51 protein-coding genes, 2 tRNA genes and 1 other RNA gene (2 of these 54 cut by a window edge) are annotated in these 56070 nt (G+C 60.7%); 27 read left to right on the top strand and 27 right to left on the bottom strand.

The features are described 5' to 3' along the window. The 3 genes from GEOBRER4_RS01225 to GEOBRER4_RS01215 form a co-directional block, all read right to left on the bottom strand. Window positions 1-1288, bottom strand: partial view of a DegQ family serine endoprotease gene (locus GEOBRER4_RS01225; RefSeq protein ID WP_185243890.1) — the 5' portion only. Its footprint begins 89 nt before the window's first position; 1288 of the gene's 1377 nt are visible here — the first part of the coding sequence; its start codon is at window positions 1286-1288; its stop codon lies off the left edge, out of view. A gap of 183 nt (window positions 1289-1471) precedes the next feature. Then, a complete protein-coding gene (locus GEOBRER4_RS01220) occupies window positions 1472-2146 on the bottom strand; it encodes a response regulator transcription factor (protein ID WP_012773939.1) in 675 nt (224 codons plus the stop codon). Window positions 2147-2179: 33 nt separating this feature from the next. Next, the gene (locus tag GEOBRER4_RS01215) at window positions 2180-2992 is read right to left on the bottom strand and encodes a pyruvate, water dikinase regulatory protein (RefSeq protein WP_185245259.1); all 813 of its coding nucleotides are present in this window, start codon (window positions 2990-2992) and stop codon (window positions 2180-2182) included. Between the two features lie 268 nt (window positions 2993-3260). Here GEOBRER4_RS01215 and prmA point away from each other — a divergent pair, with 268 nt between their 5' ends. Beyond that, a complete protein-coding gene (prmA, locus tag GEOBRER4_RS01210; RefSeq protein ID WP_185243889.1) occupies window positions 3261-4181 on the top strand; it encodes a 50S ribosomal protein L11 methyltransferase in 921 nt (306 codons plus the stop codon). Between the two features lie 3 nt (window positions 4182-4184). Then, entirely contained in the window at window positions 4185-4925 is a 741-nt protein-coding gene (locus GEOBRER4_RS01205) for a 16S rRNA (uracil(1498)-N(3))-methyltransferase (protein ID WP_185243888.1), read from the top strand. A 7-nt stretch (window positions 4926-4932) separates the two neighbouring features. Here the strand turns inward: GEOBRER4_RS01205 and GEOBRER4_RS01200 are convergent, their stop codons facing one another. The 9 genes from GEOBRER4_RS01200 to GEOBRER4_RS01160 form a co-directional block, all read right to left on the bottom strand. Further along, window positions 4933-5265 carry a hypothetical protein gene (locus tag GEOBRER4_RS01200; protein ID WP_185243887.1) on the bottom strand — a complete coding sequence of 111 codons (333 nt, stop codon included), beginning with the start codon at window positions 5263-5265 and terminating at the stop codon, window positions 4933-4935. A gap of 43 nt (window positions 5266-5308) precedes the next feature. After that, complete coding sequence (locus GEOBRER4_RS01195; protein WP_185243886.1) at window positions 5309-6046, bottom strand: DUF72 domain-containing protein; 738 nt, start codon at window positions 6044-6046, stop codon at window positions 5309-5311. 153 nt (window positions 6047-6199) lie between these two features. Then, window positions 6200-7333, bottom strand: a complete 1134-nt coding sequence (locus tag GEOBRER4_RS01190; RefSeq protein ID WP_185243885.1) for a ribonuclease D — start codon at window positions 7331-7333, stop codon at window positions 6200-6202. A 179-nt stretch (window positions 7334-7512) separates the two neighbouring features. Continuing rightward, window positions 7513-8565: a histidinol-phosphate transaminase gene (gene hisC, locus GEOBRER4_RS01185; RefSeq protein WP_185243884.1), complete on the bottom strand. Its 1053-nt coding sequence runs from the start codon at window positions 8563-8565 to the stop codon at window positions 7513-7515. 163 nt (window positions 8566-8728) lie between these two features. Next, window positions 8729-9793, bottom strand: coding sequence for a cyclic dehypoxanthinyl futalosine synthase (gene mqnC / locus GEOBRER4_RS01180; RefSeq protein WP_185243883.1), 1065 nt, complete (start codon window positions 9791-9793; stop codon window positions 8729-8731). 57 nt (window positions 9794-9850) lie between these two features. Beyond that, window positions 9851-10927, bottom strand: a complete 1077-nt coding sequence (mqnE, locus tag GEOBRER4_RS01175) for an aminofutalosine synthase MqnE (protein WP_185243882.1) — start codon at window positions 10925-10927, stop codon at window positions 9851-9853. A 20-nt stretch (window positions 10928-10947) separates the two neighbouring features. Then, on the bottom strand, window positions 10948-11559 hold the full coding sequence (locus GEOBRER4_RS01170; RefSeq protein WP_185243881.1) for a UbiX family flavin prenyltransferase: 612 nt from the start codon (window positions 11557-11559) through the stop codon (window positions 10948-10950). After that, entirely contained in the window at window positions 11556-12425 is an 870-nt protein-coding gene (locus GEOBRER4_RS01165) for a 4-hydroxybenzoate octaprenyltransferase (protein ID WP_185243880.1), read from the bottom strand. Before GEOBRER4_RS01165 ends, GEOBRER4_RS01170 begins: the two co-directional genes overlap by 4 nt. Before the next feature lie 45 nt (window positions 12426-12470). After that, the gene (locus GEOBRER4_RS01160) at window positions 12471-13817 is read right to left on the bottom strand and encodes a UbiD family decarboxylase (protein WP_185243879.1); all 1347 of its coding nucleotides are present in this window, start codon (window positions 13815-13817) and stop codon (window positions 12471-12473) included. 409 nt (window positions 13818-14226) lie between these two features. On the opposite strand from GEOBRER4_RS01160, the gene GEOBRER4_RS01155 reads away from it, so the two are divergent. Together GEOBRER4_RS01155 and GEOBRER4_RS01150 are read left to right on the top strand one after the other, a co-directional pair. Further along, window positions 14227-14303, top strand: a tRNA-Pro gene (locus GEOBRER4_RS01155). Window positions 14304-14801: 498 nt separating this feature from the next. Next, a complete protein-coding gene (locus tag GEOBRER4_RS01150; protein WP_185243878.1) occupies window positions 14802-15401 on the top strand; it encodes a PEP-CTERM sorting domain-containing protein in 600 nt (199 codons plus the stop codon). A 381-nt stretch (window positions 15402-15782) separates the two neighbouring features. Here GEOBRER4_RS01150 and GEOBRER4_RS01145 read toward each other — a convergent pair whose 3' ends face one another. Further along, window positions 15783-16697 (bottom strand): LysR family transcriptional regulator, encoded by a 915-nt coding sequence (locus GEOBRER4_RS01145; RefSeq protein ID WP_185243877.1) that lies wholly within the window; start codon window positions 16695-16697, stop codon window positions 15783-15785. 104 nt (window positions 16698-16801) lie between these two features. On the opposite strand from GEOBRER4_RS01145, the gene GEOBRER4_RS01140 reads away from it, so the two are divergent. The 3 genes from GEOBRER4_RS01140 to GEOBRER4_RS01130 are packed head-to-tail and all read left to right on the top strand — an operon-like array spanning window position 16802 to window position 18503. Continuing rightward, a complete protein-coding gene (locus GEOBRER4_RS01140) occupies window positions 16802-17941 on the top strand; it encodes a cysteine desulfurase family protein (protein WP_185243876.1) in 1140 nt (379 codons plus the stop codon). Continuing rightward, window positions 17938-18189 (top strand): GSU3529 family protein, encoded by a 252-nt coding sequence (locus tag GEOBRER4_RS01135; RefSeq protein WP_185243875.1) that lies wholly within the window; start codon window positions 17938-17940, stop codon window positions 18187-18189. Before GEOBRER4_RS01140 ends, GEOBRER4_RS01135 begins: the two co-directional genes overlap by 4 nt. Further along, window positions 18186-18503: a GSU3529 family protein gene (locus tag GEOBRER4_RS01130; protein WP_185243874.1), complete on the top strand. Its 318-nt coding sequence runs from the start codon at window positions 18186-18188 to the stop codon at window positions 18501-18503. Before GEOBRER4_RS01135 ends, GEOBRER4_RS01130 begins: the two co-directional genes overlap by 4 nt. A 60-nt stretch (window positions 18504-18563) precedes the next feature. On the opposite strand, the gene GEOBRER4_RS01125 is transcribed toward GEOBRER4_RS01130, so the two are convergent. Next, on the bottom strand, window positions 18564-19127 hold the full coding sequence (locus tag GEOBRER4_RS01125) for a hypothetical protein (RefSeq protein ID WP_185243873.1): 564 nt from the start codon (window positions 19125-19127) through the stop codon (window positions 18564-18566). A gap of 707 nt (window positions 19128-19834) precedes the next feature. On the opposite strand from GEOBRER4_RS01125, the gene GEOBRER4_RS01120 reads away from it, so the two are divergent. Beyond that, window positions 19835-20422: a hypothetical protein gene (locus GEOBRER4_RS01120; RefSeq protein WP_226377855.1), complete on the top strand. Its 588-nt coding sequence runs from the start codon at window positions 19835-19837 to the stop codon at window positions 20420-20422. A 138-nt stretch (window positions 20423-20560) separates the two neighbouring features. Here GEOBRER4_RS01120 and GEOBRER4_RS01115 read toward each other — a convergent pair whose 3' ends face one another. Next, entirely contained in the window at window positions 20561-20980 is a 420-nt protein-coding gene (locus GEOBRER4_RS01115; protein ID WP_185243872.1) for a hypothetical protein, read from the bottom strand. Window positions 20981-21293: 313 nt separating this feature from the next. Between GEOBRER4_RS01115 and GEOBRER4_RS01110 the strand changes: the two genes are divergently transcribed. Both GEOBRER4_RS01110 and GEOBRER4_RS01105 read left to right on the top strand, forming a co-directional pair. Further along, window positions 21294-23717: a methyl-accepting chemotaxis protein gene (locus GEOBRER4_RS01110; protein ID WP_185243871.1), complete on the top strand. Its 2424-nt coding sequence runs from the start codon at window positions 21294-21296 to the stop codon at window positions 23715-23717. Between the two features lie 290 nt (window positions 23718-24007). After that, complete coding sequence (locus tag GEOBRER4_RS01105; protein WP_185243870.1) at window positions 24008-24637, top strand: acetate uptake transporter; 630 nt, start codon at window positions 24008-24010, stop codon at window positions 24635-24637. Between the two features lie 295 nt (window positions 24638-24932). On the opposite strand, the gene GEOBRER4_RS01100 is transcribed toward GEOBRER4_RS01105, so the two are convergent. Beyond that, on the bottom strand, window positions 24933-25394 hold the full coding sequence (locus GEOBRER4_RS01100) for a hypothetical protein (RefSeq protein WP_185243869.1): 462 nt from the start codon (window positions 25392-25394) through the stop codon (window positions 24933-24935). Window positions 25395-25845: 451 nt separating this feature from the next. Here GEOBRER4_RS01100 and GEOBRER4_RS01095 point away from each other — a divergent pair, with 451 nt between their 5' ends. Together GEOBRER4_RS01095 and GEOBRER4_RS01090 are read left to right on the top strand one after the other, a co-directional pair. Beyond that, window positions 25846-26004, top strand: coding sequence for a hypothetical protein (locus GEOBRER4_RS01095; protein ID WP_185243868.1), 159 nt, complete (start codon window positions 25846-25848; stop codon window positions 26002-26004). A 239-nt stretch (window positions 26005-26243) separates the two neighbouring features. After that, window positions 26244-27239: a lysophospholipid acyltransferase family protein gene (locus tag GEOBRER4_RS01090; protein WP_185243867.1), complete on the top strand. Its 996-nt coding sequence runs from the start codon at window positions 26244-26246 to the stop codon at window positions 27237-27239. 157 nt (window positions 27240-27396) lie between these two features. Here the strand turns inward: GEOBRER4_RS01090 and GEOBRER4_RS01085 are convergent, their stop codons facing one another. Next, on the bottom strand, window positions 27397-27768 hold the full coding sequence (locus GEOBRER4_RS01085; protein WP_185243866.1) for a pyridoxamine 5'-phosphate oxidase family protein: 372 nt from the start codon (window positions 27766-27768) through the stop codon (window positions 27397-27399). Between the two features lie 208 nt (window positions 27769-27976). Here GEOBRER4_RS01085 and pdxR point away from each other — a divergent pair, with 208 nt between their 5' ends. After that, window positions 27977-29368, top strand: coding sequence for a MocR-like pyridoxine biosynthesis transcription factor PdxR (gene pdxR, locus GEOBRER4_RS01080; RefSeq protein WP_185243865.1), 1392 nt, complete (start codon window positions 27977-27979; stop codon window positions 29366-29368). Window positions 29369-29532: 164 nt separating this feature from the next. Here the strand turns inward: pdxR and GEOBRER4_RS01075 are convergent, their stop codons facing one another. Next, the gene (locus GEOBRER4_RS01075) at window positions 29533-31083 is read right to left on the bottom strand and encodes a HAMP domain-containing methyl-accepting chemotaxis protein (RefSeq protein WP_185243864.1); all 1551 of its coding nucleotides are present in this window, start codon (window positions 31081-31083) and stop codon (window positions 29533-29535) included. A gap of 148 nt (window positions 31084-31231) precedes the next feature. Further along, the gene (locus GEOBRER4_RS01070; RefSeq protein WP_085814274.1) at window positions 31232-31708 is read right to left on the bottom strand and encodes a peroxiredoxin; all 477 of its coding nucleotides are present in this window, start codon (window positions 31706-31708) and stop codon (window positions 31232-31234) included. 186 nt (window positions 31709-31894) lie between these two features. Between GEOBRER4_RS01070 and GEOBRER4_RS01065 the strand changes: the two genes are divergently transcribed. Further along, window positions 31895-32398: a hypothetical protein gene (locus tag GEOBRER4_RS01065; protein ID WP_185243863.1), complete on the top strand. Its 504-nt coding sequence runs from the start codon at window positions 31895-31897 to the stop codon at window positions 32396-32398. 7 nt (window positions 32399-32405) lie between these two features. Here the strand turns inward: GEOBRER4_RS01065 and GEOBRER4_RS01060 are convergent, their stop codons facing one another. Beyond that, window positions 32406-33146 carry a four helix bundle suffix domain-containing protein gene (locus tag GEOBRER4_RS01060; RefSeq protein ID WP_185243862.1) on the bottom strand — a complete coding sequence of 247 codons (741 nt, stop codon included), beginning with the start codon at window positions 33144-33146 and terminating at the stop codon, window positions 32406-32408. Between the two features lie 160 nt (window positions 33147-33306). Beyond that, the gene (locus GEOBRER4_RS01055; RefSeq protein ID WP_185243861.1) at window positions 33307-34506 is read right to left on the bottom strand and encodes a protoporphyrinogen/coproporphyrinogen oxidase; all 1200 of its coding nucleotides are present in this window, start codon (window positions 34504-34506) and stop codon (window positions 33307-33309) included. 153 nt (window positions 34507-34659) lie between these two features. Between GEOBRER4_RS01055 and GEOBRER4_RS01050 the strand changes: the two genes are divergently transcribed. Then, window positions 34660-35553: a DnaJ C-terminal domain-containing protein gene (locus GEOBRER4_RS01050; protein WP_085814277.1), complete on the top strand. Its 894-nt coding sequence runs from the start codon at window positions 34660-34662 to the stop codon at window positions 35551-35553. Window positions 35554-35629: 76 nt separating this feature from the next. Here GEOBRER4_RS01050 and GEOBRER4_RS01045 read toward each other — a convergent pair whose 3' ends face one another. The 3 genes from GEOBRER4_RS01045 to mfd are packed head-to-tail and all read right to left on the bottom strand — an operon-like array spanning window position 35630 to window position 41172. Next, window positions 35630-36634, bottom strand: coding sequence for a peptidylprolyl isomerase (locus tag GEOBRER4_RS01045; protein ID WP_226377854.1), 1005 nt, complete (start codon window positions 36632-36634; stop codon window positions 35630-35632). Window positions 36635-36671: 37 nt separating this feature from the next. After that, entirely contained in the window at window positions 36672-37640 is a 969-nt protein-coding gene (locus tag GEOBRER4_RS01040; protein WP_185243859.1) for a peptidylprolyl isomerase, read from the bottom strand. A gap of 58 nt (window positions 37641-37698) precedes the next feature. Beyond that, window positions 37699-41172: a transcription-repair coupling factor gene (mfd, locus tag GEOBRER4_RS01035; protein WP_185243858.1), complete on the bottom strand. Its 3474-nt coding sequence runs from the start codon at window positions 41170-41172 to the stop codon at window positions 37699-37701. Between the two features lie 224 nt (window positions 41173-41396). On the opposite strand from mfd, the gene GEOBRER4_RS01030 reads away from it, so the two are divergent. From GEOBRER4_RS01030 to GEOBRER4_RS00995, 8 genes are all read left to right on the top strand, one after another. Then, on the top strand, window positions 41397-41741 hold the full coding sequence (locus GEOBRER4_RS01030) for a hypothetical protein (protein ID WP_185243857.1): 345 nt from the start codon (window positions 41397-41399) through the stop codon (window positions 41739-41741). Between the two features lie 120 nt (window positions 41742-41861). Continuing rightward, window positions 41862-41952, top strand: a tRNA-Ser gene (locus GEOBRER4_RS01025). 31 nt (window positions 41953-41983) lie between these two features. Then, an RNA gene (ffs, locus tag GEOBRER4_RS01020) (signal recognition particle sRNA small type) lies at window positions 41984-42082 on the top strand. Between the two features lie 89 nt (window positions 42083-42171). Next, complete coding sequence (dnaX, locus tag GEOBRER4_RS01015; RefSeq protein WP_185243856.1) at window positions 42172-43899, top strand: DNA polymerase III subunit gamma/tau; 1728 nt, start codon at window positions 42172-42174, stop codon at window positions 43897-43899. 49 nt (window positions 43900-43948) lie between these two features. Beyond that, entirely contained in the window at window positions 43949-44263 is a 315-nt protein-coding gene (locus GEOBRER4_RS01010; protein WP_085814283.1) for a YbaB/EbfC family nucleoid-associated protein, read from the top strand. A 142-nt stretch (window positions 44264-44405) separates the two neighbouring features. Continuing rightward, window positions 44406-44999 carry a recombination mediator RecR gene (gene recR / locus GEOBRER4_RS01005; RefSeq protein WP_085814284.1) on the top strand — a complete coding sequence of 198 codons (594 nt, stop codon included), beginning with the start codon at window positions 44406-44408 and terminating at the stop codon, window positions 44997-44999. Window positions 45000-45133: 134 nt separating this feature from the next. Next, window positions 45134-48685 carry a pyruvate:ferredoxin (flavodoxin) oxidoreductase gene (gene nifJ, locus GEOBRER4_RS01000; protein WP_185243855.1) on the top strand — a complete coding sequence of 1184 codons (3552 nt, stop codon included), beginning with the start codon at window positions 45134-45136 and terminating at the stop codon, window positions 48683-48685. Between the two features lie 108 nt (window positions 48686-48793). Further along, a complete protein-coding gene (locus GEOBRER4_RS00995) occupies window positions 48794-48994 on the top strand; it encodes a cold-shock protein (RefSeq protein ID WP_185243854.1) in 201 nt (66 codons plus the stop codon). Window positions 48995-49075: 81 nt separating this feature from the next. Here the strand turns inward: GEOBRER4_RS00995 and GEOBRER4_RS00990 are convergent, their stop codons facing one another. Then, a complete protein-coding gene (locus tag GEOBRER4_RS00990) occupies window positions 49076-49807 on the bottom strand; it encodes a pentapeptide repeat-containing protein (protein ID WP_185243853.1) in 732 nt (243 codons plus the stop codon). Window positions 49808-50031: 224 nt separating this feature from the next. Between GEOBRER4_RS00990 and uvrA the strand changes: the two genes are divergently transcribed. From uvrA to GEOBRER4_RS00970, 4 genes are all read left to right on the top strand, one after another. Beyond that, a complete protein-coding gene (gene uvrA / locus GEOBRER4_RS00985) occupies window positions 50032-52875 on the top strand; it encodes an excinuclease ABC subunit UvrA (RefSeq protein ID WP_185243852.1) in 2844 nt (947 codons plus the stop codon). A gap of 28 nt (window positions 52876-52903) precedes the next feature. Next, window positions 52904-53101 carry a hypothetical protein gene (locus tag GEOBRER4_RS00980; protein ID WP_226377853.1) on the top strand — a complete coding sequence of 66 codons (198 nt, stop codon included), beginning with the start codon at window positions 52904-52906 and terminating at the stop codon, window positions 53099-53101. A gap of 97 nt (window positions 53102-53198) precedes the next feature. After that, window positions 53199-53765 (top strand): hypothetical protein, encoded by a 567-nt coding sequence (locus GEOBRER4_RS00975; protein WP_185243851.1) that lies wholly within the window; start codon window positions 53199-53201, stop codon window positions 53763-53765. Window positions 53766-53922: 157 nt separating this feature from the next. Next, window positions 53923-54909 carry a serine/threonine protein kinase gene (locus GEOBRER4_RS00970; protein ID WP_185243850.1) on the top strand — a complete coding sequence of 329 codons (987 nt, stop codon included), beginning with the start codon at window positions 53923-53925 and terminating at the stop codon, window positions 54907-54909. A 94-nt stretch (window positions 54910-55003) separates the two neighbouring features. Here the strand turns inward: GEOBRER4_RS00970 and GEOBRER4_RS00965 are convergent, their stop codons facing one another. Together GEOBRER4_RS00965 and GEOBRER4_RS00960 are read right to left on the bottom strand one after the other, a co-directional pair. Continuing rightward, window positions 55004-55507 (bottom strand): DUF3450 domain-containing protein, encoded by a 504-nt coding sequence (locus GEOBRER4_RS00965; protein WP_226377852.1) that lies wholly within the window; start codon window positions 55505-55507, stop codon window positions 55004-55006. Beyond that, window positions 55504-56070, bottom strand: partial view of a sensor domain-containing diguanylate cyclase gene (locus GEOBRER4_RS00960; RefSeq protein ID WP_226377851.1) — the final stretch only. The gene runs 762 nt beyond the window's last position; 567 of the gene's 1329 nt are visible here — the last part of the coding sequence; its start codon lies beyond the right edge, outside the window — the gene reads right to left on this strand; its stop codon occupies window positions 55504-55506. The genes GEOBRER4_RS00965 and GEOBRER4_RS00960 overlap by 4 nt, the downstream gene beginning before the upstream one ends.

Raw genomic sequence — 56070 nt, 5'->3', positions numbered from 1 at the left:
ACTTGCTGTAGTCGCTCACTCCGGAAACTCGCACCCCGTTGATCTCCCTGATCAGGTCTCCCTCCTGGATGCCGGCGCGGTCGGCAAGGCTGTCCGGCTCCACATCGGTCACCACGACCCCCTTGTCGTCGCGCACCCCCAACTGCTGTGCGCGCTCCCGGGTAAGCTCCGTCACCTTCACCCCGAGCCGGTCGCTGGTGACAGCGCTATCCTCGTCGTTGCCTTCCTTCAGCTGCTCGATGGTCACCGGCAGCGTCTCCTGGCGCCCCTCGCGCTGCACCAACACTTTCACCTTCTTCCCGACCGGGGTGGCGGCTACGCGGCGGGGAAGCTCCCCCATCTCCTTGACCGGATGCCCGTCGTACTCGAGGATGATGTCACCCCCCTTGAGCCCCGCCTTCTCCGCCGGGCTGTCTTTCATCACGTCGGCTACCAGCGCCCCCTTCTCCGTGTCGAGCCCGAAAGACTTGGCAAGATCCGGGGTCACCAGCTGCACCGAGACTCCCAGCCAGCCGCGGGTCACCTTCCCGGTCGACTTCAGCTGCGGGAGGATCTCCTTCGCCATGTTGACCGGTATGGCGAACCCTATCCCCTGGCCACCGGCGACGATTGCAGTGTTGATGCCGATCACTTCACCTTCGGTGTTGAAGAGCGGGCCACCGGAGTTGCCGGGGTTGATGGAAGCGTCGGTCTGGATGAAGTCGTCATACGGCCCGGAGCCGATCACACGCCCCTGGGCGCTGATGATGCCGGCGGTGACGGTCTGCGAGAGCCCGAAGGGGTTTCCGATCGCCATGACCCAGTCACCCACTTCCATCTTGTCGCTGTCCCCCAAGGGTGCCACGGGGAGATGCCCCTTGGCGTCGATCTTCACCAGGGCAAGATCGAGCTTGTCGTCGCGCCCCTTCACGTCGCCCGCGAACTCCCTGCCGTCGGAAAGCTTCACCTTGATCTCGTCGGCATCCTTCACCACGTGGTTGTTGGTGATGATGTAGCCGTCATCGCTGATGATGAAGCCGGTCCCCAGGTTCCTCTGCTTTTGGGGACGCTGGTGCGGCCCTTCGAAAAACTTGTCGAAGTATTCCTGGAAGGGGTCGTGTCCCGGCGCCATCTGCCGCTTCTTCACCGCCAGGGTCTTCGAGGTGCTGATGTTGACCACCGCGGGCTTCAGCTTCTTCGCGAGCTTCGCGAAATCAGGAGTGAGCACCGACGCGCCCGCGACGGTCGAGAAAATGGAGGAGAGAAATACGCTAAGTACCAGAAATCTTACTACGATTGCTGCCTGCATGGCGACCTCCTGGGAAATTTGAGTAGAGTTAAGCTAATACTGGCCCCAAGGTTTGTCAAGACTCCACCCGCGCGGCTTTTGCCCCGCGCCTGGCACCCTGGCCCCACCCGCAAAAAAAAACGGACCGCCAGGCGTGAGCCGGGAGCGGTCCGTTGTTCATGAAAGGAGCGTGACGCGCCTTATTTACTCTTCTTCCTTCAGGATGTAGCCTACGCCCCTGACGGTGTGGATCAGCTTCTTGTCAGCTTCGCGGTCGATTTTCTTCCGCAGGTAGTTGACGTAGACGTCGATGATGTTGGTGAAGCTGTCGAAGGTGTAATCCCAGACATGCTCCGCGATCATGGTCCTGGTCAGCACCTGGTGCGGGTTGCGCATGAAGTACTCGAGCAGGCCGTACTCCTTGGCGGTGAGATCGATCTCCTTGTCCTTGCGCCATACCTTGTGGGTTACCGGGTCCAGGCGCAGGTCGGCGAAGCGGATCTCGGCGCCGCGGTCGAGCTCGCTTCTCCTCATCAGCGCACGGACGCGGGCCAGAAGCTCGGCGAAGGCGAACGGCTTGGTCAGGTAGTCGTCGGATCCGGAGTCGAGGCCTGCCACGATATCTTCCACGGAATCTTTGGCGGTCAGCATCAGGATCGGAGTCAGATTCTTCCGCTCCCTCAGCTCCTTAAGGACGGAAAGGCCGTCCTTTTTGGGGAGCATCCAGTCAAGCACGATCAGGTCGAACGGCTTCTCGAGCGCAAGCTTGAGCCCTTCCTCTCCGTCCGCGGCCGTATGGACTTCGTACTGCTCCTCCTCCAGACCGCGCTTGATGAAGCTGGCGACCTTCTTCTCATCTTCAACTACCAAAATTCTCATGTTGATTTCCTCTCTTTGTTAATATGTCGACCTCTAATCGTGCCTAATATCACCATGAAGTCTGCTTAATATTTCCGCCGCAGACTCCTCCACGGATTTGTTGGTCACGTCTATCACCAGCCATGCGGGGTGTGCGCGGTAGAACCTGCGACAGTAAGCAAGCTCCTCTTCCACCTGCCGGTAGTCCGCGTAGCTTCCGCGCGGGCTCTGGCGCAGGTTGCGCAAACGGGCGCTGCGGATATCCACCAGCCGCTGCGTGTCGATGATCAGGCCGACCACCCTCTCAGGCTCTACGTCCTCCAGCTCGGTCGGGGGGTCGATCCCCTGAATGATCGGCACGTTGGCTACCTTGTACCCCTTGTGAGCCAGGTACATGGAGAGCGGCGTTTTTGAGGAGCGGGAAACGCCGATCAGGACTATGTCCGCCTTGTGCAGGTTGCGTGGTTCCTGTCCGTCGTCCTGCTTCACGGTGAAATCCACCGCCTCCATGCGCCGGTAGTACTCAGAGTTCATCTCGTACTGCAGGCCCGGCAGCTTCTGCGGCCGCATCTCCAGGAATTCCGCCAGCTTGTAGAGAAGAGGGGTAATGAGGTCCACCGCCTCCAACTGCCTCGCCTCGACTTCGTTCCTGACGAACTGCGCCAGCTCCGTGTTGACCAGGGTATAGAAGATGATCCCCGGCGCCCGGTCCACCTCGTCCAGCGCCCGAAGAACGTCCTCCCGGTTCCTGATCTGCCCCACTCGGCGCAGGCGTATGTCGACATCCCTGAACTGGGTCAGTGCGGCCCGAGCCACACGCTCAACCGTCTCGCCGGTAGCATCCGATAAAAGGTACACGTGGTACATCTTAATCACCCCAAACTCCTGCTCTTACTGGGGCTTATCGGCATCCCCACCAAATTCATTAGATATATACCATGTTTTTTTATTTTAGGCAAAACTAAAATTTAATGGGAAAAGTTTCTGGAAGTCCTTATCGGCAGCCCCCAGAAAAATTTTAATTATAATTACTGCCGCACTTTTGTTCGATGTCAAGGTTTTCATTGCCATTTCCCTTATTTTTCTGCTACTTTATGCCGACATTTTGTCTAAGAAAAGGAGCTGCAAACTCATTATGACTACTGACTGGGCTGAAATCGCCTGTGAAGTACCCTCCGAAATGGTCGACACCCTCGCCGACTTCCTGGTGGAGCTGACCGGCAACGGCGTCGGGATCGACAACCTGCACCTGGACACTTTCTCCCTCGACACCCTCGAGGACACCCCCTTGAAAAGCGTGAAGGGTTACCTCCCGCTCGACGACTCGCTGGAGGAGATGCGCATCCGTGTCGAGCAGTTCCTGGCCCAGACCGGCCCCTCCTTCCCCAGCTACGTCTATGCCCCTCCCGTGGTGACGGTGATCAGGAACGAGGACTGGGCCAACAACTGGAAGGTCCACTTCAAACCTGTGCGCATCGGGCAAAGGCTCGTGATCAAGCCGACCTGGGAGGAGTATCGGAAGCAGGAGGGGGACCTGGTGATCCAGATAGACCCCGGCATGGCTTTCGGGACCGGCGCCCACCCCACCACGAAGATGTGCCTGGAAGCGCTGGAGCGGATCTCTTTCGGCGCCATCGGCGGCAAGCTCCCCGGCCCCGTCCTCGACGTCGGCACCGGCTCCGGCGTCCTCAGCATCGCAGCCGCCCTTTTGGGCGCGGAGGAGATCGTCGCGGTAGACATCGATCCCGAAGCGGTCCGGGTCACCATCGAGAACCTGGAATTGAACGGAGTGGCCGACCGGGTCGCCGCCTCCACCACGAGCCTGGAACAGCTCCCGGGGGGTTTCCAGGTGGTGGTCGCCAACATCCTAGCCGAGGAGCTGGTACGTCTTGCCGCCGAGCTCACCGCACGCGTGGCGCCTGGCGGATGGCTTATCCTCTCCGGCATCCTGACCGAGAAGGAGGAGTTCGTCTGCGCCGCGTTCACTTCCCTTGAACTGGTGGAAAACCCGAAGGAGCTGGAGTGGTCCTGCCTCAGCTTCAGGAAGCCGCTGTAGCCCATGCGGAGCTTCTTTCTGGGCGACAACGCCGTCTGCGGCGACTGCGTGACCATCACCGGTGAGCTTTACCGCCACATGGCGCGCGTGCTGCGCCTCAAGGAAGGGAGCGAGGTGGAGCTGATCGAAGACGGGGGCGCCCGTCACCAAGGGACGGTCGAGGAGGTGGGGGCTAAAAGCCTCACCGTGCGCATCAGCGCCAGCGCCGCCGCTCCCAAAGAGGAGCCGGGGCTGCGGGTGACGCTGCTGCAGGGTATGCCCAAGGGGGAGAAGCTAGACCTGATCCTGCAGAAATGCACCGAGCTGGGGGTGGCCGAGGTAGTCGCCTTCGACGCGGCGCGCTCGGTGGTGAAGCTGCGCGGGGATAAAAGTGCTGCCCGCCTGGCACGCTACGAGAAGATCATGCAGGAAGCCGCCCGGCAGTCCGGGCGGGTTTCCTTCCCCAAGGTGGCCTTGGGGGGGACCCTCACCGAGGTGCTGGCGGCATCAAGCCACGAGGTGAAGCTGCTTCTTTACGAGGGGGAAGAAAAGACGACCCTGCATGACTGTTTCGGCGCCTTCGCCGCGCCGCAAACCGTGGCGGTGGTGGTGGGACCGGAGGGGGGATTGGCCCCGGAGGAGGTGCGTCAGGCGCTGGCGGCGGGGTTCACCCCGGTGACGCTGGGAAAGAGGATCCTGCGCACCGAGACCGCGGGTCTCGCTATGCTGGCCATACTGCAGTTCCACTGGGGGGACATGGGGTAGCCGCTCTCTAGCCCAGCGCCGCCACCAGTGCCGCGATCGCGGTCAGAAGCGACACCGCCGTAGCGCTCATCAGCATCTTCTGCCGGGCCACCACGACCTTCATGGTCCTGATGGTCTGCTGCAGGTGCCCCGAGGTCTCCAACAGCGCCTGCTCCAGCCTGCGGTTTTCCTCCTGCAGGTGCCTGAGCCTTGCCTCGATGTCCCCCCCGCCTTGCCCTCGGAAACGCCCCTTGGCGCGCTCGGCCAGATCAACCACCGCCGGTATGTTCTCCATCACCCGACCCCACGGGATCCTCGTTGCCGCTACCTTGGCGATGCCCCAAATGGTTGCAATGTTCATATCCCCTCCCGCCTGATCTTAGCTCACCGCTGAAAACGCACTGTTACCGGGACCGCTCAGCCGTCCCCAGTTCTTCTTGGCCCGCCCCCACCAGTTCCAGGAACTTCTTAGCCAGGAGCGGCCCCTGCGCCGAATCCTCGTGCTTGAAGAAGACGAAGGCGTCCCGCCAATCCTGCCTTGCTACCAGCTCTGCCCATCGCCGCAACTCCTTCTCTGCATACTCGGCGCGCCTGAGCCTCAGGTACCCCCAGGTCGCCGTCGACACCGCAGGCGTCTCTACCTCGTCTTCCAGATCGGCTATGCAAAGTGCCGCGTCGTTGCGCCGCAAAAGCTGGAACACCTCGTCGTCCATCCAGGAGCGGTGCCGGAACTGGAACGAGGCACGCGCCCCCGGCGGCAAGAGCGCCAGGAAGTCCCGCAGCAGGGGGAGGTCCTTCTTCAGGCTCGGCGGGAGCTGGAAGAGCACCGGCCCCAGCCGCTCCCCGAGGCTACCGGCCACGTCGAAGAGGTACGACACCGAGTCGTCCACCCCCTTCAGGCGTTGGAAGTGGGTGATGCGCTGGGGCGCCTTGAGCGCGAACTTGAAACCCACAGGCACCTCCTGCGACCACGATTGCAAAAGGGCCTGGGTCGGCATGCGGTGGAAGGTGTTGTTGATCTCGACGCTTCGAAACACCCCGCCGTAGTAGTGCAACATCTGCCGCTCCGGGAGCTCCGCGGGATAGAAGATCCCCTTCCATTCCTTATACGAGTAACCGCTGGTTCCGACGTAAAGGGACATCCCGCGCCTCCTCCGGCCCAGTCTCCTGACCGGCGCCACAGCACCATATATATACAACAGTAAGGGGCGAGGACAAGGCGCTCTAATCTAAATACGAAAAAAGGCGGGCCCCCTCGAAGGGAGCCCGCCCGATATGCTGCGCCAGCGCCGGCGTCAGGAGATGAGCGAGGCCAGCTCGTCCCCGAACGCCTCGCGCTGCCAGCGCTTCAAAAGGGATATGTTCTGGGAGCCCGGCTCCGCCAGCGCCTCCAGGAGGGTGTTGTTGGCGACCAGGCCGATGCCGAGGCCCAGCTGCGCCGACTTCGCCTCGCGCCAGACTTTCAGCCGCTTCACCCTTTCGTCCTGCAGCCGGTCCAGGACCGGACGGCGGCCGGACTGCACCTGCGGCAGCTTGTCCTGGGGGACCGCCAGACCGTTCGCTATCGCCTGCAGCAGCCCGCGTCCCAGCCTCTCGATCAGCTTCGAGGACATGGTGTGGATGCCGACCAACTCGAAGTTGTTCCTCGGCTGCTTTTCGGCCAGCTCCCGCAAGAGGTCGTTGCTGAGGATCCGGAACGGGGGGACGTCTGCCAGGCGCGCCTTCTCGTCGCGGAAGCGCAAAAGCTCCTCCAGGACGGCGAGTTCGCGCGGCTTCATCTTGCTGGCCCCCTTGAAGCGCAGGCACATCAGTTCCCCCTCGCGGGAAGGGGAACGGACCCCTGCCACGAGCTCCGACTCCTCCTCGACCCAGGCGAGCCTCCCCTTCTGCTTCAGCTCCGCCTCCAACTGGCGGTAAAGCTCGATCAGGAGGGAGGTGTCCTTCATGGCGTAGTCGAGCATCTCCTGGGAGAAGGGACGCTTGCTCCAGTCGGCCTTCTGGTAGCGCTTGTCCAGCTCGACCCCGAACCTCTTCTTCAGAAGCGCCGCGAGGCCGAACTCGCTCTCGCCCAGGAACTGGCTGGCGATCATGGTGTCGAACAGGTTCACCACCTCGATGCCGAAATCCCGGTAAAGCGAGCGCATGTCGTAATCCGCGCCGTGGAAGATCTTCTTGATGGCGGGGTTGGCGAAGATGGGCGCCAGCACCTTGACGTCTATGGGGGCGAGCGGGTCGATCAGGCGGTCTTCCGATGCGGAGGAGACCTGGATCAGGCATACCTTCTCTGTATAGTGATGGAGGGAGTCCGCCTCAAGGTCAAAGGCAAGGACCGACTCCTTGGAGAGCCGCTCGACGAGTTCGTCTAAAGTCTTTTGATCGGTGACCAGATGCGCCGCTGCGGGGTTTGTCACATTATTTTTCTTCTGCAAAAGTTCCCATCCGTTTCTGCATCTATTTAATGCTTTCATGGTTATCGATGAGGCCGGGGTCTGACTGTCACCATGACAGCGCCCAGCCGCAAAGATTACAACCTTTTCACTTTCAGTACAAGTGGAAGGTGCCAGTTAGTGTAAAAATTATTCTTCCGGCACAGGGAGAAAGTCCCTCGCTAGCGCCCGGGTCCCAGTTCGCGCAGCGCCATGACAGTCCGCTCCATCTCTTCTCTTGAGCCGATGCTGATCCTGAGACCATGGGCCAGCTTCGGGTCGGTGAAGTGCCGCACCAGGATCTTCCTGTCGTAAAGCCCCTGGTAGATGCGGGTTCCGTCCCGGTCGGGGGGGCTTGCAAAGACGAAATTGCCGCTGGACGGTATCACCTGGTAACCCAGCTGCTCCAGTTCCCTGGTGAACCAGGCGCGGGTTTCCTTGATCTTTCTCACGCACTCCAGGAAATACGGCTGGTCCGCGAGCGCCGCGGCGGCCGCGGCCTGCGCCAGCCGGTCCAGGTTGTAATGGTCCCGGATCTTGTTCAGCGCCGCGATCACCTCCGGGCGGGCGATGGCGAGGCCGAGCCGCATCCCTGCCAGCGAGTAGCTCTTGGAGAAGGTGCGGGTGACCACGACGTTATCGAAGCTGCGCACGAGCTCCAGCGAGCTCTCTTCGGCGAAGTCAACGTAGGCCTCGTCCACCACCAGGACCCCGGAGAGGCGCCCTGCCAGGTCGGCTATGTAGCGCTGGCTGTAGGTGAAACCGAGCGGCGCGTTGGGGTTGGTCAGGAAGAAGAGCTTGCCATCGTAATGCTCCGGGATCCCTTCCGGCTCGAAGTTTTCGGTGAGCCCGAAGGTCCTGACGCGCGCCCCCTGGACCTCGGCAAGGGTGCCGTAATACGAGTAAGAGGGGTTTATGAAGGCGATTTCCTCGCCTTCGCCGGCACAGGCTCGAATAAGGTTGTTGAGGACCTCGTCGGAGCCGTTGGCCATGATGATCCAGGAAGGATCGAAGCCGTATACCTTCGCCGCCTCTTCACGTGCCAGCCGGCTCGCGGCGTCGGGGTAGCGGCGCAGCCCTTCTCCGACTTCCCGCGCGATCGCTTCCAACACCTTCGGCGAGGGGGGGTACGGGTTCTCGTTGGTGTTCAACTTGATGTACGAATCCACATCCAGTGGCTGGAAACCGGGGACGTAGCCCGCCATTTCTGCGATGTTTTCCCGCAGGGCGATCATGGCGACTCCTTTCAGGGCAAAAGATAGGTGAATATAACAAGAGGCAGAGGCAATTGACAATGGACAATTGACAATTGACAACGAACAGCTGATATCCCTGCGGGGCAGCAATCACAGTTAACCGCGAAGAGGTTACCTCACACGTTACCCGGAGGCGGTGCTGTCAGTATCGCTCCAGTTCCTGGTACAGGGTGGTACGCCGCACCGGGGTGAAACCTGCGCCGCGGATCAGCGTGATCATCTCTTCGCGCGACATACGGAAGCGGCAGCCGGCGGCCGCCACCACGTTCTCCTCCAGCATGGTGCCGCCCAGGTCGTTGGCGCCGAAGAAAAGCGCGACCTGCGCCATCTTGGCTCCCTGGGTCACCCAGCTTGCCTGCACGTTGGGGACGTTCCTGAGCACGATGCGCGACAGGGCCAGCACCTTCAGGTACTCGACGCCGCTGGCCCCCTCCCCCCCAAGCTCCGTATTTCCCGGCTGATAGGTCCAGGGGATGAAGGCTGTGAAGCTCCCCCCCTCCTCCTGCAGGGCGCGCACCCTAAACAGGTGCTCGACTATGTCCTCGGCGCGCTCGCGGCTGCCGAACATCATGGTCGCCGTAGTCGGCATTCCCAATCGGGCCGCCTCGCGCATGACCTGCGCCCACCCCTGCCAGCCGATCTTCTTCGGGGAGATCTCGGCACGGACGCTGTCGACCAGTATCTCTGCCCCCCCTCCGGGGATGGAGTCGAGCCCTGCCTGCTTCAGCCGCGTAAGGGTCTCGGCGATGCCGAGCCCGGAGAGCTTCGCCACCTGTGTCACCTCGGCCGGGGAGAGCGAGTGGTTCTGCACCCCGGGGAAGCGGCGCTTGATCTCCCGGAAGAGCTCCTCGAACCAGGCGATGTCGAGCGAGGGGTGAAGCCCCCCTTGCATCAGGAGCTGGGTTCCCCCCTGGTCCACCAGCTCCTGGATCTTCATCATGATCGTTTCAGTGTCCAGCAGATAGGCGTCCGCCGCATCGGCATCGCGGTAGAACGCGCAGAACATGCACCTCGACTCGCAGACGTTGGTGTAGTTGACGTTGCGGTCGACGACGAAGCTGACGCAGCCGTCCGGGTGCATGGCGCGCCGGATCGAGTCGGCCAGGCGTCCCACGGCGAGGAGCTCCGCTTCGGTGAGGCACCACAGGGCTTCTTCCCGGGTTATGGCCGCGCCTGCGGCGACTTTTTCAGTGATGGTTTTGAGCATTTTTAAACCTGGCCTACTTTCTGTGGGTTCGTACCTGCACGCCTTGCGGGGGGCGCCTCAGTAGACGCGGAGCTCGCGGTAGAGGGTGTCCCGCTCCACCGGGATGCGCCCGGCCTTCCTGATCATGGTGATGATGCTGTCGCGGCTCATGGTCTGCGGGGTGTCGGCCCCCGCCTCGTGCCCGATCCGCTCCTCGACCACGGTACCGTCCAGATCGTTGACGCCGAAGCAAAGGGAGACCTGGGCGATCTTCTCCCCCAGCATCACCCAGTAAGCCTTCACGTTGGCGAAATTGTCCAGGTAGATGCGGGCGACGGCCAGGGTGCGCAGGTCGTCGACGCCGCTCGTGCCGGAGCCTGCGATCTTCAGCTGCGAATGCTCCGGCTGGAAGGCGAGCGGGATGAAAACCTGGAAGCCGCCGGTCCGGTCCTGCAGCTCGCGCAGCTGCCGCATGTGGTCGACCCGGTCGGCCACACTCTCCAAGTGCCCGTAGAGCATGGTCGCATTCGACTTGAGCCCCGCCTGGTGCACCTTTTCCATGATCGAAAGCCATGCGGCGCCGCTGATCTTCTCCGGGCAGAGCTGGTTGCGGATCTCCGGCGCGAAGATTTCAGCGCCGCCGCCGGGAAGGGAGCCGAGCCCCGCCTCCTTGAGCTTCTCCAGGGTCGCCGGGATGCCGAGACCGGAAAGATTGGCCAGGTACTCGATCTCGACGGCGGTGAAGGCTTTCACGTGCAGCGCAGGGGAGACCGCCTTGATGGTGGAGAGAAGCTCCAGGTAAAACTCGAAGGGGAGCTCGGGGTGTAGTCCCCCGACCACGTGGATCTCGGTGGCCCCTTCCTTGACCGCCTCCTCGGCGCGGGCACGGACCTCGTCCAGCGTCATCAGGTAGGCGCCGGGCTCGCCGGCCTTGCGGAAGAAGGCACAGAAGCGGCAGCGGTTCACGCAGATGTTGGTGTGGTTGATGTGGCGGTTGACGTTGAAGAAAACCCTCTTCCCGTTGCGCCGCTCGTTGACGAACTGGGCCAGCTCTCCCAGCGCCAGGAGGTCCGGGTGCTCGAAAAGCGCGAGCGCTTCCGGCTCGGTGATGCGTACGCCCACCCGCACCTTCTCCGCTATGGTGGCAAAAGTCATGAATTCTTTCCTTTTATCGGTTACTGCCGGCTGCCCCAGCGCGTAAAGAGCGTGTGCTCCACCTGGACTGCGTCCAGCACCTTACCGGCCACGAAGTCTACCAGGTCCTGGATGGTCTCGGGGTTGTGGTAGAAGCCGGGCATGGCCGGCACTATGCGCACCCCGAGCCGGGCCAGCTTCAGCATGTGCTCGAGGTGAATAGCGTTGAAGGGGGTCTCGCGCGGCACCAGGACCAGGGGACGCCCCTCTTTCAACATGACGTCCGCGGCCCGCTCCAGGAGGTTCCCCGAATTGCCGCAGCTGATCCGCGACAGGGTCCCCATGGAGCAGGGGACCACCAGCATGGCGTCCGGTGCCGACGAGCCGCTGGCGATCGGGGCGAAAAGATCGCCCAATTCGTAGTAGCTAAGGAGCTCGCCCGGAAGCCCCATGTACGAGCGCACGCGGTCCAGGATCTCCGCCGGGGACCCCCCGAGGTCGAGGCCGCATTCCTGCCGCAGGACCGCGAATCCCGCCTCCGAGATGAGCAGACTCACCCTGGCCCCGCCGCGCAGCAGTTCCTCGACCACCCTAAGGCCGTAGGCTACGCCCGAGGCGCCGGTGATGGCGACGGTGAAATGCCTCGGTTTCACATCCCCCCCGCCGAAACCCTGTCCAGGAGCGTCGCCGCGAAAAGCGTCACGCTGATATAGCCGTTCATGTTGAAGAAAGCGGCATCCAGGCGGCTCAGGCCCCCCCCCCGGAGCAGGTAGTGCTCGTACAGGAGCATGCCGCAGGTGGCGGCGAGACCGGCGAGGAAGAAGGGGCCGAGGTTCAGGGAAAAATAGAGAGCCGCGAGGAAGAGGCAGGCGACGAGGTGGAAGATGCGCGAAGTCCAAAGGGAGCCGTTCACCCCCAGCTTCGCCGGGATCGAGTGCAGCCCTGCGGCCTGGTCGAACTCCATGTCCTGCAATGCGTAAAGGATGTCGAAGCCGGCGACCCAGAAGAGGACCGCGAAGGCGAGGAGGTAGGCCGGGAGGTCGGCGCTGCCGCGGATGGCGATCCAGGCGCCGAGCGGAGCACCGGCCAGGCAAATACCGAGGACCACGTGGGCGAGAGCGGTGAAGCGCTTGCAGTAGGAGTAGAGCAGGATGAAGCCGAGCGCTACCGGCGAAAGATAAAGGCAGAGCGGGTTCAGCATGCGGGCGGCGAAAAGCATGAGCAGCACGGAGAGAACGATGAAGCAGATCACCGCTCCCCTGCCAAGGAGCCCCGCGGGGATGGCGCGGCCGGCGGTGCGCGGGTTCCTGGCGTCGATCTCCGCGTCGATGACGCGATTGAGCCCCATGGCCGCGGTGCGTGCCCCCACCATGGCGCAGACGATCCAACCCGCCTGGGAAACGGTGGGAAGCCCCCCTGCCGCAAGGAGCGCTCCGGTGAAAGCGAAGGGTAGCGCGAAAATCGTGTGGCTGAACTTTATCATCTCCAGGAAGACTCTGGTCCTGGCGTACAATGTCATCTCTACTCCTGCTTGGCTGCTCATACCTGCCTTTCCGCCCGCGCCTCAGAGAAAGCCGTACTCCCGCCATCTCCTGGCAACCTGGGCACTAACTGATGCATCCTGTCTCAACTCCTGATACTGCCCGCCCCCTTCTTCCGGGAGCTTGCGGGTCGCATCGACCCCGAGGCACCCGTCGGGGGTGAGGGCAAGGTCGCCCGGGAATCTGACCCCGTTCAGCGCCCGCCAAAACCCCTCCGACATGGTGAGGGGCGTGTCTCCGGCGTCTACCACCACCAACAGCTTTCCCCGCTGCAACCACCCCTCCGAGCGCAGCTTATCCAAAACCCGACGCCCCTGCCCCGGAAGGCTCTTCTCTATCGCGATCAAGGCGCAGCCGTGGAAGATCCCCTCCAGCGGCAGTGAGAGGTCGACGATCTCAGGGCACTGCCTGCGCGCCAGGGGCAGCAGCAGGCGCTCGGCCCCCTTTGCCATCCAGCAGTCCTCCATGGGAGGCGGCCCCACCACCGTCGCCTGGCAGATCGGGTCGCGCCTGCGCGTGATGCAGGTGACCGTCAGCAGCGGCACCTCTTCGCCTTGATCGTAACTCCCGGTGTGGTTGCCGAAGGCCCCTTCGTTGCGGGTGGCCCCGGGCTCAACGAACCCCTCGATCACCAGTTCCGCGTCTGCAGGGACCAGGAGGTCGGAATCGAGGCAGCGCAGCATCGGCACCGGCTCGCCGCGCAGGTATCCCGCGAAGGGGACCTCGTTAAGGCCAGCTGGAAGCGGAAGCGACGCGGCGAGCGTCAGCGCCGGATCGGCGCCTATGGCGATGGCGACCGGCATCCTCTCTCCGGACGAAAGGTACTTCCGGTAGTGCGCCCAGCCGCCACTGCCGTATTTCCAGCGCACCCCGGCCAAGCCGTCGTCGAAGATCCGGACCCGGTACATGCCGCAGTTGTCAGCGCCGGTCTCCGGATCTCTGGTGAACACCAGTGGGAGCGTGATAAAGCGCCCGCCGTCGCCGGGCCAGCTCTTCAGGAAGGGGTAGCGCAACAGATCGGGGGCCCGTTCCACGATCTCGCGGCAGGGGCCGCGGTCGACCAGCAGCGGCAGGGGGGGCAGCCCGGGGGAGGTAAGGAGTTTTTCCATCGCCTCCGAGAGCCGGCCAAGTTCCGCTACGCCCAGGGCGAGCGCCATCCGGGCAGGCGAACCGAAGAGGTTGGTGGCAACTTGAAAGGGGCTACCTTTAACCTTCTCGAAGAGGAGCGCCTTGCCGCCGCCCGGGAGCTTGCTCTGCCGGTCCGTTATGCAGGCGATCTCCAGGTCGGGATCCACCTCCACAGCCACCCTCTGGAGTTCCCCGGCAGCTTCAAGCCCGGCGATCAAGCTCCGCAAGTCCTTAAAAGCCATGGCAACTCCAGTAAAATGCGCTGAATCTAAAGTTTTTATCACTTCCACAGGGGTATGACAATGTTTTTCTTCCCCCTTTCTCCCGGCAGCAGAGCCAGGAGTTAACAGGGTTCGGTTCACTGCTGTTGTTGGTATTACTTCCCTGACATTCCGATGCAAGTTAGTCGAAGCAAGGTCAACGGCATCGCACGCGGATTTGACGGATGACGCGGATAACGGCGGGACCATCACTGATCGCGAGCATGCCGGAGCCGGAGATTGTTGCGATGCGTCATGTAAAATACTGAAATCATGAAATATCAACGGGCACCGCGGGAAAAAATAAATAGCTTACGTCATAAAGCTTGACATTGTGGCGATAATGCTGGTATATCTCTCTATCTGATTGGCCCGTCAGAGTTTCACTCCTCGGAATGTAGCGCAGCCTGGTAGCGCACCTGCTTCGGGAGCAGGGGGTCGGAGGTTCGAATCCTCTCATTCCGACCATTACAAATCAAGGCCTTTGGAGAAATCCAAGGGCCTTTTTGTTTATACATTCCGGTCCATCCTGTCCTCTTCCGGTACCGGGCCTACAAGCCGATCATCTACCGCATCCCCCATAGCATTCTCTGTACCCCCAAAGTGTTTTCACTCTTGGTTACTGAAGACTGGATTTCTCCGGTTCCCCCGGTACGTCTCCGATACACTCACCCCCCAGTGCCTTCTGAATACACTCGAAAAATATAAAGGTTGATTCCTCCCTCGCCGTTAGTGCGGGAAATAACAACAGCAACCTGCTAGCGCTCAGAAAGTCAGCACAAAACTGCACAGAAGCTAAGAGTGTCGGAATATTTCACTGAAAGTCCTAAATCCTGTTGGATTCCTTTACATAATTGAGGCTATCTAATAACACTACAAATATACATTTAGCAGTAAATCAGACAGTTGTAGGCTTGGGCGTTAAATTGCTTGTATGAGCCAAATTTACTTTTGGGCGGAGGAGAAATGAAAAAAGGCTTTTTGACTGTATTGATTGCTGGGGCGTTGATGATTACGACAACCGGTACCGTTGGAGCTACGTCAATTGTCCAGACCTTTAATAACTCGTGGAACGTAAGTGTTTGGGACTATTATGGATATGTAGCAGCAATACAGTGGCAGTATCAACCCTATACAGCTTCGACCCAAACCTTGACAAGTATTGAACTCACGATGAATATCATAGCTTCAGACTTAACTATTGGAGATGATTTCAGATATCGTACAGCTTTCTTTACGGGTTGGAATCCAGATACATTCCAATTTTACAAAGATGAGTGGTTTTATAATTTGACAGACACCTATTTGAATATAAATAATGATTATATTTTTACTTCTCCTACTGATTTAGCTCTATGGACTAACCCTCTCTACGGTCCGAACGGAAATTATTACTTCGAATCTACCACGTTAAGCAACCCGAATACAATAAACGTACAGACTCAGCTAACATATAACTATGCAGACAATCCTGCCCCGGTCCCTGAACCTTCAACTATGCTCCTTCTCGGTGGTGGTTTAGCTGGCCTAGCCTTCTGGAGAAAAAAGCGCAACGGCAAGGCATAGTAGGAAAAGGGGTGCTGCAGGGCACCCCTATTCTTGGTCAGACTCTGGGGCAGGCGGTGTGAATGCCCCCCCCTCGCGATGTCCCTATAATCAGTTTGGGTCTATTTCTAAGAGCGCCCCAGTTGAACAAGAGGCGTTTTGCCTAATATCATCTTCCCCCCGATGCTATCAATTCTTCTAGTACCTTCCTCATGTCATCGGATACAAAAGGTTTGTCTTCCACAAAAAGGCAGCCGCTCAGGCGAAGCCGGCACCATTTGCTGTTTAAACCAAAAGCCCTCAGCATCCGCCGGGGGCTTTTGATGTTTGCCCACCAGTAAAGAGAACGGAACAAGCTTGTCGAAAGGTTTGCAATGTATTCCCGCTCCCTAAATGTGCCCCTTACGGCAGCGGGAACGTCGCTGCCGCCTGCGCCAGCGCGTAATAGTCATCCACCTCCTGGATCAGGAAATCTACGAAGGCCCTGTTTGCCGGCGACAGGGGAGCGTCTTTTTTCCAGGCTATGGCAAAGTCCAGAAAGAGCGGGGGATCGCACGAAATGGTGGCTACGTCCGGATCTTTCGCAACGGCCATCCGCAGCAGGAAGGCGAGCCCCAGTTCCTCTTTCACCAGGCTCCTCACCAGGGAGAAGAGGTTCGACTCCGCCATCACTAGCGGGGCGATACCTTCTCTCACCGCCATCTGGTCCACCACCTCCCGCAGGTAATACCCTTTCTTGAACTGCACCAGCGGTGCGGACAGCAAGTCGCGGACCGGGCACGTCTTCTTCGCCGCCAAGGGGTGAAAACGAGCGACACAGGCCACCACCTCTTCGCGCAGCATGTGATGCGAATCGAGTGTCTCCGGCACCTTTCCGTTGATGATCCCCATGTCGATTTCGCCCGATTCCACCTTGCGCTGGATGTTCCCTGCGCTGTCCCCGTAGATGGAGATCTCCAGCGCCGGATAACGACGCTTGAACTCGGAGATGATCTTCGGGAAGAAGAAACTGCTCAGCATAGGCGTCAGCCCGACTCGCACCTCCCCCCTTAGAAGTCCCCGCAGATCCGCGATGTCCTGCCGGGCCTTGGCGACCCTGCCGAAAATATCCCTGGCGTTAAGCACCAGGGATTCTCCTTCGGCCGTAAGGGAAACCTTTCTGTCGCGCCGGACGAAGAGTTTTACCTCCAGTTCATCCTCCAGCTTTTTTATCGCGATGCTTAGGGCGGACTGGGCGATGTTCAGCTTTTCTGCCGCCTTGGTAAAGCCTCCGCAATCCGCCACCTCCAGGAAGACCTTCAGTTGTCTCAGATCCACTGTCGCCTCCTTCGATCTGTTTTGTAGATAATTACAAGCTAAATAATATATTTTCAATATAATTTGTCCTCTGTTACATTCGCGGAAAATAAAGGGAGGCAGGGATGGCCGTCTATCTCGATTGCAACTCAACGACACCTGTAGAGCCAAGCGTCGCTTCTTTGGTGCTGAGGTTTCTTGAAAAGGATTTCGGGAATGCCGCGAGCCCCATACACGATTACGGGCTGTTCGCCCGTTCTGCCGTGGAGCACGCACGGATGCTGGTGGGAAAGGTCGTCGGTGCACGGCCGGATGAAGTGCTCTTTACCAGCGGGGCCACCGAGAGCAACAACATGGCGATCCTCGGGCTGGCAGATGCCGGAATCAAGAGCCGCCGCCGGCACGTGATTACCACGGCAATCGAGCACAAGGCGGTCCTAGAGCCTTTCGAGGAGCTAGCGCGCAGGGGCTTCGACGTCGACATCCTCACTGTCGGCCCCGACGGGCGCTTCAAGGTCGAAGACCTTGCCGAAGCTCTCCGACCGGACACCCTCCTTGTCTCCACCATGCAGGCCAACAACGAAACCGGCGTGGTGCACCCGTTGGCTGAGACTGCGAAACTTCTCACGGGACATGACGCCTGGTGGCATGTGGACGCGGCACAGGGGTATGGCAAGGATCTCGAGCAGTTGCGCGATCCGCGTATCGACATGATCGCCGTCAGCGGACACAAGATCTACGGCCCCAAGGGAGTTGGTGCTCTCATCCTCCGGAAGCGCGACGGGCTACGTCCCCCCTTGCAACCGCTTGCCTTCGGCGGCGGACAGGAGCAGGGGCTAAGGCCTGGGACCCTTCCCGTCCCCTTGATAGCTGGTTTCGGCGAGGCGGCCAAACTCGCTTTGAGGGATAACGAAACACGTCGCACGACATGCCTGGCCTTCAGGCGACTGGTGCATGAAGCCCTCGATAGGCTTGGAGCCGGTCACAATGGCGACGAAACCTGGACCATGCCCCATTGCGTCAACGTAAGTCTTGATGGCATCCCCTCGGATCTGGCAATCAACGCCCTCAAAGGCGTCATAGCGTTATCAAGCACGTCCGCCTGCACATCGCACACACGTACTCCGAGCCACGTTCTGACAGCGATGGGACGAACGCCCACGCAGGTCGAGACGTCGCTTAGGCTGTCTTGGTGCCATATGACCCCAGAGGTCGATTGGGACGAGGTGGTCGGGATACTGCGAAAAATAAGGAGCCGACGATGAGTGTCTTTGATGAACTGGAAGAGGTGACGAATCAGCAGTACCTTCACGGCGATCTGCCGAAGTGGCTCGCAGACCCGCTCCTGGCCGTAGCACGGTCGCCAGAGCTGTGCCAGGAAAAGGAGTACCTGGTAGAGATCCTGCTGGCGCAGGTAAGGGAGTATGACGTGTACGCTGAGGCGGGATGCTGCAAGTGGGCCTACGACCACGAGGACATCGCCAGGACGCTGCGGTGGCTGGAGGAACAATGACGGTTTTCGACCGACTGAGAACGGCAGTGGAGACCGCTCAAGCCGAGCAGGATTTGCCCGACTTCCTCGCGCTGGATATTGCCGCCATCCTTCAGCGCCGTGAGGATTTTACCCACCTGGAAGAAGAACTGAACGAACTCGTGGAGAAGGTTGAGATGTATGACACCTACGGCCAAACGGGGTATCTGGGAATGGGCGTCAACAACGCCATCTTACAGAAAACATTGGACAAGATACTAAAGCGTGACCAGGTAACCTGCAGCAAGAGCCGAGTACCCGGCGAGCCGACCCTGCAAAGTTGCAAGAAAAGTTAGAGAATAAGGCTGCCAAAGGCAGTTAAGACGTTGCAGATGACGCCGCTTGCTCCTCAAGATTCATCCAGACGCATGTGAGGGCGAACCGTCGAACCGCTGCCCCTGACTTCCCGTCCGATCAACCCACCGGTTATAACAGCCTTCCCTTTCCGAAAGGCATGTTCTCCCGGCAAAAAAACATGTTTGTTTTTTTGCCGGTGCACTCGATTTTTCACCGCCGTAACCCTCAGATCTTGTTGTCATTTTGGCGAGCCCGAAAAAAACATGTCCAACAAAAGAAAAAACATGTCCAACAAAAGAAAAAACAGGTTTTGCAAGAGGAAAAACATGTTCAACAAGAAGGGGGAAAAACCTGCTGACGCTCCGCTTTGTTGGCGGGAAAGCGAATGCATTTGAAATTTGCAGCGTCGGGTTATCCAGCGGCATATTCTCCCTGGCAGGAGCGGCGAAGATGTCGCCCGGCATCTTGAATAGCCAGCCATCGCGAAGGTACTGCTGGTTCTTTCCTCGGGGGGAAGCCACCGCGGCAACTAGAGGTGAATCTGCCGCCGGTACGGTTTGCCCTTCCCTTGTCTTCTTGGATATGGCCGTTGCCAAAGAAAGACGACCACCGTTGTCTTTCATCTACTGACCCGCTACAGCTCCATTTCCTTTTCTGCTCAAACGTGCTACTAATGAAGCCGCAAAGGCATCAACAGACTTTATGAGAACTTTTCCCCTCAATCATCGCCGCCCGCTGGTCCTCGTGACCTTGCTGCTCGCACTCGGCCTCCTGCTTGCCGGCACCCGCGTCCCGGACCTCTCGCGCCCCCACCGCCCGAGGCCGATCCATCGCATCTTATTCGAAAAGCACCACAAGACATCCACCGCTCAACTCCAGCAGCAAAGCGACGTCGTCGCTGTCTTACCGAGTCCGCTTCTTCCAGGCAGGTGTACTACCTACGCCCCCGCCTCCCCCGCAGTCCCACCACTGTTGGCCTCCGCTCCCTCTCCTTCAGGCTCCGGCCGTAGCCCTCCCGCCCTGTAACGCTAGTCACCTCAGAAACGTTGCCATACTACCTCGACGCTGCAGCACCAATGCTGCACGACGTGAGGCAATTGCATCGCCGCGCCCGCTGGTCTCCTGACTGCGGGTTCGTTGACGAGCGCATTAGTGGCCATCGTCACCGCAGGTTCCCTATTTGTTTCCCGCCACCTGACGCCGACGGTCCGCCTCGTAAGCGTACCGGCTACTTCTGCGGCTAATTAACAGTCCACTTCAGCTTTTAACGGTCTGGCCCCCTTTCCGCATTGCCCGGCGTAGAGCACCAGTTCCATTGGAGATCAACCGCATGAAATGTGTTGTAACAGTTGTTGTACTGGCCCTGCTTATTGCAGGAAATTCAACGCGCTGCTATGCCGAGCGTTGTAACTGTGATGTTTGGGTGGGAAGAGGCGGGTACTGCGTCGACTATATTAAAGATCGAATCCCCTCCTTCCAGATCCCTACTAAAGATGAAATGGTCGCGCTTAAGAACACCGATGTTGCGGAAGTCGCCGAGGGAGATGTCGTCATTTTCACAATCAAGAATTACTGGCATGTCGCTTATGTGGAGGCGGTGCGCCGTAACCGGCGTGGCGAGGCGACGGCAATAGATGTCAGCGAAAAGAACTTCGGCGATGGGCTCTCTTTTGCCGAATTCAAAGCAAGATGGAAGTCAAAAAGCCGCCATGAATGGAATCGGGCTGTCTGTTGCGGAATAACCGAGAACTACGACCTGGTAACGTGGCGCAAAAATGTCTCACTCGATACAGTGAAACAGGTATGGTCACCCGATGATGCGGCATCAGAAGGCGGCCGGCTCCGTGTCAACGTCCTGGTTGACAAAGTGAAAGAGGTGCTCAACAAATTTTTCGATTACACCGAAACGGAGCTCTAGGCACGCGCGGACTGCTGTAAGATTAATAGATAAACCGGAGTAAGCAGGCCGTGAGCGAAGACAAACTCACGCCGCGCGAAAAAAGGCCCTTGGTTAAACCCAAGGGCCTTTTGTTTTTCCCGGCGAAGTTGCCGCAGGCTACGGAACGCTGTCGAAGTCGTTGCGGTGGAAATCCTCCGTCGTCCCATAGGAGTAGGAGAAGTTCACCTTCTTCACGCTTTCCTTCTGTGGGACTGGAATTTCCATACTGAACGGTTCGCTCCCGGTAAAGCGCCCCTGGAAGTCCTTGGTTCCCTTGCCCAGCGTGTTGCCGCTTTCGTCCAGGAGTTTTGCTGTCAACTGGAGTGAACTGTACGGCAGATCTGGCCGCACGTTCTTGACTGTGCCGTCGATGCGCACCCCTTTGTCGGTGGGTTCTGTTTTCCAGGATATCGCCAGTTCGTGATTGGCGAACTCGTGCGAAGTAAAGGCGGGATTGGTGTCAAGGTTGGCGCGGGGTACTGCGCATGCGGTGACAAGTGAGAGGATCCCGATTGCCAGAGCGAACTTGCTTAACATGTGTCACCTCCATTTTACTTGATAGGATGCACCATGCCTGAGTGTAGCTTCATTACCAGTCGAGGCAATGCCAGTATTTTTGGCATCTAAGGGACGATTTCTCCCACACATCATGCGACAAAGGCATAAGGATCTGGAGTAAGCGGGTAAAACCTGGCAATCGCCTGGCAGAGATTCCTTGACGCAGCCACTTTAATAATATTGGTTACTATTTTTTCTTAAGAAATAAGCCATTACGCCCGATAACCGTACTGGTTGCGGGTAAATTTTCTTATTCTCACACCAAAAATCCCTATGTCCAAGGAGCTTTTAGGTGACCATCAAAGCGAAACTCATATTGAACGCATGCATCGTGCTTATCGCTGTCGGAGCCGTTTCAGTCAGCAGTTTCATCAGCATGACGTCGATCAAGGGGAAACTTTCCTACCTCACGGAGAAGAGCACCCCCTACCAGGTCAGAACCGTGGAGTTCCAGCGCGCGCTCCAGGGTGCCACCGCCGACCTGATCAAGGTGGGCGCGGCCCATACCGATGCCGACTATGCCGCCGCCAAGAAAGAGGCGGAGAAATCCCTTGATGAAGTCCAGAATACCTTGGAAAGGCTGGAGAAGATCTCCGGGGAGAAATTCGAGGCGTCCACGGAGCTAAACGGCATCGCGCAGGAGCTTTTCGCCACCATGGCCGCGAAACTTAGGTCTGAAAAGGAATCGAGCGAGGCCCGAGCGGTCATCGTTCAGAAGGCCCAGGACGCCAACGCCAAAATCCGGGATCTTGAGAACAAGGTCCGGTCACTGCAGCAGTCGAGCTCCACCGCCTACTCAAAAGCCAACGAGGACGCGGACAAGCTGTCGAAAAAGCTCGCCAGCATCGAGACACTGAAGGTGTCCCTGAAGGACCTGCAGTTCATCTTCTACGACATACTCCGCACGCCGGAAAAAAAGGCGCTGCACGACCGGTTCGCGGGGACCGCGGTCAGGGTCCAGCAAAACGGCAACATCAAGAATAACAAGGCCATTGGATCGGGGTTCGCCGCGTTCTACTCCAAGGCCAACGCGGCGATCAAGGCACGCACAGAGGGGGCCGATTCCAACCACGTCGACGCCCTGCTGAAGGATGCCAATGCTGCACTCTCCGAGGTCTGGGACTCAATTGAGGATGAAGTAGACAAGTCCCAGCTCCAGGTCAGCAACGTCTCAGCCCGGCTGCCGGGCTACGTCACCAAGGCAAACGCCGCGGTCAACGTTCTTTCCACCAACAGCGAGATGGTCTCCTACGGCAAATCCCTCGAATCCCTTTCCAGCCGCCTCTTCCTCGCCACTACAGAGAAGGAGCTCGATGCGATCGCCGCGGATTTCAACCAGCAATACCAGAAGCTTTCCGCAGCGGAAAAGTCGGTGGAGTCTCTTCTGAAGACGGCAGGAACGGCTCGGGAAATCAAGATCCTGAGGGACGCCTCCCTCTCGCTGTCGGGAATCAGGGACACAGTCTTCATGCGCAACGGCATCCTTGAAAAACTGCACCAGAAGATGCAGCTAGAGGCCAAAGCTGAGAGCGCAGCGGCGAAGCTGCGCGACATCGTCACGAAGCAGGCGGAAAAAGGACAGCAAACCGTCTCGGTAGCCCAGGAAGGGCAGGAAGTCGCCATAGGCACGGTCAACCGCACCATCCGCTACAGCATGGGGCTGATAATCATAATCGCGCTGGCCTCGGCCGTGATCGGCACCCTGGTGGGGATGTGGATTTACCGCAGCATCACGACCCCGATACAGCAGCTCATCACCGCCGCCGAAGAAGTCGCCGGCGGCAACCTTGCCGTCAACCTCACCGCCTCCCGAAACGACGAGGTGGGGCAGGTGCAAGGCGCCATGTCGAGGATGCTGGTAAGCATCAGGGACGTGGTTGGAAGGATCGGAGAGGCCACGGACACGCTGGCAGGTAGCTCGGTAAAGATGGCAGAGACCGCGGGCGCGCTGGAAACCGGCGCAGAGCGGCAGGCGAGCAGGGTGGACGACTCGGCCGCCACCATGGCCCAGATGAGCCAAACCACCATCGACGTTGCAAGAAACACCGCCGACACGGCCAACGCCGCAGACACGATGAAGGAGATCGCTGGGGAAGGCAAAAATGAGATGCAGCTGACAGCCAAGGAGCTGCAGGCTTTCGCCGACAGCTTCACCGAGACCTCTCATATGGTGGAGGAGCTAGGCGGACAGTCGGCGCAGATCAGCGAGATAGGCACCCTCATCAGGGACATCGCGGATCAGACCAACCTCCTCGCGCTCAATGCAGCCATTGAGGCGGCCCGCGCCGGCGAGCAGGGGCGCGGCTTCGCAGTGGTGGCCGACAGCGTGAGGCAGCTGGCGGAAAGGACCGCGACAGCCACCGCCGAGATCACCGAGACCGTGAGAAACATGCAGGGGAGCGTAGGGCGCTCCGTGGCCAAGATGGGCGAGGAACGGGAGGCGGTGGGGACCATACTGGCCCGCGTCCACACGACTGTGGGGTCCATCGAACGGATCGCACAGTACGTGGAGCAGGTGAACGACATGGTGCGGCGAATCGCCACAGCGACCGAGGAGCAGTCCGCCGCAAGCAGGGAGGTTTCCGGGAACGTCGACGAGATCGCCATGCTGACGCGCGAGGTCCGCGCCTCGTGTAGCGGCATCCGTGAATCCTCCGACGGACTCTCACGGCTAGCCGGCGAACTCAACGTCATGGTCTCCTGGTTCAGGGTGTAGAAAAGGTGTTTTGCATTTTTGCGAAAATCCGATCATTTCCGCCTGCAAGGCTGAACTAGCTAGATTTTCGCATTTTTCGCCTGGGCCCGCGCAATACCGAGAAAGACTTTTCGCAATACTGCAAAACCGGCAGGAATTAAGGCCTCCCCCAAAGAGACATAAGTATCTGTTTTTAAGAGATAAATAAAGCGAATACAACAGAATATAACATTGGTATGCTCATTGCTTCTACCATGCCAGCGGCGAAGTGAAATCATCGCGAAGCAAATACTGGGAAATAGGAGGATGTAATGAGTGATTTGAAACTGGGAAACCCTGCGGTAGTCGGCCTCGCTGGCTTTGGTATGACAACATTCGTGCTGCAGTGCCACAACCTTGGATGGTGCGGTATCGCCCCCGTCCTCTGGCTCGGACTCTGCTTCGGCGGCACCGCCCAGCTCATCGCCGGACTGATGGAAATGAGGACCGGCAACAACTTCGGCTTCTGCGCCTTCACCGGCTATGGGGCTTTCTGGATCTCCCTTTGCCTGATGATAATCTTCGGCAAGAACCCGACCCTGGTCGCGTCCTACCCGACCCTGGCCTTCAACGCCAACGACCTCGGCTTCTACCTGGTGGCCTGGACCCTCTTCACCTTCATCCTCTTCATCGCCTCGATGAAGCACCACGCGACGCTGGCCTTCATCTTCCTCACCCTGCTTCTCGGCTTCATCGGTCTGGACATCAAGGAATTCACCGGCAGCGCCCTTGCCGGAACCTTTGCAGCTTATGACCTGCTGATCTGCGCTTTCTCGGCACTTTACCTGATGGCAGTCGCCGTGTATGCCGAGTCCGGCATCGCCCTTCCCGTAGGCGAGCCCTGGATCAAGGACAAAGCCCAGACCGAGGAGGCTCTCGCGGCCAGCAAGGCTACCGCATAGGGCTACTCTGCTGAAAGCGCCAGTTGCGCGATAAAAACAACTAGAAAAAGGGCCGTGCGAACCGCATGGCCCTTTTTCTTTGCTTCAGGTTCGGGAGGGCAAGCTCAGGGGGTCTGCAGTGCGAGGATGAGGGGCAAAGCCTGGAACAGGCTTCCCCCCAATTGGTGAAGTCAATGCTCTGTCGGACAGTATGGGACGCCCTGGCACCGGCCGAGGCATAAGAGGGGCAATGGATTTGGATCAAGGGAGGCGGCCAGTCTACCGCATGGGTGTTCAGGCGATTCCTATGGGCCGGCTACCACAGGTAGATGGATTTGTTGTCGAAACGGTCCCTGTTGAAGAACAGGAACACGTTCAGCAGCAGGAACAACACGAAAACCGAGAAGGCGTTGATGCGGTAGTGGTAGTCCGGAGCAAGAGCGCCGGAAGCGGTGACGATCTGCTGGACCGGGAGCAGCAGCAGGTTCGAGATCCCGCTGGCACTCTCCACGAAGTTGTAGGCAATGAGGAGCCAGAGGGTGAGCCGCTGCCGTTTAAGAATGCCGACTATGAGATAAAGCTTCACTACGCTGTCGACAAAGATCAGGGATTCGCTGGCTTCGCCGGTGTATATCTTCCCCATGAAGGGATACGGTTGGCCCAGATGGGAAAGGGTGATCAGCATGGAAAGAAGGTAGACGCCGATCAAGGGGACGAGGATATAGTCCCTCTTCCTTTCATCCGGCGACGCAACGACCTTTTGATCCGTTTGTTTCAAGCGGCCCCCCGTTAATCCAACCCTTTGGTCAAAGACTGAAATGACCTGGATAGTAGCAGGAGAAACGGCGTCGTGCAATATGTAGTTCGCACCTGGGTCTTTTCCGATTTCCGTCTGCAATCAAGGATATGCAATGCCGCAATCCCTTCCGCAAAAGCAGCCGCCGCTTTCGTGTCGACACTCAGCCCCCGTTCACGTGGTCGAACCTTTTTGCAGGGTTTGCAGGTGTCGCTCACGGGGGAGTGGCGCGGGGTCATCCGGTGGGTGCCTCCTTACCGGCGCTCCGGCTTCGGGCGAACAGTTAGGAATGATACCGTAGATTCCAGACATGCATACGACGAGGGGATCGAAGACCGCTTTACGGTGCTAGCTCCTTGACCGTGGCCGGGCTTGTTCATGTGAACACCCCTGTGGTAAGTTCTTATTAGGGTGGAAAGACAGGAGGTTCATTATGACAACGCTCATTCTCATAATACTGGCGATCATAGCCATCGTACTGACCGTGTGGCTGCTGGCCGTCCCGGCGGAAGTGGTGGCCGGCTCCTTCAAGGCTTTTCGCCGCGGGGGCTGGAGGCATCACAAACCGGGTCCTCCCAATACCAGCGGCTGAACCGGCGGGAACCGCAGAGAGGTTCCCCGCGAAAAAAGGCCCTTGGCGCTCGCCAAGGGCCTTTTTTTTATACCGGTAGAGGCTACCGATGCCGAACACGGCTCCAAGAATTTTTCGGTTGAGAGTTGACCAATTATGGCCTATGGTGCAGCAACGCGTCTCATTAATAAGAAGTACCCGCCTCTTGGCAAGCGCCTGACAAACGTAGGCTTCCAGGCTTCCTTTCACGGAGGACCGTTGTGAGTGATCAAGCATCCCGCAAAAGTGGCCGCACCGGAGTTGCACCGGCTTTTGTTTTCTGGGGCGTACAATCGGCTTTTTTTTACGCCCTTACCCTCCTTGCCAGCAGTATTCCCATATCGCTGAGCTGCCGGTTAGGCGCTTGCGGGGGGGTGTTCATCTCCCGGATACTCCCCAGACGCCGAGATGTTGTGATCGAAAACATCAGCCGCGCACTACCTTTCATGCAGTCCCACCCCCTTTGGAACCCTGAACATCCAAGCGTCGAAGAACTGGCACGAAAAAACTTCAAAAACCTGGGTCGCCACTTGGTCGAGATCAGCCGGCTCTACCACGGCCAGGAAAAAGGCGTCTTGGACAGCATCGAGCTACGCGGCCGGGAAAATCTCGATCGTGCCCGGGCCAAAGGTAAGGGGGTGGTTTGCTTCAGCGGCCACTGCGGAAACTGGGAAGTGATGGCGCTGGCGCTGGGGAGCATTTTCGGCGACGGGGTCGTAGTTGCGCGGCGCCAGAAAAATCCCTTTCTGGAAAAGATGATCACCCGGATGCGCATGCGCTATCACAGCCGTGTTCTGGACAAGCAGGGGGCGCTCAGAGGGATTCTGAAAGCGCTAAAGAAGGGGGAACTGGTCGGGATCCTGGCTGACCAAGCCGTCCTCCCCGAAGAAGGAGTGCTCATAGAGGTCATGGGGCGTCCTGCCTGGGCCTCCAAGGCTCCCGCTATCATTGCCAGGGCAAGCGGAGCAGCGGTGGTGCCGGTATTCATCCATCGTGAGGAGGGGCGGCAGGTAATCACCTTTCATCCCGAGTACAGCTTCAGCGGCGACGAGAGCGAGGCTGGAATCACCAAGGACATCCAGGCTCTCTCACGTTACGTGGAGGATTTCGTCGTGGCGCACCCGACCCAGTGGTACTGGGTGCACCGCCGTTGGAAGCGGGCTTTTGCGGCAGGTGCGGCATCGATGGAGAAGGTCGGAATAGCCGCCACCAACTGAGGGTGCCACCGCCACAGTGGTTCGCCGGCGGAGCAGCCGGCAAAAAGAATCTTGCCGTACTGCACGGCGCAGACAAAGGAATTGAAAGCCCCCTGCCGTTGCCGGGGGCTTTCAATTTATGCGGGGAGGGGCAGCCCGCTCGAATCTGCCCCGGCTCCTAAAGCGTCTGGGTAGCTGACTCGACCGTAACTACCAAAGCCCCCCTTGCCCAGGCGTATTTCCTCTTGATGATGTCAAAATCGGGTCCGGACGTGGCAAATCCTGCGGTCCCCTTAATTAGGAAGCCCGTTCCCGGGCCCATATTGCCCGCCACCTCGTGGCTGCCAATGGTGAGCAGGACGCGGTTGTCGCGCGCGATGTTGGCCTCGGTCCTGTGCATGTACCCTGCAGGGACCAGCAGGCATCCCTCCCTTGGCAGCTGCAGGTAGCTGTTCCAGGTATTCACCAGGTGCGGGCCGTCTTCCCCCTGGGTAGCGATGGCGACGACGCCTGGATGTTTCATCACTTCGAGAAGCTTTTCCGAAAACATAGATCCTCCTTTTTTACGTTTCGACTCTGCCGGTTTGCGGCAGGGCCAGTGTTATCTGCGGGTCCTTCCATCGGGCACTGCCCCTCAAGGGTCGGCCTCAACCTGCCCGACTGGCAGGGTCTGATTGCGTTTGACGACTTTGTCGCCGCTGCATTAAACTGCCGTGGTCGATGTCACAACCCTTTTGTTTTTTTGGACCAGGAGCCTTATGTTCATCCTCGACCACCGCGGGAAACCGTCGCTTTACAGGCAGCTTTATGAGCAGATGAAAGCAGGCGTCCTCTCCGGGAAGTTGCCATCGGACTCGAAGCTCCTCTCGGTGCGGGAGTTGGCCGCCGAGCTCTCCGTCAGCCGCAACACCGTCGAAGGCGCCTATCTCGAACTTTGCGCCGAAGGTTACATATACAGCAAGCCGCGAAGCGGGTACTTCGTTTCCGCGCTCACGCCGGATGCCCTGCCTTTGTCGCCGCAGCGAGCCATGCGACGGCGCGCCTCTCTCCCCGAGCCAAAACCAAAGGGAAACATCGACTTCCACCCCGCGAGGCTCGACCCGGACGCCTTTCCCGCATCGCTATGGCGCAGATGCTTCCTGGACTCGTTGCGCCAGGGTCGCGGCGCGCTGGCTCAGTACGGCGAGCCCCAAGGCGAGCGGAGACTGCGTTCCAGCATCCGGCTCTACCTGGAGCGTTCGCGCGGAGTGGCCTGCGACCCTGAACAGATCGTCGTCTGTTCCGGAATACAACAGAGCCTCGACATCATCGCGCAGATCCAGAAAGAGCGGCATCCCGCGGTAGCCCTCGAGAACCCCGGCTTCCACCTGCCCAGGTCCATTTTCGGCAACCACGGCTTCGACACAGTTCCCATAGCAGTTGGACCCGGCGGCCTCGACCTCGACGCCCTCGAAACAAGCGGCGCTTCCCTCGTCTACGTTACACCTTCCCATCAGTTCCCGACCGGGTGCGTGATGCCCATCGCCAACCGGCTCAGACTGATCGAATGGGCGAATATAGGGGATCGCTTCGTTATCGAGGACGACTACGACAGCGAGTTGCGCTACCACGGCAAGCCGATCCCTTCTCTACAGGGGCTGCATCCCGAAGGGAACATCGTCTACCTCGGCACCTTCTCCAAGGTGCTGTCGCCGGCCCTGCGCGTCAGCTACCTGGTGCTGCCTTACCCGCTGGTCTCCTCCTACCAGCGGCTTTTCCGCGACTACGCCTGCTCGGTCTCTTTGCTGGAACAGAAGACCCTCGCCGAGTTCATGGAGCAGGGGCACTGGGATCGGCACTTGCGGCGGATGCGCACCCTCTACCAAAAGAAGCACGATGCCACGCTGCGGGCGGTTGAGACCCATTTCGGCTCAAAAGCCATGGTACTCGGACAAGGTGCGGGGCTGCACTTGGTACTGGAACTCTCCGGGCACGAGCTAAGCGAAAAGGAGCTCATCACCCGAGCCAGGAGCAGGGGGATCGAGCTGTTTCCCTATTCGGCCACCCTTGCCGAAGGCAGCAGCGGCAGCAGGGTGATCTTGGGTTTTGGCGGGTTGCGGCTCGATGACATAGACCGGGGCGTCAAGCTGCTGTCACAGGCATGGTCCTGATCTGGAAAGATACGGCGAATCTGCCCCGAAATAAAGGTGCAGTTTCGAAGATAATCGTGGGGTCAGAGGGACGGGGGGGGAGGCAGGCCTCTAGCGCGCGAAAGGCCCCCGAAGTTCAACTCCGGGGGCCTTCGCCATATGCGCATTGAATCGCGGCTTCTTAGCTACATCCTTTCGAACTCATCCTCGTCTTGCAACTCGTATTGGTAACCCGGCAGCGCGCCGCTCTTGGTAAGCTGCCTCTTCGTCCTGGGAACCGGGTCCCCCGAAACGGCCACTACTTTTTTGCGCGCAACAGGCCGTATCCCCGATGCTGCGACACCTGCACCCTCGCCGTTGCTGTTCATGCTGAAGAAGGAGACGGTGTCGGTCAACTGCTCAGCCTGGGACGCGAGTTCCTCGGAGGTCGCGGCCAGTTCCTCGGAGGCCATGGCGTTTCTCTGGATCACCTGGTCCAACTGCTGGATGGCCTGGTTCACCTGCTCCGCACCCTGGTCCTGTTCCCGGCATGCCACGCTTATCTCGTGAACCAGTTCAGCTGTTTTCTCGATGTCGGGGACGATGCGGGCCAGCATGTCACCAGCTTTTTCCGCGACCTGTACGCTGGTAGTCGACAGCGCCTCGATTTCGGCCGACGCTACCTGGCTCCGTTCCGCAAGCTTTCTCACCTCGCTGGCAACTACTGCGAATCCTTTGCCGTGCTCTCCTGCGCGGGCCGCCTCGATGGCGGCGTTCAGCGCCAGCAGGTTAGTCTGCCTGGCAATCTCGCCGATGATGGAGGTTTTCTCGGAGATCTTTCTCATCGCGACGACCGTTTCAGCGACCGCCTTGCCCCCCTCTTTGGCGCTCTCGGCGCTCTGCCGGGACATCTTCTCGGTCTGGGAAGCGTTGTCGGCGTTGTTGCGTATGTTGGCGCTCATCTGTTCCATGCTGCTTGAGGCCTCCTCGGCGGCGGCGGCCTGCTCGGTTGCCCCTTCGCTTAGATCCTCCGAACCGGCGGAAACCTGACGGCTGCCGGCCTGGACATTGCTCGCGGCGGACCTGAGATCTGCGACAGGCCCGGCAAGGCTGCGCATCAGCATGTAGAAGGAGAGGACCAAAAGGGCTAGCGCCGATAGCACCAGCGAGATGATGAAAGCATCGGCACGGTCAGCGGTTCGATCCAGTTCCGTTTCCTTTTGCGCCATGCGCGCCACACCATCCTCAGCATAGGTCTTAGCCGTAGTTTCCAGGACGTGGACGGCGTCTTTGTATTCCCCGATGGCGGCATTTGCCTCCTTGGTGCTCGCGATTTTACCAGCCTCCAATCCGGCGCAGATGGATTTAAAACCGTTTACGTAGGTTTCGAGGTGGGTCTTCATCGACTTGACGATTTCCCTGTCCTGCGAGGTGACCACTACCTTTTCCAGGTCGGAGATCCTTGCCGAAGCGTGCCCCAACTGTTCCTGCCATTTAGCCATGTACTCCTTGGTTTTTTCCGGGGAGCCTATGTTGATGAAAGTGTCCTTCTCGTACCGGCGCAGCCCCAGCACGTCTGCCCTCAGCCGTGCGGAACTTTCGGCAATCTTACCCTCGACGTGCAGCATCGAGTCGCTCGCCTGCGACATCGACTGGATCTGCCAGTACCCCGTCGCACCAACCGCCATGATCATCAGCAGTGCGACTGCACATCCGACCTTGAGCCTCTTACCTAAAGTCATAACTGTCTTTTCCATCTCTCCCCCCTTCAACCATGATGCGGCACCGTTTGCGACACTCTCCAGCGTATCGGCACCGCCCCGGGATTCTTGAGGGAAGGCCCAGCATCTAGTTGAGATGGCAAGGGTGCAAGTTAAAGGGGAACAGAAATGGGAAATCTGGCCGCTACCTTCCCTTCGCCAGCATCTTGAAGAAATCCAGCACCTTATCCGGGTGTTCCGATGCCTTGGGGACCTTGGGCCAGTGCTTTATCACCATCCCGTCAGGTGAGATCACGACCGTGGAACGGATGCTGCCGACGGTGGTTTTACCGTACTGCACCTTCTCTCCGTAGGCGCCATAGGCCTTCATCACGGAGGCGTCGGGGTCGGAAAGCAAGGTGAAGGGGAGTTTGAAATCGGCGCTGAATTTTTCGTGCGATTTTAGGGAGTCCTTGCTCACCCCCACGAGGACCGCCCCCAGTTGCTCGAACAGCGGCTGCAGCTTGGCGAAGCCGACCGCCTCGGCGGTGCAGCCGGGGGTGTTGTCCCTGGGGTAAAAGAAGAGCACCAGGATCCTCCCGGCGTAATCCTTGAGCGTATGGGTTTTTCCATCGCTTCCCTGCAGGGAGAAACTCGGTGCGGGTTGTCCTTCCAAAAACATGATTCCTCCTGTCTGCTGCTGATTTGGAGCAGCGATAGACGCAGCATGAGCGGCTGCGCGGCTCGCCTTTCATGAACGGGTAAACCATAGCAGAGAGCAAGAGGGGGAGCAACGCACGATTTGCATTTGTCCCGTTGTAACCGCGGCTGAATCAGGTTATGCTGCGCGCGATCGGAGGAGGGGGAGATGGATCCGGAGCGTTGGCATCATTTTGCCGGGGTGCTGCTGGTGATAATGCTGGCGGTGCTTCAAGGGAGGGTCGGGCGGGCCGGGGCGTTTTGGCAGATCTGCTGGGCCTTGCCGGGGACAATATTGCACGAGCTGTCCCACCTGATTGTCGCCGCGGTGAGCGGCGGCAGGCCCGTGGGGTTCAGCATCTTTCCGCGGCGCGAGGGGAGGGAGAGGTGGGTGTTGGGCTCCGTCACCATCAGCCGGCCGGGTCCGGTTTCCGCTCTCCCCTCGGCCTTGGCCCCCCTGCTCTTGAACCTGGTCGCCTACTATCTTTACCTGCAGTGGGCGAGTTGGTTCCCGTCCGACCTGGCGCACACCCTGCTCATGTATGTCGTCATCTACGTTTTTTGCTACAGCTCCGTCCCCTCCGGGCAGGATTTCAAGGTGGCTTTTTCCAGGCCCTCGGGGGTCGCGCTTTACGCCCTGTTGGGGTGTGGTGCGTGGTATTTAGTAACGTGAGGCGGGGTCATGGTTTGTTCCTGGAGAGAGTGCGTGTGCGGTAGAGCCTTTCGGTGAAGCCACCCTCTTTCTCGAAAGCCGCAGCCTGGGCAGCCAGCTGCCTTTCCAGCAGCGAGCAAGCCACCGCGATGAGCGTGAGCGCAGCATTGGCCGCAATCTCGGCGTAGCCGGGGCGAGCAGCCCCAGCAGCCCCAGTGGACCCAGCAGCCCCAGTGGACCCAGCAGCCCCAGTGGACCCAGTGGACCCAGTGGACCCAGTGGACCCAGTGGCGGTATGGCGTCCATCAGGTCCATGTTGTCCATTCGGTCCATGTCCACTGCGTCCATCCAGTCCACCGCGTCCACCCCCTCCCCTGCCGATCTCTACCACCCACCGTGCCACGTCGTCGGCGGTTCGACACCTCCTGGCTATCAGCGCAACACGGCGCGGGTCGGAGCGGTCCCAAAGCGGAAGCCCCCGCTGGCGCAGAAAATCCTGGTAGTCCAGGCGCAGCTCTTCCAGGCTCGCGCGGGCCACGTTTGTCAGCTTCAGCTCGGTCTTCTTCGATGTACCCGAGGCCTGACTCCCTTCGGCGATGTTCTGCACGCCGCTGCGCGCCGCCTGGACCATCTGGTCGTGGGTCCGGCTCCTCTTGTCTATGTACCGGTCGCAAAACCGGACTGTCACGTCGTAGGCCAGTTGTGCTACCTGGAAGCTCTTCAGGTTGCGATACCCGCCATGGGCAGGTATCAGCCCCTCTTTCTCCATGTGGCCTCCCTCCCTGCGCCTGAACCTTCACCGCATGCTCGCGAAGTTCCAGATTTTACCACACAGAATGTCACGCCCCCAGGACGCAAAAAGGCCTCCGCAGCACCTGAGGTGGGGGAGGCCTTGTCTTAGCTGTCTGTCCGATAGTTCCACCTGAAGCTTAAAGCGCCGCGGAGAACCTCTCGTATTCTTTTCTCGACCGCACGATGCAGTCTTCGATCGCCATGCCGGCGAAGTAGTTGCCGGTGACGAAAAGCTGCTCCCCTGAAATGATACTGTCGATCTGATCGGTCAGCGCCTTGTGCCCGACTACCGGCGAGGGAAGCTGGCTTTCCCGCTGCACTACCTGCTCCAGATCAGCCGTGTTCACGCGCAAAACGGCCGCCACCCGTTTGAGCTTCGCCTCCAGCGGGAAACCGCCGGACTTGAAGTGGAAACTGAAGCCGCGGTAGCTTTCGTGCGGCACCGTGTCCCGGGATACTGCAGAATAGAAGTTCTCGCCAATCGGGATGATGCCGGCCAAGGGGGGAAGCGAAAGCTTCTCCTTTTTGACCGCGACCCCTACCGTCTCTATGTTCTCAACCTTGACCTGCGAGAAGAGGCGGGAGAGCTCCGGTGAGATTTCGCCGGCAAGCTTCGCGGCTGCGGGGGGTGGGGTAGCGAGCACCAGCCGCGGCGCCTCGAACCCTTCGCCGCCAGCGAGTTCCACCGTATAGCCCTTCCCCCCCCTGGCGACACGCACCACGTCGGCGCCGGTCAGGACGGTGATGCCGGCAGTGGTGGAGAGCCTGTCGATCACGGTGTTGAGCCCTCCTTGCAGGGTGAAGCTCTTGATGACGTCTTTTCTCCTGGGGCGCTTGTTGAACAGCATGTCGGCAGGGAAGTCGTTGGCGCGTTGCGAGATGACCGCGTTGAAAGCCGGCGCAAAGACCCTGTCGTAGTTCTTGCGCCCCACGATGCGCCCGTAATAGGAGGCGACGCTCTCACCTTCCTTTTTCAGGGTGAAGATGCGCCATGCCGACCCGAACAGCTCGGGGAAGGAGAGCTGCGAGGTTATGCTCTTTATCTCGTTGTCGACCAGCATCTTGAAGGAGACCTTCTCCCGGGACAGGATGCTCCCCATCATGCCGTGCTGCTCCATCAGGCCGATCAGCCCCTGGTAAGAGTTGTAACAGGTGTGCGCGCCCAGTTCGAGCCAGAATCCAGCCGCCTCACCGTCGAACCGGTGCGAATGGAAGCATCCCCCCACCCGGCCGCTCTTCTCGAGGACCAGCGTGTTCAGTCCCGCAGCAGCGGCATAGTTGGCAAAGCTGAGTCCGCTGATCCCTGCACCTATGACGATGGCGTCGAATTGCTTCATCTGGCAGCTCCTCGTGTTAAAGAGTCGTTAATCACGCGCTTATATAAGCCCGGCTGCTGCAGCTTGTCAAGGTTTACAACATGTTGACAACGCCGGTTCCAGCTATTACATTCTGGGCAGCTTATCCCATAGCAGCTGGAGAGGACATCGACCATGGCACAAACGGATTACTACGAGGTTCTCGGTGTTAAGAAAGGGGCCTCCATCGACGAAATAAAGCGGGCCTACCGCAAGCTCGCCGTGAAATACCACCCGGACAAGAACCCGGGGGACAAGCAGGCGGAGGAGCGCTTCAAGGAGATAAACGAGGCGTACGCGGTCCTTTCTGACCCGAAGAAGAAGGAGCAGTTCGACCAGTTCGGCTCTACGAACTTCCACCAGAAGTTCTCGCAGGAGGACATCTTCAGGGGTTTCAACGTCGACGACATGTTCCGCGACCAGGGGTTCGGCACCGACGACATCTTTTCCCGGATCTTCGGCGACGCACTAAGGCGCCAGCGCGGCGGAGGTCACGGCCGGATGGCTGCGAAGGGCGAGGACTTCTCCATGGAGGTCCAGGTCACCTTCCGCGATGCCTACGACGGCGCGGAGAAAAGGGTCGCCTTCATGCGCGACGGCGTGCGCGAGGAGCTGTCGGTGAAGATCCCGGCAGGAATCGAGAGCGGCGCCAAGCTCCGGGTCGCCGGGCGCGGCGCGGCTGGGCGCATGGGGGGAAGCCCCGGGGACCTCTACCTCACCGTCAACGTCGGGCAGGACCCGCTCTTTACCCGCGAGGGGGCCGACCTCGTGCTGAACCACGAGGTGAGGTTCTCGCAGGCGGTGCTAGGCGGGCAGATCGAAGTCCCCACCATGTCCGGAACCAAGCGGATCAAGATACCCGCAGGGATACAGTCCGGCACCAAGGTGAGGCTCAAGGGACTCGGGTTCCCGCTGGTCGGGGAACAGGCACGCGGCGACATGTATGTCAGGATCGCCGTCCATGTCCCGGAAAAGCTGAGCCACCGCCAGCGGGAGCTGGTGGAGCAGCTGGCGGCAGAGGGGTTGTAACTGCAGCAGCGATAAAAAAGCCCCTACCGGAACCCGGTGGGGGCTTTTTCTGTTTGATCTGGCGCTAACAGAAACTTCAGCGCAGCTCGATGGCGGCGCCGGCACGCAGCTCCTTCACCCACTGGGCGAAGCGCTCGTCCGATTTCTTCTTGTACAGGACGTCCTCGATGGCGTCCTTGACCTCCTCGAAGGGACGTCCGGCTTCCTGCTTTTTCTGCTCCAGCTTGATGATGTGCAGCCCCGCTGGGCTCTGCACCACGGCGCTCACCTCGCCAGGCTTCAGCGCGGCCACGGTGTCCCCGATCTCCGGCAGCATGTCGGTTCTCTTGAAGGTCCCCAGATCGCCGCCGTCCTTGGCTGCTGCCGGGTCGTCGGAGTACTTCTTGGCAAGCGCCGCAAAATCCTCGCCGGCACGCGCCTTGGCCAACACCTCGGCGGCGCGCGCCTGGGCCTTTGCCAACTCCTCGGCGCCACCCTTCTTGTCCACCTTTAAGAAGATGTGGCGGGCGCTGTAAAGCTCGCTCCCCCCGTAGCTTGCGAGGTTCGCCTGGTAGTAGTCGCGCATCTCCCGCTCGCCCACCTGGACCTTCGAGCGAACCTCCTGACTCATGAGTCTCAGGCGCTCCAGTTGCTCCTTCAGCTGGCCGCGGTACTGGGCAAAGGTCATCCCCTGTGCGGCGAGCGCCTGCTCCAGGTTCTCCTGGGTCAGGTTGTTCTGCTTCTTCACGTCCTCAATGGCAAGCCGCACTTCCTCGTCCGTGACCTTGATGTCCAGCTCGCGTATCTTCTGCTCGATCAGCTTTTTCTCCACAAGGCGGTTCAAAGCCGCTCCCCGCAGTCCGCTCTTGTCTGAGACCGGGGCCTTGTCCGCCTCCTTCTGGAGCTGGAGGTACTCCTTGTCCAGTTCCTGGGTGGTGATGATCTCGTCGTTCACGATGGCGGCGATGCCGCTCACCGGTTTGGCGGTGGCTGGATAAGGGTGCAGCGCCAGAAGCGCCAGCGCGGTGATGCCGATCAATATCTTGGACATGGTGCTCTCTCTATTTCTTTGCTGCCGGTTAGTAAAAACGGCCGGGCTCACGCCCGGCCGCCGTTGATGCTGCCTGATCCCGCAGACGCTAGGGCGCCTTGGGTTGTGCCGGCTGTGCCGGCTGTGCCGGTTGCGCGGGCTCCGCGCCGGAAGCGGCGCCTGCTTCCTTGCCCGCTTCAGCCGGGGCACCCTTCAGCTCCTTCAGGGCGTCTTCCTTGATGGAGAGCTTCGCGTCCTTCTTGAGATCGTCCTTGAGCTTCTTGAAGGTCTCCTGCTGCCGCTCGGGGACCATGGCCGCCTTGATCTGGTCCTTGACCTCCTCGAAGGAGCGGGCACCAGCCGGACGCTCGCCGGTCTTCTTGATGATGTGGTAGCCGAACTGGGTCTTGACGATGCCGGAGGTCTCACCCTGTTTCAGGCCGAAAGCCACCTTCTCGAAATCGGGGATCATGGAGCCTTTGCCGAACCACCCCAGATCGCCACCTTTCTGCGCTGCGCCGTCGATGGAGTGCTTCTTGGCCAGCTCCTCGAAGCCCGCGCCGTTCTTCAACTGGTTCTGGATGTCTTTTGCCTCTGCCTCGCTCTTAACCAGGATATGGCTCGCCCTGATCTGTGCGCCGCTTTGGAACTTGTCCTTGTTCTTTTCGTAGAACGCCTTCATGTCGGCGTCGCTGATGTTGGAGGACTCCTCGACCTTCTTCTTTAGGTACGCCTCGACGATCACGCGTTTTTTCAGGTCTTCCAGCTTCGCCGCCACTTCGGGGCTGTTGTCGATGCCGTCTTTTTTAGCCTGCTGCAGGATCAGCTCGCGCACCACCATGGTGTCCAGCATCTCCTTTTTCCCTTCCGGGGTCTCGGTCATCGGCTTGAGGTAGGGGGGAAGAGCGGCCTGCTCCTTGTAGAAGTCGTTATCGGTGATGTTGGCACCGTTGACCTCGGCCAGAACGATACCCTTACCCGGTCCCTTCTTCGCTTCGCTTTCTGCCTTCTGCTTGCATCCGGTCACAGCTACGCAAAGCGCGAGTAACAGCACTGCGGCGGTCTTGGTGAAATGCACGGTTCGCTCCTTTTTTAAAAAAATGTAAGTATCTTCCAATCCGCAGAACGCTAGCATATCAGCCTAGGCAATTCAAGAGTTTTCTGGCCTCGGCGAGGACCTCGTCGAAGGAGCTGTCGGCGATGCGGGCGTAGAGACGGAAATCCGGCGTAAAGCGGTATTTCCCCTTCTCTTTCCTGAGCAAAGCCATGATGGCGTCCGGGGAAACGGGGGTCCGCTCGTGGAAGGAAAGCACCAGCTCGCTTCCGGCGAGTTCGATCTCCTTCACCAGGAGCCGCCTCAGCGTCACCCTCAGGCGCATCACCTCCAAAAGGTAGAGCGCGGCCATGGGGAGCTGACCGAAGCGGTCGGCTAACTCCGCCCTGATATCGTCTATCTCCGCCTCGTCGCTTGGCTGGGTCAGTTTCTTGTAGATCATCAGGCGCTGGTTCGGGTCCCTTACGTAATCCTCCGGTATGAAGGCCGGGATCTTCAGCTTGATCTCCGGCTCGACCCGCTCCGGCAGGGCCTCTCCCTTGAGGGTGCGCACCGCCTCGTCCAGGAGTTCCGTGTAGAGCTCGAACCCCACCGCCGCGATGTCCCCGCTCTGCCGCGCCCCCAGAAGGTCGCCGGCGCCGCGGATCTCCAGGTCGTGGGTGGCTATCCTGAACCCGGCGCCGAGCTCGGTCAGCTCCTGCAGGATCTTCAACCGCTCCCGGGCCTCCGGCGAGATCGACCCCTCTCCGGGGATGAGGAGATAGGCGTAGGCGCGGCTTTTGGAGCGCCCCACCCTGCCGCGCAGCTGGTAGAGCTGGGAGAGCCCGAAGGTGTCGGCCCTGTTCACGATCAGGGTGTTGGCGGTCGGGATGTCGAGGCCGCTTTCGATGATGGTGGTGCAAAGAAGCAGGTTGGTCTCGCCGTGCATGAAGGAGAGCATCACCTGCTCCAGCTCCTTCTCGGCCATCTGCCCGTGCCCCACCGCGATCTTCGCCTCGGGGACGATGCGTTTGAGTTCCTCGGCCATGGCACCGATGGTCTGCACCCGGTTGTGGACGAAGAAGACCTGCCCGCCGCGCCTGAGTTCCCTCAGCACCGCCTCCCGGATCAGCTCGTCCGAGGAGCGGGAGACGAAGGTCTTGATGGCGAGCCGGTCCACCGGAGGCGTATCGATGATGGAGAGGTCGCGGATCCCCATGAGCGACATGTACAGGGTGCGCGGAATCGGGGTCGCGGTGAGGGTGAGGATGTCGACCACGGCGCGGAACTGCTTGAGCCTTTCCTTGTGGGCCACGCCGAAGCGCTGCTCCTCGTCGACGATCAAAAGCCCCAGGTCCTTGAAGACCACGTCCTTTTGCAACAGCCTGTGGGTGCCGATGATGATGTCGACCTCCCCCTTCTTCACCCCTTCCAGGATCTGCTTTTGCTGCTGGGCGGTCCTGAAGCGGGAGAGCATCCCCACCCGGACCGGGTAATCCTTGAGTCTCGCCGCGAAGCTCTCGGCGTGCTGCTGGGCAAGGACCGTGGTGGGGACCAGGATCGCCACCTGCTTTCCGTCCAGGGTGCATTTGAAGGCGGCGCGCATGGCGACCTCGGTCTTGCCGTAGCCCACGTCGCCGCAGACCAGCCGGTCCATGGGGCGCGGGCTTTCCATGTCCGCTATCACCTGGTCTATGGCCGCTGCCTGGTCCGGTGTCTCCTCGAAGGCGAAGGAGGCCTCGAAGGCGCGGTACAGGTCGTCGGCGGGGGAGAACTTGAATCCCTGCTGCACCTCGCGCGCGGCGTGGATCTTCAAAAGCTCCGCCGCCATCTCCTGAACCTCGGCCCTCGCCTTCGCCTTGGCCTTTTCCCAGCCGGCCGCGCCGAGACGGTCGAGCCTCGGCTCGATCCCCTCTGCGCCCACGTAGCGCTGCACCAGGTTGATGCGGTCCACCGGGAGGTAGAGCTTGTCGCCGCCGGCGTACTCAAGGAGGAGGAAGTCACCCTCCAGCCCGGTGAGGCTCAAGTGCTCGAGCCCACGGTAGATGGCCACCCCGAAGTCGACGTGCACCATGTGGTCGCCCGGCTTCAGCTCGGCAAGCGAGGTGAGGAGCTGCTTTTTCTTCGCCTCGGAGAGTCCGCGCCGCTTCACCCTCTTGCCGAAGATCTCCTCCTCGGCGACCACCACCAGCCGCTCTTCCTCGAGCCGGAAACCGCGGGAGATCTCGCCGGTCAGGATCTCGACCCGGCCCGGGGGACGTCCCGCCGCGTCGGCGAAGCAGTCCTGGGTGGAATCGAGCGGAAGCCGGTAGTGCGAGAGGAGCTCGTAGAGCCTTCTGGCCTGCCCGGCCTGGTGGCACGGGACGAGGACGCGGTTTCCCGCCGCGATCCAGGTGACCATCTTCTCGGTCAGGGGGGCCAGGACCCGGTCACCCTCGGGGCTCACCCCGAGCTTCAGGTCGCTGTTGGCCGAGCATCTAAGCCGGAGCGTATCCCCCCCTTCGCCTGCCAGCTCCAGGCGGGGGAATTCCAGGAGGCGCCCGGCGCTCAGCATGCCGTCCAGCTCTGCGGGGGCAAGGTAGAGCTCGGCGGGGTCGCAGGTGATGGCGTCACGCAGCTCGGCGCGGGCAGCCGCCTTGGTCAGATCCACCTCGAAGCGCTCGCCCGCTTCGGCGATGGCCGCAGGGTCTACGAGGACGCAGGTGGCGCCGGGGCCGGCGTAATCGAAGAGCGTCTCGAGCCCCGGGTGAAAGAGCGGCTGCAGGAAGTCCACGCCGGGCGGGTAGATGGCCTGCTGCAGCTGCTCCAAAAGCTCGCGACGCCGGTCGGCCCCGATCCCCAAGTGATCGCAGCGCCGCTTGAGCCTAGGCGTCAGTTCCTTCAGCACCCCCTCCGACAGGATCACCTCGCGCGAGGGAAGGAGCACCAGTTCGGGAAGCGGCTCCAGGGAGCGCTGGGTGACCGGATCGAAAAGGCGCATGGTCTCAACCAGATCGCCGAAGAACTCGATGCGCACCGGCTTCTCCTGGTCCGGCGGGAAGATGTCCAGTATCCCCCCCCGCACCGAAAAGCTGCCGCGGTCTTCGACGATCGGGACGTGCGAGTAGCCGAGCTTCACCAGTTTCTCGACCAGGGTCTCGCGCTCCAGTTCCTCCCCCGCCACCAGGTACTGGCAGACCCCGCCCAGCGTCTCGCGCGGGAGCACCCGTTGCAGCGCAGCGGCAAGCGGTGCCACGACGGCCCGCGCGCCTCCGTCCATAAGCCGCACCAGTGCCTTGAGGCGTTCCCCCACCAGGTCCGGGTGCGGGCTCGCCGCCTCGAAGGGGGTCACGTCCCAGCAGGGGAAGGAAAGGATCGTCCCGTGGCTGCAGCTGAAAAAGCGCAGCTCCCGGGCGAGTTCGTCCGCGCTGTCCTGGTCCGCGGTCAGCACCAGAAGCGGTGGACCGGACTCGGTGACGAGCCGCGACAACAGGTAGGCGGGGGCGGAGCCGTCCACCCCCGTGACGCTGATCCGGCTTTTTTCGGGGGCGAGCTTTTCCTTGATGGTCTTAAGGTAACCGGGTTCGGGTATGGTCATCGGTAGAGACAGAGCCTTTCTCGGATGGTGGGGTGGCACCGGTTGAGCATAGCAAAAACGGGGCCGATTATCCAGAAAATGGGTGGACAACTTTTGCTTCGCGCAACAAATAAAAATAAAGAAAAAACTGAGAAGGCCGAATAGTCTCCTAAGTAAGGAAACCGCCGTGAACGACCTTTCAGGGGAGAACCCCGGTGCTTACAGCCTCACACATAGGTGAACCGATGAAACAAGAAGACATACTGCACTCCGACGTGATCAACTACTTCACCGGTGAGTTTGCCGCACTAGAAGAACGCCTGAAGGCGGGCCGTCTGGAGGACTACCGGGAGCGCGTGCTGGTGAGCCGCAAGATCGCCGAAGCGCTGCATCTGCTCGCACCCTACGTTCGCAGCGACCCCAGGGCCAGGCACCTGGTTAAAAGCGCCGACAGGCTCAAGAAGGATCTGCTGTCGGTCAAATCGATCATCGAAAAGCAGTTGCTGCAGCAAAAGGACCAGCAGTCGCTGTTGCAGGCCATAACCGCCAAGCGCAAAGGGGTGCGCCAGCCAGACGAGGCGGCCGGCTGAACTCTCCCATCGTCGCCGGGCGCGGCCTGCGAGAAAGCCGCCCCGGCAACTCATTTCATCCCCGTGAAGAAAACGCTTTACAATTACCGCGTCGTATATTATATATCTCCATCTTGTCGTGGAGAGATGTCCGAGTGGTTGAAGGAGCACGCCTGGAAAGCGTGTGTACGTTAATAGCGTACCGAGGGTTCGAATCCCTCTCTCTCCGCCATACTTATTAATTCCTTGCGGATAGACCTGATAGCTGGGTCCCGCGCAACGGAAGGTTATGAACCCCGTCAGGTCCGGAAGGAAGCAGCGGCAGTAACCGCCACCGTGTGCCGCGGGGTAGCCCAGCTATCAGCTCTTTCCGCAATCCCCCAGCCTCCCCCGCCCCACGCGAACCGTTAAGCAAACACCATGAATTACGACGCCATAGAGGTAAGCCCCCTTGTCCTATCTCGTACTCGCTAGAAAATGGCGCCCCCAGACCTTCAGCGATCTGGTCGGCCAGGAGCATGTCAGTCAGACCCTGAAAAACGCCATCGACGGGGGGAGGGTCGCGCACGCCTTCCTGTTTAGCGGGGCCCGCGGCGTGGGCAAGACCAGTTCCGCGCGCATCCTCGCCAAGGCGCTCAACTGCGAGAGCGGCCTCACCGTGGAACCGTGCAACACCTGCTCCACCTGCCTGGAGATCACCGAGGGGAACTCGGTCGACGTCTTCGAGATCGACGGCGCCTCCAACACCGGCGTGGACGACATCAGGGAGCTGCGCGACAACATCAAGTACCTCCCCTCGCGCTCCCGCTACAAGATCTTCATCATCGACGAAGTCCACATGCTCACCACCAACGCCTTCAACGCGCTGTTGAAGACGCTTGAGGAGCCCCCCCCGCACGTAAAGTTCATTTTCGCCACCACTGAACCGCACAAGGTCCCCATCACCATCCTATCGCGCTGCCAGCGCTTCGACTTCAAGAGGATCGCGCTGCCGCGCATCGTCTCCAGGCTGCGCTATATCGTCGACCAGGAAGGGGTGCAGGTCTCCGACGAGGCGCTGGCGGTCGTCGCCAGGAAAGGGGACGGGAGCATGCGCGACTCGCTCTCCACCCTGGACCAGGTGCTCGCCTTCTGCGGCAACCAGGTGGCAGACGCCGACGTCGCCGCGCTTTTGGGCGTGGTCGACCGCCGTCTGATCATGGACGGCTGCCGCGCCGTGCTCTCAAAGGAGGTGCGCCAAGCGCTGCAGATCGTGGCGCAGGTGGATTCCTTCGGTTACAGCATGCGCCAGTTCTGCCGCGAGCTGATCTACCTGTTCCGCAACATCGCCATCATCAAGGCGGTCGGGGAACCAGGTGAGCTTTTGGAACTTTCCGAGGCCGAGCTTGGCGAGTTGCGCGAGCTCTCCGGCACCGCCTCGGGTAACGATCTCCAGCGCCACCTGACCCTGCTCCTGAAGGCTGAGGCGGAGATGGCGCACGCGAGCTTCCCGCGCCTGGTGCTGGAAATGGCCCTGATGAAGATGGCGACCCTGGCGCCTGCGATCGCCGTACAGGAGCTCCTGTCCAGGCTGGACGCGCTGGAGTCGGGAGACCCCGCCCCGCGCCCGCCCCACCGGGAAAGCGCCCCCTCCCGCCCAGCATCCCCCCCGCACCAGGCGCCCCCCGCAGCGCGGGATCCACAGCCCCAGCGTCCTGCCGCCGCTCCCGTTGCTTCGGCTCCCCCGCCCACGCCTGCAGCGCCGGTTGCAGCCGGAGACGGCATCGACCTCTGGAGCAGCTTCGTGCAGTTCGTCAAGGGGAAAAGACCGATGCTGGGGACCGAACTGGAACAGGTCCACCCGGTCAAGGTTTCCCGGGAGCTGCTGGAGATCGGTTGCCTGAACGGAACCTACGAACTGAAGCGGATGCAGGACCCGGAGCGGGTGACCGAACTGAAGGAGCTTGCCAAGGTCCACTTCGGCCAGGCCCCGGCGGTCAAGATTACGGTGCTGAGCGAAGTGCCGAAGGACGCACCGCCGAGCCTGTCGGAAAAAAAAAGCCTTGAAGATGCCGAGCGCCAGGCAACCCTGAGACGCGAGGCGGAGGAACACCCGCTGGTGGCGGCGGCGGTGGCGCTGTTCGACGGGGAGATCGCTGAAGTGAGGGAAATTTCCGACAAGAAAGTCATACAATCATAACAATGTTCCGCGGTACGCTGAGATCAATAAAAGGAAATCGGAGGATAAGATGTCGAAAGGTTTAGCGCAGATCATGAAACAGGCTCAGATGATGCAGCAGAAGATGGGAAAGCTGCAGGAAGAAGCGGCGTCCAAGACCGCGGAAGTAACCACCGGCGGCGGCGCCGTCACCGTCGTGGTGAACGGCAAGAACCAGGTCCTCTCCCTGGTGATCAAGAAGGAAGCCGTGGATCCTGAAGATGTCGAAATGCTTCAGGACTTGGTGATGACCGCCATCAACGAGGCCCTCAAGAAGGTGCACGCCGCGATGGGCGAGGAGATGAGCAAGATCACCGGCGGGCTCAGCATCCCCGGCCTTTTCTAGAGGCCCCGCTTACGGCATCCGGACAGGCAGAAAGTGGAGGGTGCACGCCGCAAGGTGTGCACCCTTTAATTATCCTTCTCTAGGTTTAAATTTTTTTTCGTCAAATTAACCAGTAAAAACTTGTTTTATCCGCGGTGGGAATATGCTACATTTTTCGGGCTCCCTGACCAGGCTGGTGGGGGAGCTGAAGAAATTGCCCGGGGTGGGCGAGAAGAGCGCGCTGAGGCTGGCATTTCATTTACTGAAATACCCCAGCAATATCGAGGCGTTGGCGCAGAGCCTCTTGCAGGTGGGCGAGCGGGTGCATCTATGCTCCGTCTGTTTTGCCATCACCGAGGACGATCCCTGCTGGATCTGTTCCGGCGAGCGCGACAGCGGCACCATCTGCGTGGTTGAGGAGCCGCAGGACCTTCTGGCACTGGAAAGAAGCCGCGCCTTCGGCGGCCGCTACCACGTGCTGCAGGGGGCCCTTTCACCTTTAAACGGCGTTACGCCCAAGGACCTGCGTATCGCCGAGCTGATGCAGCGGTTGGAAGGTGGGGAGGTGCGCGAGGTGCTGATCGCCACCAATTTCACCGTCGAGGGGGAAGCCACGGCGCTCTACCTCACCAGGCTGATTAAACCGCTGTCTATCAAGGTCACCAGGCTCGCGCACGGCATACCGGTGGGGAGCGACCTCGAATACGTCGATGCTGCCACTGTACAGCGCGCAGTCGAGGGGCGCTCGGAGCTGTAAGGAACAAAAACATCGTTTGCAACACCGGGGATGAGCTGCCGCTGCTGCACCCCGTGCTCGGTCTTCAGTCACGGTTTCAAGGTTCCGAAAGCGTTTATCCAAGTCCAGTAATCTTCACCTACAGGAGGAAATCAATGTCCCGCAGAATGGTAACGATTGACGGCAACACTGCTGCAGCGCACGTGGCGCACGCCACCAACGAGGTGATTGCGATCTACCCGATCACCCCTTCTTCCGTGATGGGAGAGATCTCCGACGAGAAGAGCGCCCGGGGCGAGAAGAACATCTGGGGAACGGTTCCCTCCGTCTCCGAGCTCCAGTCCGAGGGGGGCGCATCCGGCGCCGTCCACGGTGCACTTCAGGCAGGCGCGCTGACCACCACCTTCACCGCCAGCCAGGGCCTTTTGCTGATGATCCCGAACATGTTCAAGATCGCCGGCGAGCTCACCTCCACCGTGTTCCATATCTCCGCCCGCGCCATCTCGGCCGCAGCACTCAACATCTTCGGCGACCACTCCGACGTCATGGCCGCCCGCGCCACCGGCTGGGGGATGCTCTGCTCCAACAACGTGCAGGAGGTTATGGACTTCGCCCTGATCTCCCAGGCCGCCACGCTGCGCGCCCGCGTTCCGTTCATGCACTTCTTCGACGGCTTCAGGACCTCGCACGAGGTGCAGAAGGTCGAGGAGCTTAGCTTCGACGACATGCGTGCGATGATCGACGACGACCTGGTTCAGGCGCACCGCCTGCGCGCCCTCACCCCGGACCGCCCGGTGATGCGCGGCACCGCGCAGAACCCCGACGTCTACTTCCAGGGGCGCGAGACCGTCAACGCCTACTACCCCGCCGCGCTGAAGATCGTGCAGGAGGAGATGGACAAGTTCGCCAAGGTCACCGGCCGCAAGTACTCGGTCGCCGAGTATGTCGGCGCGCCCGACGCCGAGCGGGTCATCATCGTCATGGGTAGCGCCGCGGACACCGTGCAGGAGACCATCGAGACCCTCGCCGCCAAGGGCGAGAAGGTGGGCCTTGTCAAGGTGCGCCTGTTCAGGCCGTTCCCGGTGGACGCCGTTGCTGCCTGCCTGCCGGCCTCGGTCAAGAAGATCGCCGTCCTCGACCGCACCAAGGAGCCGGGCTCCCTGGGCGAGCCGCTCTACTTGGACGTGAGAACCGCCATCGGCGAGGCCATGGCCGACGGCAAGACCTCCTTCAAGAACTACCCGATCATCGTCGGCGGCCGCTTCGGCCTGGGCTCCAAGGAGTTCACCCCCGGCATGGCCAAAGGGGTCTTCGACAACCTGAAAGCGGACAAACCGAAGAACCATTTCGTCATCGGCATCAAAGAGGACGTGACCAACTCCTCGCTCGACTTCGACAAGAGCTTCGTGAACCCCTCTGCCGGGACTTACGCGGCGATGTTCTACGGCCTGGGCTCCGACGGCACCGTCGGCGCCAACAAAAACTCCATCAAGATCATCGGCGAGAAAACCGACAACAACGTCCAAGCCTACTTCGTCTACGACTCCAAGAAGGCCGGATCCGTCACCACCTCGCACCTTCGTTTCGGCAAGGGGGCCATCCGCTCCCCGTATCTGATCGACCAGGCCGACTTCATCGCCTGCCACAACTTCTCCTTCCTGGAGAAGTACGACATGCTCACCAACGCCAAGCAGGGGGGCACCTTCCTCCTCTGCTCCCCGTTCGACAAGGAGCAGGTCTGGGATTCCATGCCGGTCGAAGTACAGCAGCAGATCATCGACAAGAAGCTCAAGTTCTACGTGATCAACGCCATCGCGCTGGGCGAGAAGCTGGGCCTGGGCGCCAGGATCAACGTGATCATGCAGACCGCCTTCTTCAAGATCTCCAACATCATGCCGCTTGACACCGCGCTCGACGCCATCAAGGACGCCATCAAGAAGAGCTACGGCAAGTCCGGCGACAAGGTCGTCGACATGAACAACAAGGCGGTCGACGCGGCCCTTGAGAACATCTTCGAGGTGACCGTCCCGGCCAAGGCTACCAGCGCCCTCAGGAAGCCCCCGGTCGTCGGCGCCCATGCCCCGAAATTCGTCCAGGAAGTCACCGCACAGCTCATCGCCGGCTACGGCGACGACGTTCCGGTCTCCATGATCCCGGCCGACGGCACCTTCCCGACCGGCACCTCGCAGTACGAGAAGCGCAACATCGCCGTCGACATCCCGGTGTGGGAGGAGTCGCTCTGCATCCAGTGCGGCATCTGCTCCTTCGTCTGCCCGCACGCCTCCATCAGGATGAAGGTCTACGACGCCGACAAGCTCTCCGGCGCCCCGGCAACCTTCAAGTCGGCCGACGCGCGCGGCAACGAGTTCAAGGGGATGAAGTGCACCGTACAGGTCGCTCCCGAAGACTGCACCGGCTGCGCTGCCTGCGTCGCGAACTGCCCCGCAAAATCCAAGGAAGACCCCAACAAGAAGGCGATCAACATGCAGTTCCAGGCGCCGCTCAGGGCTTCTGAGGCTGCCAACTACGACTTCTTCCTGGCTATGCCCGAGACCGATCCCAAGCTGGTGAAGCTCGATACCCTGAAGGGAAGCCAGCTGGCACGTCCGCTCTTCGAGTACTCCGGCGCCTGCGCCGGTTGCGGCGAGACCCCGTACCTGAAGCTCATGTCGCAGCTCTTCGGCGACCGCGCCATGATCGCCAACGCCACCGGCTGCACCTCCATCTACGGCGGCAACCTGCCGACCACCCCGTGGGCCAAGAACGCCGACGGCCGCGGTCCGGCCTGGTCCAACTCCCTGTTCGAGGACAACGCCGAGTTCGGCTTCGGCATGAGGCTTGCCGTCGACAAGTTCAACCAGGCAGCAACCGAGCTCCTGGATGTGGTCTCGCTCCCGGCAGAGCTCGTCGCCGAGATCAAGGGCGCCGACCAGCAGACCCAGGCGGGCGTCGAGGCACAGCGCGCACGCGTTGCCAAGCTGAAGGACCTCCTGGCAGCGTCCAAGGACGCCGCGGCCAAGAAGCTCCTCTCCATCGCCGACTACCTGGTGAAGAAGTCGGTCTGGATCGTGGGCGGCGACGGCTGGGCCTATGACATCGGTTACGGCGGCCTGGACCACGTCATCGCCTCCGGCAAGAACGTGAACCTCCTGGTCCTCGACACCGAGGTCTACTCCAACACCGGCGGCCAGGCCTCCAAGTCCACCCCGATGGGCGCCGTGGCGCAGTTCGCAGCCGGCGGCAAGCCGCAGGCGAAAAAGGACCTCGCCATGATCGCCATGGCCTACGGCAACGTCTACGTCGCCAAGGTCTCCCTCTCCAACCCGGCCCAGGTGGTCAAGGCGTTCATCGAGGCGGAAGCGTACAACGGGCCGTCCCTCATCCTCGCCTACAGCCACTGCATCGCCCACGGCATCGACATGGCGACGGCCGTCGAGACCCAGAAGCGCGCGGTAGCCTCCGGCCACTGGCCGCTGGTCCGCTACAACCCGGACCTCGCCGAGCAGGGCAAGAACCCGCTCCAGCTCGACAGCAAAGCTCCCAGCATATCGCTCGAAGAGTACGCCTACGGCGAGAACCGCTACCGCGTGCTGAAAAAGAGCAACCCGGAGGCGGCCGCTACCCTCATGGCCCGCTCCTCCGAGCTCACCGCGCGCCGCTTCGACCTCTACAAGCGGATGGCGGAAATGGATTTCGAGAATAAATAATTGCGACAAAACCGCTTGACACCGGTAAAAGTGGTGCATAAAATCTTCACCTAGTGCCGGGGCCGGTCCCGGCAGATCAACCGCAGAGCAGCAACAGGAGAAGTGGTAATGGCAAAAGGCGTAGTGAAATGGTTCAATGACAGCAAGGGGTTTGGGTTCATCGAGCAGGACAACGGCGAGGATGTCTTCGTGCATTTCTCCGCGATCCAGAGCGAGGGGTTCAAATCTCTGGCAGAGGGCGATTCCGTCACCTTCGACGTCCAGCAGGGCCCCAAGGGCCTGCAGGCCGCTAACGTGACCAGGGTTTAAAGACAGCTTTAAACGACGAAAAAGCCCCCGGAGCTTGGCTCCGGGGGCTTTTTTCTTTTTGCCTGCGCGCCTGCCCGGGCTCTACTCGATACAGTTTCCGACCGAGCCTTTGCGGCAGACCGTCTTGTCGGTCCAAAGCGCTCCCTCAAGCTTCACCCCCACCATCCTCGTTCCGCGCAGCCTGGCCTGGTTCAAGGAGGCGCCGCGCAGGTCGGCGCCGGTAAGATCCGCCAGCTCCAGATCAGTCTCATCCAGCTTGGCCCGCCCAAGGTTCGCGCCCTGCAGGTTGGCCCGGCTGAAATTGGCCCCGCTCAGGTCGTAACCAACCAGGTTTGCGCCGCTCAGGTCGGTGCCGGAGAAGTCGCGCGTCGTGGCAAGAATCCCCTGAAGTTCGCCCTGCGTCAGGTGGCGGTTCAGGATCTTCCCGCTTGCCCCGGCTGACTTGGTACCTTTTTTGATCTTCCCCTTAGCTTTCGAACCCGCCTTGCCCGGTCCCTTTTTCTTCTTTTTAGCCGTGGCCTTTTTCTTCGCCGGGGCCTTCTTGTCTGCGGCGACCGAGGGGCCCTCGGTGGTTCCCTCCTTGGCCAAAGCCGCGAGCTTCGCCTGCGCCTCCTTCAGCGCACGGGCTTCGGCGGCGGCGTCCTTGGACGTAGCGTCGGTTTTGGCGCCAACGGAGTCGCCCTTTGCCTGGGCGGCAGGAGCAGCCGGAGCTGCAGGGGCGGCGGCTCCGGCCTCGCCCGCCGGAAGGGCTGCGGTGAAAAGCCACACTGCCAGCGAACAGGAAGCGGTGTGGCGTAGAAGTCGACGATTCATAGATACCTCCGTGACGGTGCTGCTCTCCCCGGAGCCAGCGGGGTAGGGACGCAACTCCCCTTCTTATCGGCAGCAGCCGAAAAAACTGAAAACGTTTACGTTAGCCCCAGCGCTTGCAGCGGCTCATTATATTCCGATGGTGCATAAGCTGCGGGCGCTGTGCTATATTTGTCAGTCGTGCCGCGGGTTCGGCACGGCCGAAGACAAACAGTTACGGGAGCATCATGGCAACGGACAAGATCATCATTAAGGGTGCCTGCGAGCACAACCTCAAATGCATAGACGTGGAAATCCCCCGGGACCAGCTGGTGGTGATCACCGGCATCTCCGGTTCGGGAAAGTCCACCCTCGCCTTCGATACCATCTACGCCGAGGGGCAAAGGCGCTACGTGGAATCGCTCTCCGCCTACGCTCGGCAGTTCCTGGAGCAGATGGAAAAGCCCGACGTCGAGTCGATAGAGGGACTTTCCCCGGCGATCTCCATAGAGCAGAAGACGACCAGCAAGAACCCCCGTTCGACGGTGGGGACCGTCACCGAGATCTACGACTACCTGCGCCTGCTCTTCGCCCGGGTCGGCAAACCGCACTGCTACAACTGCGGCCGCCCGATCACCTCCCAGACCGTTTCCCAGATGGTGGACCAGATAGCGGCGCTGCCGCAGGGGGCGAAGCTCACCCTACTCTCCCCCATCGTGCGCGGCAGGAAAGGGGAGTACAAAAAAGAGCTGGCGCAGTTCAGAAAGGACGGCTTCGCCCGTGTCGTCATCGACGGCGAAACCCACGACCTTTCCGAAGAGATCACCCTCGACAAAAAGAAAAAGCACGACATCGACATCGTGGTCGACCGGCTGGTGGTGAAAGCGGGGATAGAGAAGCGCCTCGCCGATTCGCTGGAGACCGCGCTTTCGCACGCGGAGGGTATCGTCAAGGTGGCGCTCTCTCCGGACGAGGAGCGCGGCGTCAAGGAGGAAACCCTCCTTTTCTCCGAGTCTGCCGCCTGCATCGAGTGCGGCATCTCCTACCCCGAGATGACCCCTCGCATGTTCTCCTTCAACAACCCGTACGGTGCCTGCCCCGACTGCACCGGCCTCGGAACCAGGATGTACCTCGACATCAACCTCGTGGTCCCGGACCACGACCTCACCCTGGCTGAAGGGGCGGTAGCCCCCTGGGAAACCCGTTTCTCGGGATGGTACCAGCAGACCCTCGCCGCCCTGGGGAAGAGCTACGGCTTCGACCTCGACACCCCGTACAAACAGCTCTCCAAGAAGGCCAAGGACGTGATCCTGAACGGGTCGCAAGGCGAGCTGGTCGATTTCTGGTGGGTGGACGACGCCGGCAAAAGGCACACCTACAAGAAGGCGTTCGAGGGGGTGCTGAACAACCTGGAGCGGCGCCACCGCGAGACCGACTCGGAGCAGGTGCGCGAGGAACTCGAGAAGTACATGGACGTCATGCCCTGCCCCACCTGCCAGGGGGCGAGGCTCAAGAAGGAGGCGCTCTTCGTCCTGGTGGGGGGACAGAACATCCAGCAGGTTACCGCCTACTCCATCCAGGACGCGCTCACTTTCTTCGACTCGCTGGCCCTCACCGAGAAGGAAGAGGACATCGCCAGGAGGATCCTGAAGGAGATCCGGGAGCGGCTGAACTTCCTGGTCAACGTCGGCCTCGACTACCTGTCGCTGGACCGCTCCTCCGGCACCCTCTCCGGCGGGGAAGGGCAGCGTATCAGGCTCGCCACCCAGATCGGATCCTCGCTGGTCGGGGTGCTCTACATCCTGGACGAGCCCTCGATCGGGCTGCACCAGCGCGACAACGGTCGGCTCTTGTCCACGCTGAGGCACCTGCGCGACATCGGCAATACGGTACTCGTGGTCGAGCACGACGAGGAAACCATCTCCGAGGCGGACTGGGTCATCGACATGGGGCCGGGCGCAGGTATCCACGGCGGCGAGGTTGTGGCCGAAGGAACGCCCGCCGAGATCATGGCCAACCCCCATTCGCTAACCGGCCGCTACCTCTCCGGCGCACTCTCCATAGCCATCCCGAAGAAGCGCAGGAAAGGGAGCCGGTTTCTCTCCATCGAGGGGGCAAGCGAGAACAACCTGAAGAACGTCTCGGTCGACCTGCCGCTCGGCGTCATGACCTGCATCACCGGGGTATCAGGGTCGGGCAAATCCTCGCTCATCATCGACACGCTCTACAAGACCCTGAACCAGCGGCTCTACAAGAGCCGGGAAAAGGCGGGGGCGGTCCGGGCCATCCACGGCATGGAAGTCCTGGACAAGGTGATCAACATCGACCAGTCCCCCATCGGCCGCACCCCGCGCTCCAACCCCGCCACCTACACCGGGCTCTTCACCGAGATCAGGGAAATCTTCGCCCAGCTCCCCGAGTCGAAGATGCGCGGCTACAAGCCGGGGCGCTACTCCTTCAACGTGAAGGGGGGACGCTGCGAGGCCTGCTCCGGGGACGGCATCATCAAGATCGAGATGCACTTTCTCCCCGACGTGTACGTGCAGTGCGAGGTCTGCAAGGGGGCGCGCTACAACCGGGAGACGCTGGAGGTCCGCTTCAAGGGTCGCTCCATCGCCGAGGTCCTGGACATGACCGTTTCCCAGGCCCTGGTCTTCCTGGAGCATATCCCGCGCCTTAAGGCAAAGCTGCAGACACTGGAGGAGGTAGGACTCGGGTACATCAAGCTGGGGCAGTCGGCCACCACCCTCTCCGGCGGCGAGGCCCAGCGCGTGAAACTCGCCAAGGAGCTTTCCAAGCGGGCCACCGGGCGCACCATCTACATACTGGACGAACCGACCACCGGGCTTCACTTCGCCGACATCGCCAAGCTCCTCGAGGTGCTGCACAAGCTGGTGGACGCGGGAAACACCATCGTGGTCATCGAGCACAACCTCGACGTGATCAAGACGGCGGACTGGATCGTCGACCTGGGCCCTGAGGGGGGTGACCGCGGCGGCGAGGTGATAGCGGTGGGTACCCCGGAGCAGGTCGCCCGGGTGGAACGCTCCTACACCGGACAGTACCTGAAGAAGATGCTCCCGCAAGGGTAGCGGCACGCGGTGAATCAAGGAGAAGCCTATGACCGCACACGACAGGCAAGGCGGCTGCGGCAGCGAGTTCGGAAAAGAAGGTTGCGCCGCCTGCCGCTGCGAGGACCTTTTCCCTTATTGGTGCCAGACCTGCAGCCGTTCCGTCTCTACAGGGCGCTGCCCGTACTGCGGGCTGAAGGCAAAGAAGAAGAAAGGGGGAACGGGAGGGCCTCCCAACAAAAATTGAACTAATTTTAACGGAAGCTGACGCTGAAAATTTTTGCGCTATAATTGCCACGTCGTCTTTCTGGCCGCGTAAGTGGTCTTTTTATAAGGCATTTACCATGCGCAAGTTCATCTTCGTCCAAGCCGTGCTGTTTTTGCTGCTGCTCACCCAGGCCGGGTGCAGCCATCTGCTGCCGCGGGGGAAGAGCATCACCGAGTCCCCCTTCCAGAACTATTCCGACGCTAAGGCTGCCTTCGACCAGATAGAGATCGGCAAGACCACCGTCGAGGACCTGCAGAAGTTGGGGTTCGACGTGACCTCTGCTCCCAACCTGAAGCTCTTGAACTACCTCGACATAGCCGCGACGGTCCAGGCGATCCCGAACAAGGACCTCGACCCCGGCCTGCAGGCCTGCCTCAAGGCCAGGGCTAACTGCCGGGCCTACCTCTTCGAGCCCAAAAGGACCTACACCAAGCGAGTGGGAAACTTCTGGCTCGACATCTTCAACTTCAAGCGCAAGAGCCACGAGACAGGGTGGCGTTACAAGGCCCTCATCGTCTTCGTCAACCATCACGTGGCCTACAAGCTCTCCAGCGGAGAGCCTCAAATCGACCAGGTCAATGACCAGGTCAACCCCCTCGGCCCGTTCCAAGCCCCGGCAGACATGGTTACCCGGGCGCTGTAGCGCCCCGCCTGCGGTTTCACCGCAGGAACTCTTTCCAGCAGGTCCCCCGACGGGTCATGCGGCTGCACCCGTCTCTTCTCTTGGTTTTCCACGATGAATGGTGCTATGTTAGGGCGCTGCGCCGGCCAGGCCGCAGCACAGAGGAGAAGCGCCATTTATGAAAGAATCATCCCACCCTTTTTCCGCCCTCACCCCCAACTTCATCATGGACGCCGTCGAAAGCCAGGGGTTCCGTTGCGACTGCCGCACCTCCGCGTTGAACAGCTACGAGAACCGCGTGTATCAGGTGGGGATCGAGGAGGAGAAACCGCTGATCGCAAAGTTCTACCGCCCGGGGCGCTGGAGCGACGATCAGATCAGGGAGGAGCACGAGTTCTGCCTCGAACTGGCGGAACACGAGCTCTCCGTGGTCGCGCCCTGGGCGAACTCCGCCGGTGATACGCTCTTCCATTACGACGGCTTCCGCTTCGCCCTCTACCCGCGCCAGGGTGGGCACGCCCCCGAGTTCGACAACGACGAGAACCTGGTGATCCTCGGCAGGATGCTGGGGCGCATCCACAACATCGGCGCAATCCACCCCTTCCTGCACCGCCCGGCCCTCGAAAGCCGCAGCTTCGGGCACGAAAGCGTGGCCCTCATCGAGGAGCGCTTCATCCCCGAGGAGTACCGCGCGAGCTACAAGGCTGTCACCGGGCAGCTATTGGCCGCCATCGACGAGGCCTTTGCCAAGGCGCAGGGTGTCTCCCAGATCAGGGCGCACGGCGATTGCCATGCCGGCAACATCCTTTGGCGCGACGGCGCGCCGCACTTCGTCGACTTCGACGACGCCCGCATGGCCCCTGCGGTCCAGGACCTCTGGATGATGCTTTCCGGCGAGCGGTCGCGCCAACTGGTGCAGCTGGAACAGCTGGTTAAGGGGTACACCGAGTTCCGGGACTTCCACCCGGGGGAGCTGAGGCTGGTGGAGCCGCTGCGCGCCCTGCGCATGCTGCACTACAGCGCCTGGCTGGCGCGGCGCTGGGAGGACCCCACCTTCCCCATCACCTTCCCCTGGTTCAACACGGTGCGCTACTGGGGGGAGCATATCCTGCAGCTGCGCGAGCAGTTGTCGGCGCTCGACGACCCTCCACTGGAACTTCCCTGAAAATAGAAAAAGGCGGTCGTAAGTCGATCGCCTTTTTCCTTTCACGCCGGCAGCTCCCGCAGCCAGATCATCCCTTTGTTTTCCCGCAGCCCTGTCAGCGCACGTTTTTTTCCAGTTCCTGGTCGAGGCGCTTTAACCGCTCAAGGCTATTGTTCAGGTCGTTGATCTCCTTGGTGAGGGACTGGTTGTTTCCCTTGAGGCTTTTGTTCTGCCGCCTCAGATCGTCCGCCACTTCGATCAGGTCGTTAAGCTGGGCAGCCTGTGCGTTCCAGGGGCTTTTGGGGTACTCCTTGGCCAGACGCCGGAGCAACTGCTGGGACTGAACCGATGCCGACCGCTCCAGCCCCGGCTTCAGCGTGAGCAGGGCCAGACGGAAAAGCGCCTGATCAGTCACACCGGGGGCCGGGGGGGCGCTGACCACGGCATGTAGCGCCTTGGCTGCGCCTGCCGCATCTCCCCGTCCCAGCATCTCGTCGGCCTGCTCCAGTTGCCTGGACGCCGTGTAACGCTGCACCAGGTTCCCCTGGGGGGCTTTCCCGGTGCTGGCGCATCCCTGGCAGAGCGCGATGACGATAAAGCAAATCGGTAGCTTTTTCACGCGGCATCCCCCGATGTCCATACCAGATAGTTGCTTCCAGGGGTCTCCTTGGCGCTGTCCTTCACCTTCGCCGCGGCCCTGGCGATGTCTACGGCCGAAGAGAACTGGTCGCTGCCGCAGATGATTACCGCTATGGAGATGGTGACCACCGGGAAGAAGCGCTGCACCCCGTAGCGGTCGCACCCCTCGATGCCGCCCGCCTCAAGGTCCTGCGGGCTGTAGTGCTTCACCACCTCCGCGTTGAAGCTGTCGATGACCGCCTCGCAAACCGGTCTTGCCCAGTCGGTCGGGAGCACCATCACGAAGTCGTCCCCCCCCACGTGCCCGACGAAGCCGGCGGGGCCTCCATGCTCCTTTACCGCGGCCTGGATCAGGTCGCCGGTCAGCCGGAGCAGCTCGCTCCCCTTGGCATAACCGTAGTGGTCCCCGAAGGGCTTGAAGTTATCCAAGTCGGCGTAGCAAAAGGCGAACGGTGCCCCGCTTTTCAGCCGCTCCTCCAGTTCGCGCTCGATGGCGGCGTTGCCGGGAAGCCTGGTCAGAGGGCTCGCGTCCAGGCTCATCTG

The sequence above is a fragment of the Citrifermentans bremense genome (genome assembly GCF_014218275.1).
Lineage (GTDB): Bacteria > Desulfobacterota > Desulfuromonadia > Geobacterales > Geobacteraceae > Geomonas > Geomonas pelophila.
This window is presented reverse-complemented; position numbering and strand designations above follow the sequence as displayed.

Coding starts and splice junctions, on each gene's coding strand:
- GEOBRER4_RS01220 (WP_012773939.1), bottom strand. CDS start 2,146: ATGAGAATTTTGGTAGTTGAAGATGAGAAGAAGGTCGCCAGCTTCATC.
- GEOBRER4_RS01215 (WP_185245259.1), bottom strand. CDS start 2,992: ATGTACCACGTGTACCTTTTATCGGATGCTACCGGCGAGACGGTTGAG.
- prmA (WP_185243889.1), top strand. CDS start 3,261: ATGACTACTGACTGGGCTGAAATCGCCTGTGAAGTACCCTCCGAAATG.
- GEOBRER4_RS01205 (WP_185243888.1), top strand. CDS start 4,185: ATGCGGAGCTTCTTTCTGGGCGACAACGCCGTCTGCGGCGACTGCGTG.
- GEOBRER4_RS01200 (WP_185243887.1), bottom strand. CDS start 5,265: ATGAACATTGCAACCATTTGGGGCATCGCCAAGGTAGCGGCAACGAGG.
- GEOBRER4_RS01195 (WP_185243886.1), bottom strand. CDS start 6,046: ATGTCCCTTTACGTCGGAACCAGCGGTTACTCGTATAAGGAATGGAAG.
- hisC (WP_185243884.1), bottom strand. CDS start 8,565: ATGATCGCCCTGCGGGAAAACATCGCAGAAATGGCGGGCTACGTCCCC.
- mqnC (WP_185243883.1), bottom strand. CDS start 9,793: ATGCTCAAAACCATCACTGAAAAAGTCGCCGCAGGCGCGGCCATAACC.
- mqnE (WP_185243882.1), bottom strand. CDS start 10,927: ATGACTTTTGCCACCATAGCGGAGAAGGTGCGGGTGGGCGTACGCATC.
- GEOBRER4_RS01165 (WP_185243880.1), bottom strand. CDS start 12,425: ATGACATTGTACGCCAGGACCAGAGTCTTCCTGGAGATGATAAAGTTC.
- GEOBRER4_RS01160 (WP_185243879.1), bottom strand. CDS start 13,817: ATGGCTTTTAAGGACTTGCGGAGCTTGATCGCCGGGCTTGAAGCTGCC.
- GEOBRER4_RS01150 (WP_185243878.1), top strand. CDS start 14,802: ATGAAAAAAGGCTTTTTGACTGTATTGATTGCTGGGGCGTTGATGATT.
- GEOBRER4_RS01140 (WP_185243876.1), top strand. CDS start 16,802: ATGGCCGTCTATCTCGATTGCAACTCAACGACACCTGTAGAGCCAAGC.
- GEOBRER4_RS01135 (WP_185243875.1), top strand. CDS start 17,938: ATGAGTGTCTTTGATGAACTGGAAGAGGTGACGAATCAGCAGTACCTT.
- GEOBRER4_RS01130 (WP_185243874.1), top strand. CDS start 18,186: ATGACGGTTTTCGACCGACTGAGAACGGCAGTGGAGACCGCTCAAGCC.
- GEOBRER4_RS01125 (WP_185243873.1), bottom strand. CDS start 19,127: ATGAAAGACAACGGTGGTCGTCTTTCTTTGGCAACGGCCATATCCAAG.
- GEOBRER4_RS01120 (WP_226377855.1), top strand. CDS start 19,835: ATGAAATGTGTTGTAACAGTTGTTGTACTGGCCCTGCTTATTGCAGGA.
- GEOBRER4_RS01115 (WP_185243872.1), bottom strand. CDS start 20,980: ATGTTAAGCAAGTTCGCTCTGGCAATCGGGATCCTCTCACTTGTCACC.
- GEOBRER4_RS01105 (WP_185243870.1), top strand. CDS start 24,008: ATGAGTGATTTGAAACTGGGAAACCCTGCGGTAGTCGGCCTCGCTGGC.
- GEOBRER4_RS01095 (WP_185243868.1), top strand. CDS start 25,846: ATGACAACGCTCATTCTCATAATACTGGCGATCATAGCCATCGTACTG.
- GEOBRER4_RS01085 (WP_185243866.1), bottom strand. CDS start 27,768: ATGTTTTCGGAAAAGCTTCTCGAAGTGATGAAACATCCAGGCGTCGTC.
- pdxR (WP_185243865.1), top strand. CDS start 27,977: ATGTTCATCCTCGACCACCGCGGGAAACCGTCGCTTTACAGGCAGCTT.
- GEOBRER4_RS01075 (WP_185243864.1), bottom strand. CDS start 31,083: ATGGAAAAGACAGTTATGACTTTAGGTAAGAGGCTCAAGGTCGGATGT.
- GEOBRER4_RS01070 (WP_085814274.1), bottom strand. CDS start 31,708: ATGTTTTTGGAAGGACAACCCGCACCGAGTTTCTCCCTGCAGGGAAGC.
- GEOBRER4_RS01065 (WP_185243863.1), top strand. CDS start 31,895: ATGGATCCGGAGCGTTGGCATCATTTTGCCGGGGTGCTGCTGGTGATA.
- GEOBRER4_RS01060 (WP_185243862.1), bottom strand. CDS start 33,146: ATGGAGAAAGAGGGGCTGATACCTGCCCATGGCGGGTATCGCAACCTG.
- GEOBRER4_RS01055 (WP_185243861.1), bottom strand. CDS start 34,506: ATGAAGCAATTCGACGCCATCGTCATAGGTGCAGGGATCAGCGGACTC.
- GEOBRER4_RS01050 (WP_085814277.1), top strand. CDS start 34,660: ATGGCACAAACGGATTACTACGAGGTTCTCGGTGTTAAGAAAGGGGCC.
- mfd (WP_185243858.1), bottom strand. CDS start 41,172: ATGACCATACCCGAACCCGGTTACCTTAAGACCATCAAGGAAAAGCTC.
- GEOBRER4_RS01030 (WP_185243857.1), top strand. CDS start 41,397: ATGAAACAAGAAGACATACTGCACTCCGACGTGATCAACTACTTCACC.
- GEOBRER4_RS01010 (WP_085814283.1), top strand. CDS start 43,949: ATGTCGAAAGGTTTAGCGCAGATCATGAAACAGGCTCAGATGATGCAG.
- recR (WP_085814284.1), top strand. CDS start 44,406: ATGCTACATTTTTCGGGCTCCCTGACCAGGCTGGTGGGGGAGCTGAAG.
- nifJ (WP_185243855.1), top strand. CDS start 45,134: ATGTCCCGCAGAATGGTAACGATTGACGGCAACACTGCTGCAGCGCAC.
- GEOBRER4_RS00995 (WP_185243854.1), top strand. CDS start 48,794: ATGGCAAAAGGCGTAGTGAAATGGTTCAATGACAGCAAGGGGTTTGGG.
- GEOBRER4_RS00990 (WP_185243853.1), bottom strand. CDS start 49,807: ATGAATCGTCGACTTCTACGCCACACCGCTTCCTGTTCGCTGGCAGTG.
- uvrA (WP_185243852.1), top strand. CDS start 50,032: ATGGCAACGGACAAGATCATCATTAAGGGTGCCTGCGAGCACAACCTC.
- GEOBRER4_RS00980 (WP_226377853.1), top strand. CDS start 52,904: ATGACCGCACACGACAGGCAAGGCGGCTGCGGCAGCGAGTTCGGAAAA.
- GEOBRER4_RS00975 (WP_185243851.1), top strand. CDS start 53,199: ATGCGCAAGTTCATCTTCGTCCAAGCCGTGCTGTTTTTGCTGCTGCTC.
- GEOBRER4_RS00970 (WP_185243850.1), top strand. CDS start 53,923: ATGAAAGAATCATCCCACCCTTTTTCCGCCCTCACCCCCAACTTCATC.